This is a genomic window from Halomonas sp. FeN2, assembly GCF_020595105.1.
Lineage (GTDB): Bacteria > Pseudomonadota > Gammaproteobacteria > Pseudomonadales > Halomonadaceae > Vreelandella > Vreelandella neptunia.
The window spans coordinates 3969392-4027062 of the sequence record NZ_CP074200.1 but is presented as its reverse complement, the minus strand read 5'-3'; the positions used below and the strand labels follow the sequence as shown (position 1 = coordinate 4027062).

The following is a 57671-nucleotide window of genomic DNA, read 5'->3' as shown; positions in this document are numbered from 1 at the left end:
GTGACCGATCGGCCCTGGAATGGCTGCTCCAAACCACGCATAGGCCAATCCCACTAACACCAACAGTGGAAAGATCACGCCGATGGCACGGCGTGACAGTTCCAGAATGGCCACTAGCAGTACGCCGGTCAGCAACATATCACGAGGTGTTGCCCAGGGGAGTTCGACCAGAATTTGTTCGTAGTTAAGTGCCACATAACTACAGGCATAAACCACTCCCGCTGCCAGCACCGCATCAATAGCAATGCCCAGCGGGCGCCAGCGTTTGCCTTGCCCTAACGGGTAAACGGCAAGCCCTAGCAAAATGACCAGCGCGAGAAAGATGCTCCGCTGAATCAAACTCTCGAACGGCCCAGTGGCGGAGGTATACAGGATTAGCCCACCCAGCAGGAGCGCCAAGCCTTTGGTGACTGTCTCGCGCATGATCATCTTCTCCAATGGGCCTTACTGGGCTGGCTGCAAGGCATCGGGAATGTCATACCCCTGCTCTTCGAAATAACGCGCAGCGCCGGCATGCAGCGGCACGGTGCCAACCTCCAGGGTCATCTTCGCCATATCCGCGTCCTGCATGGCCGCAAAGGCGTTAACCTGCGGCTCCGGGTTTTCCATCACGGCTTTGACGATTTGATAGGCGGTTTCTTCATCCATATCCGGATGGGCGTGCACGGCCACACCAAAGGCCCAAGTGGTGTAGGCAGGAATCCCCTCCGCAGCCCCTTCGGGCACATCGACAATCGCCACATCAGGCATTTCGCTGCGCAGTGTGTCGGCCTGCTCTTGGTCGAGCGACAGCACGCTTATCGGCGTAAAAGTGGCGATGTCCATGGAGGAGCCATCCAGGCGTTCTCCGACACCTGACTTAACGGATCCCATCACGCGACCATCTTTCATGGCGTCAACCATGTCGGTGGTGGATCCACGTACATAGTCAGGCTCGATGCCGAGTGCACGCATTACCGCTTCGGTGGTTTTCTCGGTGGCTGACCCCGTAATGCCTGGATTGAAGCGCACACCGTTTAAGTCAGCGAAGGTTTCCACCTCCGCATCCTGGCGCATTACGGCATTCTGCGGTGCCACGGTGTAGACCCAGAGCAGGCGGTTATCGACGGGACGGCCTTCAAAATCCTTCTCGCCCGCGTAAGCGTGATAGCCGGTGTTGGTGGTCACCAGGCCCATATCGATTTGGTTGCGGCCTAAACGGCGCAGGTTATCCACCGTGGCACCGGTTTCTGCAACGGAGGAGCTCACCCCTTCGACTTGGTTATTAATAATCTGATTGACTGCCACAAAGTAGCTGTAGTGGCTTGAGGAACTTGAGGTAGAGCCTATCAACAGGCGTTCATCGGCATGAGAGGTCGCAGCGGCTAGCACAGCGGCGCTTGCCACCATGGCGGTCAGTAGCGTTTTCATCGTGTCTCCGAAGCTCGCTAGGCGAGCTATTGTTATTGTAGAGCGGTTTTTTATCTAAAACGGTGATCGCGAAGAATCGAATCGCGATAAGCCAAGCATGGTGCTCCGGTTTAATTTTGTATATTGAATAGTTTTTAACTTATGTTTTACTTTCTAAATGAATCCAAGTATCCAGCAGCTTCGTGTTTTTGTTGCCGTCGCCCACTCGCGCAGCCTTGCAGAGGCCAGCGAGCGCGTGCACCTTTCCCAACCGGCGATCTCGATCGCCCTACGTAAACTTGAGGAGAACGTCGGTGGTGCACTGTTTGCCCGTACCACCCGCCAGCTCGCGTTAACACCGGAAGGCGAAGCCTTTCTGCCCGTTGCCGTACGGCTCCTGAATGATTGGAACGAAGCCTTTGAAGATCTCAACGACCAATTTTCCAAACAGCGCGGAAAGGTAACCGTGGCCGCCCTCCCCACTCTGGCGGCAGGATTATTCCCCCGCGTCATTAAGCTTTTTCACGAAGCCTACCCACGAATTAACCTCAGCCTGCACGATGTGCTGGCCGATCAGATCAATCAAATGGTGCGCGAAGGCCGCGCCGACCTGGGTCTTTCCGTGCCGCCAAGCGACGCAGACGATCTAACGTTTGAGCCCGTCCTCGAAGACAGCTATGTGGTCGTTTGCCCCTGCGGGCATCCGTTGCTGGCGCAATCAGCCGTCGCCTGGAGCCAGCTCGCGGCTTATCCGTTTATTGGTATCAATCGTCTTTCCAGCTCGCGCCAGGATATTGACCGCATTATGCAGAGCGTAGGAGAACGGCTGGATATCTTGTGCGATGCGCGTCAGATCGCCACGGTAGGCCGCATGGTAGCTGCGGGGTTAGGCATTAGCGTGCTGCCCTCGCTGAGTTTTCGTCAAATTGCCGCCGATGGGATTGAGTACCGCCCGTTGGTCGAGCCAACCATTCGCCGTGAGCTGGGCATTATATTGAGCCGCCGCCATCCTCCGTCCGCCGCCACCAGCGCCCTGCGCGAGCTAATTCATCACCACGAATAAGCGGCTTTCTCTACACACAGTGCGGGAATCTGGCAGACTAGAGGTGATTAACATCCACCTAAAAATGAGTGAGCGACAACGATGAGCGATAGTGCAAAACCCTGGACACAACCGATGCCCGACGCGCAGTTCAAACTGATGCGCGATATTCTTGCTGCCCCCAGCCCCGTCGGTCTGGAAGCTGCCATGACTTACGGCGTGCTCAAACCGCATTTTGAGAGCTTCGCGCCTAAAAGCTGGCACCTTCACCAGTTTAAGGGCAACGCGGGCGTTGTGCTGGACACTCACCCCGGCCGCGACGACATGTTCAAGGTCATGCTGATCGGCCATGCGGATAAAATCCGCATGCAGGTGCGCTCGATTGGCGAAGACGGCAAGATCTGGATCAACACTGACTCCTTCCTGCCCACCGTGCTGATCGGCCATGAAGTGAAGCTGTTTAGCGAAGACCCCGACGCTCCCGGTAGCTACCGCTGCATTGAAGGCGGCACGGTCGAGGCCCTGGGTGCGATTCACTTCTCCGATCCTGCCCAGCGCGATGGTAGCAAAGGCCTGAAAAAAGAGCAGATCTACCTGGATCTACAGATCCACGGTGAGAATAAAAAGCAACAGGTGCTGAACTTGGGTGTTCGCCCTGGTGATTCGATTATTTTCGACCGCCCTATCCGCCCAGGCTTCAGTCCCAATACCTTCTACGGCGCTTACCTGGATAACGGCCTAGGCTGTTTTGTGGCCGCCGAAGTGGCGCGCCTGATCGCCGAAGCAGGCGGCACCCAAAACGTGCGCGTGCTGTTTGCGATTGCCAGCTACGAAGAGATTGGCCGTTTCGGCAGCCGTGTGATGGCGGGCGAAATGAAGCCAGATGCTTTGATTGGCGTCGATGTAAACCACGACTATGTGGCTGCGCCCGGTATTGGCGACAAGCGCATGCAGCCACTGGAGATGGGCAAAGGCTTCACCATGGCGGTGGGCTCTATTGCCAGTGAACAGCTCAACCGGATTATCGCCACCGCCGCTAAAGAGCAGGATATTCCGCTGCAGCGCGATATTGTCGGTGTGGATACGGGTACCGATGGCATGGCAGGCGTACTGGCGTCTATCGACAGTGCCGCTACCTCGATTGGCTTCCCTATCCGCAATATGCACACCATCTCAGAAACAGGCCATACCCAGGACGTGCTGGCGGCTATTCACGCCCTCACCCATACCCTGCAAGCCTTGGATGCCATACCTGACCTACAGCGTGAATTCCTGGATAACCACCCGCGCTTAGACCAAGCGAGCCCGCTCACCCATCAAGGCAGCGACAAGCCTGACAGTGAGGAGGAGGACAGCAAAGACGAGAGTAGCAGCGAAGGCAAAACAGTTAGCCACAGCAACAACAGCAGGAAAAACAAGAAAAAAGCGAAGAAATAAAACAAGCGTATAAAAAAGAAGCCCCGGCCATTCCTTGGCTGGGGCTTTATCAAACCATCCTTGATTCGTCTTCACAAACATCCTGTTTGTGCATCCATGAGTGTCAGCTTCCCTAGCTTTACCTTCCCTGTTGCCACTTCCTTATGCTGTGTACTCACAGTGAACCTTAAAACACTCTATTTATCTAACCTATGTTATTAAACCGGAAAAAATTTATCTTTTTTTTATTCAGAGTAACTGCACCTATTTAAAGCACGCTTTTTTATATGGCACATATGCCCTGCAGCGCTATACTATTAAAAGTATCGGCAACGGTACTGCTCTACACGGACGTTACCACGCCTGAACCATCATCTAACCTAATGGTAGGAGGTCAGCGTGCGAGACATTATTATTAGCAATAAAGTCAACGGGCTGGATGTCATCTGTCGTCATTGCGGTAACTCAGAGTCACCCAAAAACCCGTTTTTGAACCGCTTCCGTTTGGAAGGCACCGGTAAAAACAGCACCACCGTACGCTGCCTGAACTGTCAAACAGCGGTTGGAATACCCTTGAGTGAATTAAGCTCGCTTTATTATCACTATGCTTGTTAAAACAATCGCTTACCAAATTAAGCGCTTATTATAAAAAGGCTTAGCTTTGTCACCATTGCCTTTTTATTATCACAAGCAATATATTATTAATAAAATCATCACAAGAGCTTAATCAACTTGTCATTAAACCCAGGGCAAAAAAAACCCGGCCACTCCTTGGCCGGGTTTTTTATCAGGTCTTCCCTGATCTCGCACCACAAACATCCTGTTTGTGCATCCTTGTGCTACACAAGCAATCCTTGCTTGTTCTTCCCTGTCGCGAGTTCCCTTCGCTGTGTGCACACAGTGCGCTTTATAACAGCGAGTTTATCTAACCTGTGATATGTAGCGGCAAATAAATTGTTTTTTAACGGTTTTTGGATTTTAAACAGCATTTTAGCCAAGCAGGTTTTTGACGACGATTGTTATAGCAACATTTTCAGCGGCATCCATAGTCCCATTAGCACCATGGCGATATTTTCTGTCAGCGATACAAACCCTAGTGGCACATTGCTGCTTCCGCCAACGCAGGCGCATTTCAACTCACGCTTATCCACATACACGGCTTTAAAAACCGACACCGCGCCTACCGTGCCGATAAACAGCGCCAGCGGTGCTGCCAGCCAAAGCAAGGCACCTGCTAGCATTAGTACCCCTGCCAAGGTCTCTGCGTAGGGGTACACATAGCTGTAAGGGACATAGCGCTGTGCCAGTAGGTCGTAGTTGAGGAACATTGTGCTAAAGCTTTCTACATCCTGCAGCTTCTGCAAACCCAGCAGTACCATGGCCGTAGCCACCGCATATTCGGGCATTCGTGCCGCTACTAAGGTGCCATTGGCAACCCAGCTAACCGCCAGTCCAATGAGCAAAGCGGTCACAAAAATGGCGATCACCGGCCGATAGGAAGTCTCTTTTGCACTCGGCACGCTCATACCTAAATGCTCGCGCACCTCTTCATAACCGCCAATACGTTGATCGCCGATATAGGTTTGCGGGGTGGTATCGACATTCTCCTGGGCCTTGAATGCCTCAATTTCATCTCGGGATGTGAGCGGATGGTCATCGACCTGGTAGCCTTTCCGCTTTAACAAATCGACCGTTTTCATACCGAATGGGCAGAGATGCTCTGCCGTCTTCATCCGATAGACGCGTGCTGTCTCCATGTTAGTCGTCTCCTTGTTGCCCTGATGAGAGCATAGCTACTATGTATAAATAACCTATTGCCCTATAAGGGTAGTCAGGATCTAGGCAGGATCTAGCCAGTACCCAAAATAGAAACGGCGAGGAGAGCCTCGCCGTTTCATCCAACATATGATCTATACCGCTTATTTATTAAACCACGCCATCAGTGTCTCAGCCGTGAGCGCTGAGGAAGGCGGGTTTTGCCCGGTGATCAGTTGGCCATCTTCGCGTACGTAAGGGGTGAAATCATCCGCTTTGCTATAAATCCCGCCGCACTTTTGCAAGGCATCTTCAACGAGATGCGGCACGATATTGGTCAAGCCAACGGCCTCTTCTTCGCCGTTGGTAAAGCCCGTTACTTGGCGACCTTTTACTAGCGGCTCTCCATCGCTGTCTTTGGCATTAACCAGGACAATCGGCGCGTGACAAACCGAGGCAACCGGTTTGCCTTGGGCAATAAAGCTTTCGATCAAGCGAATGGAATCTGCATCGTCAACGAGATCCCATAGCGGGCCATGGCCACCGGGGTAGAATACCGCATCGAAGTCATCGGCCTTCATGTCGCTCAAACGATGGGTCGCGGCAAGCTCTGCGTTAGCTTTTTCATCTTGCTTAAAGCGGCGCGTTTCATCGGTTTGGCTATCGTCTGCGTCACTTTTGGGATCCAGCGGCGGCTGCCCACCCTTGGGCGATGCCAACGTTACTTCAGCGCCCGCGTCTTTAAAGACATAATAAGGGGCGGCCAGCTCTTCGAGCCAAAAACCGGTTTTATTACCGGTATCGCCCAACTGATCGTGAGACGTCAGTACCACTAAAATACGCTTGCTCATATCTCTCTCCTGGCGGTGGAAAATGAAGCAATTAAAATGCGTTACGGTTAGTTAGTGGGGGCCTGGATGGCAGAATACAAGGAGACACGATAAGTGAGCATTGAAGCGCGGGATTTTTATCGCAGCGGGCCTGACCATCGCCAGGGGCAAGCCAGCAGTTTCGCGTTAATTCGACGCCAGTTTGATTTTCGCTCCATAGAGATTGGCCGCTGGGTAACCAACGCTGAGCGTGACCGGGCCGCGGAGCTGTTTCATGATGCCCTGTGTGATCTTATGTTGATTTTACAGGGAACCGAGGCGTTGATTTCCCTGCGCGGCTCAATAGCGCTGCAGTACGGCAGCGGTGGTCGACCGGGTGTTTCTGCCCACTACGACCCCAGCCAACGCAGTTTTGCTCTGGCTAAAAACGCTGGCCCCGGCAGCATCGCCCATGAGTGGTTTCATGCTTTTGATCACTACATCGCCAGTAAGTGTTTTCGCGGCACGCCAGTCGGCATGTTTGCCTCTACCGCCTGGCTCGCCGATGCAACGCCCATCCCCCACCCGCTTAATCAATTATTGATGGAGTGCTTCAAGGCGATTCTGCTGCGGCCAGCAGGCGATCAGCCCAGCGCGCTGTTTCAGCACTCGGTGCAGGTGGATAAAAAGCTCGGCCAGCTTTACTACAGTAAACCCGAAGAGCTCTGTGCCCGCGCTTTCGAGGCCTTTGTGCAGGATGCGGCCATCACCAACCACTTCCTGGTCAAAGGCACCAAGGCCTCCCCTGAAGCGGAGAGAGGCCTTTACCCACGAGGCTCACAGCGGGAGCAGATCAATGCAGCGTTCAGCGACTATTTTAGTGGGCTTGGGAAGGCATTGGGGGCTAAAGCTTAATCAAAAAGCTGTTTTCGGAACTGATTATCAACAGCCGTGTGCGAAAAAGCACAATCGTGACTACGCTATATCAACGCTCACTACTCAAAGGAAGAGAATATGTCTACTACCACTATCGTCGTTATCGTGGTTGTTATCGTTGCCGTGCTTGGCATTGGGTTCGGCGGGGTTCTGCCGTTTTAAAAGGCAATAGCCTAGCGCTTTCAACGGCATAAACTTGCCAAGCATCGCAGGATTTTAAACATTCTAATACGCCGCTGGTAACTCGGCATGCGAGTGTTTTCACTCTCTGGGGTTTGATCACATCTGCCTGCCGCTGGCGGCCACGTTTACTTCCTCAAGGATCAATTGTCGCAGTGTCTCTAGGGCGATCTGCTCCTCGCTATCGAGAAGCTCATTGAGCCATAGCATGGCCTGTTCTTGGTTGACGTTTGCGTATCCGCGGGCTGAGAGGTAGGCCTCAGCGAGTGATAAGCGAGCACTACGGTATCCTTGACTAGCCGCCTCATACAGATAATTCACCCCACGCTCGGGGTCTTTTTCAATGTTCTCACCGCGTAGATATTCACGGCCCAGAAAGGCCTGAGCACCGAGGTGGCCTTGTTCAGCGACATTAAGAAGCAGCTCGTGGCCCCGCTGGACGTCCTGAGCAATGGCGCCTTCACCGCTGATGAAGGCAATACCTAACGCAGCACGTGCATGGATGGCTCCGGCATCACCCGCTTGCTGGTACCACCGTTCGGCCAACACGGCATCTTTTCCGACACCCTTGCCGTGTTGATAGGCATCGCCCAGCGTAAAAGCGGCATTCGGGCTGCCTGATTCGGCTGCTGAGATCAGTAGTTCTAGACCGCGTTCCACGTCTTGTTCGGCATGATTGCCGGTCATATAGGCTTCTCCAAGGTCAGCGCGTGCAGCGTCATGCCCCCTGGACGCGGCGGTATTGAGGTAGTCGATGCCACGCGCACTGTCGCCCCGATCAAGGTACATGCGGCCAAGGCTTGCGCTTGCGCCTGCATGCCCTGCCTGATGTGCCTGCTCCAGCCATTTTTCAGCCTGAATATGATTGCGCTCAACGCCCTTTCCGTCGAGATAAGCTCGACCAAGATCCGCCATGGCACCGGGATGGCCGCCTTTCGCTGCCGCGATTAGCGCATTGATATTGCCTCCAGCACCCAGATCGCGTTGCACATATGTGAGTGCAGCAGCAGCGGACTCATGACCGGCATCGCGAGCGCGGGTCAACCAGTGGATGGCCTCGTTGAGATCCCGACTGACACCGCTACCTTTTTGGTAGGCACGGCCGAGCAAAATCATCGCATAGCTATCACCTTGCTCGGCGGCTTGGGTCAGCAATCGAATGCCCTGTGACGGATTACCGTTTAACAAGCCTTCCAAATAGGCCTCACCAAGAATGCGCGTTGCCCCCGCTTGCCCCTGCTCGGCGGCACTGTGCAGCAGTTCTTCAGCCCGTTCCAGATCCCGCAGCACACCACGGCTTTCCAGGTAGGCGACTCCGAGCTGTTGGGTGGCCCAGGGGTGGCCGAGTTCATGAGCGCGATTCAGGTAGCTAACTGCGATGTAAGGTTGACTGGTGACCCTCTCGTCATTCATTAGCAACGCCCCCAGCTGTGCCAATGCGAGCGGGTGGTTGCTTTCTGCAGCTTGCTCAAGCAGGCCCATGCCACGGGGCAGGTCGTCCAGGTCTGCTTGGCCATTGACTAAGGCACTTCCGAGTACCACTAGGGCATCGACCGAGCCTGCCTGAATTGCCTCGTTCAACCAGCGTTCAGCGCGATTCTGCTCCAATCGACCGGTATGCTCAGGCTCCAATAGAGCTTGGCCGAGGTACGTCATGGCCCCAACGTGCCCCTGCCGGGCGGCATCTTCAAGCAGCGCAATACCCTGTCGATATTCGCCCGCTTTGGTCATCTCGTGTCCAGCACGGGCCAGAGCATCAAGATCGCCAGCTTGGGCAGCTTGCTGCAACCATTGAATGCGCCGGTCAGGCTGATCACCGAGCAGTCCGTCTTGGGAATAGGCTGATGCCAACTGAAGCATCGCGCCGACGTCACCCTGTCCGGCATTAGCTTCAAGTCGATTGGCATAACGTTGAGCATAGGCTATCGATTGTGCCGCATCTTCCCATAGCCAACCGCCAGGTGCATGAGCTTCAGCCAGAGCCTTCAGGGCTGGCGCCTTTCCCTGGGAGGCTGCTTGCTCGTAGAGCTGGATGGCAAGCGCTGGATCAGCCTCTACGCCTTCGCCACCTTCGGACAACAGTTCTGCAAGCTCGATTTCTGCTGTGCGATTGAGATCAGCTTCCACTGCCTGCCAAAGCAGGTAATAAGCGAGCACATCGTTGCGCTCGACGCCTCCATCATCTAGATAAAGCTGGGCAAGGTTAAGCGAAGCATGGCCGCGAACCGAGGAAGATTTCTCGATGGCTAGCCCATACAATCTTGCCGCTTCGCTAGGATCTTTTTCTACCCCGAGTCCCTGTTCATAAAGCTTGGCCATCTCATAAAAGGCAGTTGGCACATAGCGATCCATCAAAGGTTGCAGATAAGCAATGGCTTCTTCATAACGGCCCTCCTCGATACGATCCTGAGCGCGATTGATGGTACCCCAGTCCGACCCGTTGATATTGGCCTGGGGGCCGCTGGTAAACCAACCTGCATATTGGACGGGCAGGGTGCCTGCATGCCCGCCGCCAGGCGGCTCCTTAGCGGTAATCGCGCAGCCACCGAGCCAAACCGACAAGGTTAATGACGCTGCCAGCGGCAGGAAGGGAGTGCGTTGAGTCCCGGCGATTATACTTTTCATGCGTTCCCCACTGTCGTGTTTGGTGCTGTTCTATCGTACTTTTCAATTACCCAAACCTTGAAAGGCCTCTGTATCCTGACGCTGTTCATCTATATAGAAGTGCTGCTGGGCCTCGGGGTCCATGAAGTAAAGCGTAATGGGCCCCCCTGCGCTGCGGCTATAGGTGGGTCGTGCTCGGCTCACAAGAGTGGCCATACTTGGATAGTCGAAGTGCGAAAGGTAGATCTCCATCCAGGTGAAATACTGTGAATCCCGCAGGAAACCAGTGTATTGCTCCCTTGGAGCATAATCGCCCAACGCTGCCGGATCCTCCAAGATCTGAAACAGGAAGTCCACGCCCTTATGGATGCTGCTGTTCTCATATTCCAGGTTAAAGATGTCATAACCTTGGCGCTGGATGACCTGCATATTGGTAATGAGGTAGCCGAGCGCATAGTTCTGGTAGTGGGTGGCGCGTCGGCCGCGAGCTACCTCGTGTGGCAGAGCGCCCTCCTCGGTCATGTCATGCAGGGCCGAGTAGATGGCTGCAACGCCAAAGCGAAACAGGTCGTCGTCCTCGACCAGCACACCGATCATGCTGGCATAAAGCGCGCGACGATATAAATGGTTATTACAGCAGCTACCCAGTCCACCAGGAACAGCCGAGTGCCGCAGAGCCAGGCCGTGTAGCCACTGTTCGACGTCGGCACGTTCCTTACCAAGGCCGTCGATGAAGGGTCGCACAATGGAGTAGCCCATGGCCGCCGCGAACAGCATCGACTCAGATGCGTACCAAGCCTGTGGCCGCACCGAGTCATAAACAAAGCTGGTCAAGGCCTCGGCCTCGGCCCAGTTACTCAGATAGTGAACCAAGCATTCGGCATAATAGAGGTCACCGCTTGCGACGAAGGCACCAGCCAGGTTCGATACACTATCTTCAAAATCGAATATCGGTTCAGTGACCAACAACCAATCATCCGGGTTGGGGTAGAAGCCAGGGATAGCCCCCCGCGTGGTGATGGGTTTCGTATTAAGCATCTGATTACAGCTGGGACCTAGTGAGATATCGTCTTTCAACTGCAGCAGAATACTGCTATCGGTTTGCTCAAGCTGGGCCATGCGCGCTTTAACGTCGAAATAGCTGGCGTCTGTATCGGTAACGCGATATTGCGAAAGATCAAGCGACATGCGCTCCTCTCTTGAGAGCGTTCCGTTCAAGAGGGTATCGCTCATTAGAGTATCGGCCTGCATGTCGACATTGCCCATTGTCATCAGCGCAATAGGGAGCATCCAAAGAAGGCGTCCGGCTAGTCTTTGTACTACGGCAATAGGCATGGTCGCTGTCACTCAGGCGGCGCTCTATTAGTGGCGCTCACGGTTTTGGGGTATAAAATTGAAAGGCGGCAAAATCCACGTACTGATCGCGAGGTGTGCGCCAACCTTCCCCCGTCCCGCCAAAAAAGGTGGAAAACATTAAGCCATCGATAGTGATGGCCGGAGTGGTACGAAAGACGATATTCTGCTGCTCTAGTACAGGCTGCCCATCGACCCAGATCCGAGCAATACCGTTCTCCCGATTTGGGTCGTTAAGCACCAGTTCCTGCTCAAGAGTGACCCACCGCCCGACCGGGTAGCGCCAGAAGCCACGCCCTATCGACGCGCCTTCAAAGCCGACAACATACGGGTAGAGTTCACCTTCGCCATCTTTTCGCCACATTAGGCGCATTGAGAAACCGTTCTCACCGTCGACGTGCTCACCGCCAGAGGGAGCCTCGCCTCCATACAATCCTGGTAACTTGCCGCCCTTGACAAAATCGAAGTCCGACGGAAAGCGAACCTTATAGCTCAGACAGGCACTTTCAACTCCTTCGAACGAAGAAGGGGCGTTATAAAAGCCAGCTCCGCCGCGAGGATCCTCACCCGGTGAGGAGCTGCCAGCAGGATAATGGACGCGCAGTCCGGCTTCACCTATGCCAGTATGTTCCGCGCCCAAGCGCTCCACGTTCTCCTCAGTACCCCAGTGCCGCGTGGTGTTAAAGCCCTGACGAATAGCGGTATGGCCGTTTGCATCGGGGAGCCGTGTAACCTCACTCAGGGCATAGCGCTGGGAACAGGGTTGCTCCTGAGGGATGCTAATAACAGCATCTTCCTCCGCGTTAACGTAGCTGGCAGAAAACGGTACAAGCGCCAGCGTGCCCAACATAAGACTCCAAGCTCTGCATCCGGCCCGCGATTGGCGATATCTATCCCTCGTTAGTCGTTTCATTAGATCTTCCCGTTAAATGTTCAATGGCTGAGTGATAGATGGCGTTGCCGGATTGAATGAGCCAGCTAACGCCTTGCCAGGTTTTCTCAGAGACGGAGCTCAGCAGCAGTGTTTCAGAAAACCGAACGTCTACTGGCTGGCCCACGCTCTCTGGTGGCAGGGGCTCCTCCGGAATCAACAGTACGCTGGCTACGTTCTGCTGTTGCCGCACCCAGCCAGGGAAGCCTGCACGAGGCTGAAACTCGATATCCAGGGAGACGTTACGCACCCGGGCACGAATCGGCTGGCTGGAATTGGCTAGCGTCACGTAGGCTTGCTGATTGGGTTCAATGCGGCTGATGTCATCCATATGAACCAGTGCCTCGACCATAACATCACCTTCGTTGACTCGGATCAGGGTCATGATCCGCTCCCCCTCATCGATATAAACCCCAGCGGCACTACTTAATGCCCAACCCACGAGACAGTCGCATGGGCTGTAGATCTCATTGCTGGACCGACGTGCATTGAGGGCGGCAATACGCGAACTCTCGAAATCGCGCACTATTTCGAACTGCTCAATACGAGCCAGTGCAACTTCCGGTGAAACCGACTCGAAGGTCATGGTGTCACCGCTGGCCGGCTGTGCGGAGTTGGCCAAGCTGACCTCTTGGTTGTTGCCATTGAGGCTTTCGCGTAAGTTATCGATAAGCCTCTTGTTATAGTTGAAAGCTGCTTCGGTGAGGATCAGATCCGACTCTAGTTCGCTATTGATCACGTGGGTCAATAACTGGTCACGTTTGACCTTATCACCTGCAGTAACATTGTGCTCACCGAGTAAACCGTGGCTATGGGCACGGATATCGATACGCGGTGCCGTCACGGCAGCGAAGCTGGGTTCGAGCAGAAAAAAGTTACGATAAGCCGTCGCTGCACTTACCAAAACCAGTAAGCTGATTGCGATAAACAGGAGAATATAGCGCCCAATGGGTTTTGGTGGTCGCGATGGTGACGATGGATTGGCTGCCTGACGCTTGCGGGGCGTCTGGGGATCCTCGCTTGCAATTAGGCCCTCGATATTCGGCAAACGCCCACTTAACCCACTACGAATGATCTGTCGCAGCGACTCTCGGTGATGCGGCTCGATCTCGGTGATTTGGAAGCTGACATTATATCCGTTGCCGCTTGCAGTAGGATTCACGTAAAGGCATTTGGCTTTGAGCGCTACGATAAATTCGAAGGTTCCCACAGCCATCAGCAGTGAGGCGGAAATGAGTTCGCCAGGTTCGAAGCTATTTTCGCTGTGGGCAGAGAAGCCGCCGAGAGAGACGTCTTTGCCGCTCATCTCTTTGTCGCTGCCTGCAAGAACGATGCGAAACGGTAGCGCAACCCGGACATACCCTCTCTCATCGCGTCGCTCGTGCTGTAGCTGCTGCCCCAGGATCAGGCGCGCGTTGTCATGATCGACACTTTCCGAGGCTGGGGAAGCCTCAGTTTTCATATCTTGCCGCTGTTCTTCAAGAGCAGGGGGTTGCTGCTCATAAGTATATTTTGAAAAATCCGCCTCTAGATCGCTACTTTCGTCACTATGCACATGCTGTGATTGGTTGCCTTCAGTAAGCCGCACGTTGTCGTAATCGTTACTTTGCGATTTTGAGGAAACGCCAGTTTGAATTCGTTTACTGTCTTCATCGGGAGTAGGTTTATGCTGTTTGGGGGCGTATTTTAAAAGTTCAGCCTGGAGAGAGCTCTTATCGTCACGATATTCGCGCTGTAGCTGCTTGCCTTGAGTCAAATGCACTTTATCGTGATTGATGCTTTTTGAGTGCAAGGAGACGCCAATTTTTACTCGCTCTCTGTCTTCTTCGGGAGTGATTTTTTGCCGTTGTTGAGTATATTTTGAAAAATCCATCCGAATGCCGCTCCTTTCGTCAGGGTTGAGTCACAGACACTTCGATCGGAGCCGAAGGCTCGACCCTGGGTCTTGTTTTGCACATGGTCATTGAAACTGCCATTCGGTTGGCTTGTGCGATGGCGTTTAGCTGCAGGCTATCGATCAGATCACCTTCGGTCATGAAATCGTCTGGAGGCAGCTTGACCAGTTCACAGCCCTTATCGGTAAGGGTTGTGTCGAGCGAGCGATCAAGACGCTGGGGGTGCTGCTCGTGCTTCCCGATCTGATCAATGGTGATGTGCAGCGTAGTTAGATCCGGGGGTGTCATGACTCCGGTCAAGATAATCAAAATGTAGAGAAGAACGCCATAAGCGAAACCATGCATCACATGGCCTATGCGTCGCTGATTACGAACCACTCCCTGATCGACAGGCTCACCCGCGGAGATTCCCTGGCGAGACCATTGCTGGCGGTTGAAGCGAAAGCTAACGTAGGTCTTTAGTATTGCGCCCCACACCTGGTTGTAATAAATCAGCGGAATCCACAGGAGGCTGAAACGCCCGCGTTGCCAGGCCAGCACTGAAGTGGCAATGCAGCGGCTAAATAGTATCCACAGCATGTAGGCGAAGAAGAAGGAGGGTCTTATGAAAAGTATCACCAGAATCACCGCCGTGGGCCCCACCAGCGTTGTCCACATTGAGATACGCTGATCGATCAAGCTCCACCAGGGAAACATCCCCATTGGGCTTGGCCCCAGAGCAATTGCCCGGTTGCTAGTGCGCAGCATATTGCCGAACCAGCGCTGCATTAGATCGGTGGTCGAGGCAAAGAAGCGACGCCGATCGGGTAGCTCCTCAAACCCGGTCACGAAGACGTCAGGGATGTAGAGCATGGACCAGCCGTTTTTCAACAGCCAGTACCATGATGACTTATCGTCACCCGACAGGAACTTGAATCTACCAAAGCGCCAGTGATCAACGTGATCGCTTTCGATCATCTCGATGAAGTCCGGCTGAATGGCGAGATCGGTGCGAAAGACACTATAGCGACCCGTAAGCACGAGCAGGCGGCGCGACAGCGACATCGAGCTCATCATCAGATGGCGCTGTGCATAACGTAAGTCATACCACTCGCGGGTGACATCGTCCCCCGTCACCTCGGCACGGTTGTTGGTGGTCAGCGCCCCCAGATCGTCCTGGGCAATAAAGAAGGAGAGCGAGCGAGATAGCGTTTCTGGCTCAAGGCGCATATCACCGTCCATCGAGATCAGCAGCGACCCCGGCGCGGGTAGGCACCTGGAGATTGCCCGCAACACCTCGGCCATAGCAGAACGCTTGCCGTCTCCCTTCTGAAACATGTAGCGCACTTCGACGTTCTGTGGCCAGCCATGATCGTCCATGACATGAGTAATGATGTCCACATCGGTACGATCCGAGACGGAGGCGAAAATCGTCGTCGACACACCGTAATTGCGAGCTTCTCGTATCAACGCATCGTAGACTTGAAAGTTGACATGCATATCGATTCGGAAGGAGGTGCACAGCACGAACAGCTCGGGCGGCTTCTGGAGTTCTCCAGCCGCATCGGCCTCGGCACGCAATCTGGGAAAGACAACGCGGTTGTACCACATTGAACGAATAGCCTGTACTGCCCACCAGGAATAGCGCCAGATCGCGACCCAGCCGATAAGGAAAAAAAAGCTTTGAGACTCGGGGGTGAATACGTCTGATGGCAATTCACTGAAGATGATAATCAGCAGCACAAGACCGAATATAAACGTGATCACCTCTGTCATCCGGCTGGCAGAGGAGTGATTGCGGGGAGAATCGGACATCAGCATTCCTTAAGCCAGTACGGTTCTCATGGACTCACCTGGGACAATGATGCAGTCAGCAAGCCCGCCAATCTTCACGCTGTTGGTATCGATAAAATTGCAGCCATCGAACGCCACTGGCTCATGTAGGGTCTTTAGTACTTCCTTGCTATCGGCTAGGCCAGCTCTCGTTACAAGAGTTACATGCCCACAAACAAAGATGGTAATAGTCATCATCGCTACAATTTTCCTTGCTGATGTTCCGCTCTACCGTCTTTGCGGCAGATCCGCATGCTGATGTGAAACGCCGACAAACTTCAAAAAGGAAAACCCAGAAGCTGAATATCAAGGGCTTACAGGTCGGTTGAACCTACTAATCATCGGGATAATGCGAAAAGACTTACCTCATAATACTTTATGACCAACTTTACGTGGGAGGCAACTTGCTGTAAAGCCTGAGCTTATAGGATAAATGCAGCGAACTATGAGCCTAGGATAGAGGAAACAGGGTAAGTAGCGTTTCACTTGTCCAGAGACACCGTTACCCTTAGCGGTTACATAAGCAACTCACTATAAAGATAAAAACCGCTAAGTAGAGGGCAAAACAGACGACTGAAACGCTATCGCTGCAGCTCGAAGGAGGGTCGTCAATAAGCTGAACGATAGATCCAGGAAGCGGCTGGGATACCGAACCCACGACAAGGTGTTCTTGGGAGAATACTCCGCAGCACTAGAAACCACTGGTGCTGCACTTAATAGCTTAATTCAGGGTGAGACGGTAGCCCAGATAACAGCGTTTCCATGGCCGATCCAATGCACTTTGGGTGCGATTGCCGGAGTGAGCGCATCTCTGAACCCCAAGCGTTGGCCTGGAAAGACACACTGGATGTGGATTATTCGCTATCGGCACGGCGTGGTACGGGTGCGTTTTAAGGTGACGAAAACCAAGCGCAATGAGCCCTTCTACGAGAACGCTATCCGCAAGCGCTTCTGGAAAAACCTACCTGAAACGCGCAGGCGTCCGCTACCGCGGCCCCAACCAGTGCCAGCACACGTTTATAAGCCAGCTGCTCTCATTGGGAGTGGTGCCGCTGCACTGGATATCCAACCACGTTGGCCACGCCACTATCACAATGATCCAGCGCCGCTATGGCAAGTGGATTCGCAGCGACGGCCCTGACATTCCAGCGCTCATCGAGAAGCAGTTAGACCTGTAGTATTCCCAGGATTGTTCCCAAAACCGCTCCCAAAGCCCAAAAACGAAAAAGGCCGTCAAGCTAAGTGCTTGACGGCCTTTAAAATTCTGTGGCGGAGGGGGAGGGATTCGAACCCTCGAAGCCTTGCGGCTTACACACTTTCCAGGCGTGCTCCTTCGACCACTCGGACACCCCTCCGCGTTTTGGCGCTGTTGAAAGGCTGAACCTTTCGCGACAGAACGGCGCATATACTATTGGCTAAGCCTCGAAATAGCAAGCCTTTTCCGGCTGACGAACCTTTAGTTTAGTGGCACACCGCGGTTAACGTTGTGACGCAACCCGTGTTGTCGCACCGTTATCGTTCAGACAATACTGCGTAGCTGCCGCTGGCTTCCAGGCAGAGCGTCTCACCACAATAGAGCTGCTGGGTTAGCGCTATGCGGCCTTTTCCTCGCTCAGCGAGCTTGTTGGCAAGCTGAGCAGGGCCTTCTGGCACGGCTGGCGTGCATACCAGGCGGTAATCACTGGTTACCGGTGCCAGAAAACGCTGGCTAGCCTCGGCAACCACGACATCCCGTGCGATGCCCCGCTCACGCAGCCATAGCGTTACCCAGCACCAGCCTTGCAGCGTCGTCTGCGCCGTCAGTGCGCCACCAAAGCCCGTGCCTTTATCGTTAAGGTTGGGCTCCAGTGCTAACTGCCAGGCTAGTGAATCTCCCTGGCGCGTCATTTCGCTAATACCTAACGCGCTCACCATGGGTATGGCGTCACTTAGCCACTGTTGAAAAGCGGCCAGATTTTCCGGCTGGCCTTTTGGCAGCGGCAATCGAGGGTGAGGGATGCCTGGCTGGCGGGGGAGACTCATCGCTAGTCCCAACGCTCCACAAAGTCAGCAACGTTATGCTGTGGCACCGGTTTATGGCGACCACCCAAGGTGCCCAGGTAGATAAATGCGACGACTTCGTCATCCTCATCCAGGCTCAGCCCTTTGCGAACCACGGGGTCGAAAGCATACTTCCCGCTGCGCCACATCGCGCCTAGCCCCAGCGCGTGGGCGGCCAGTAGAATACCGTGGGCGGCGCACCCGGCAGAAATCACCTGCTCCATTTTAGGTACTTTTTCGAGCTCAGGCGTGACCTTGGCGATCACGGCAATAATCATTGGCGCCCGCAGCGGCTTTTTACGCGCCGAGTTGAGCGTTTCGTCATCGGCGCTAGGATCCTCCTGAAACTCCGCCTCGGCGAATAACTCGCCCAAACGTTCTCGCCCTTCCCCGCTAAACTCGATAAAGCGCCAGGGGCGCAGCTCTTTATGATCTGGGGCCCGCAGTGCGGCCTGATAAATGGCGCTGAGCTGTTCGCCGCTGGGCGCTGGCTCCATCAGCTTGCCCATTGAGCTACGCTCGTGAAGCAGCGTGAGTGCGTCCATTGATGACTCCAAGTCCAATTGTGTGAGGCTACTTTAGCACCGTCATTTATAGCACAGTCATTTATAACATCGTCACTTACTGCCTTGCTAGGCGCAGCGGCGTGGGGGGCGTTAGTCCAGGAGTTGCGCGCCAAGGGCTGATATCCAACCCGCCGCGACGCACATAGCGCGCCAGTACCAGTAGTTGCGTGGGCTTTGCCTGGGCCATTAGGTCGGTGAAGATATGTTCAACGCAGTGCTCGTGAAAATCCTGATGTTGACGAAACCCAATCAGGTAGCGCAGTAGCCCTTCACGGTCGATTTTCGGGCCTTTATAACGAATTAGCACGCTTCCCCAGTCTGGCTGGCCGGTAACCGGGCAGTTAGATTTAAGCAGATGGGAGTAAAGCGTCTCCTCGACAATCTCTTCCCCTACCGAGAGGTGGTTACTGCTAGGCGTATAGTCGCTTACTGCAATATCTAAATCGTCAAGGCATTCGCCCGGCAATTGCTGTGGCGAAAGCTCTGACGCATCCACGTCAAACAGCTCGACACTTACTTCAGCCCCCGCCGCTACGGAGAGATCATTGGCAAGCGTTTCCATCACTTCCTGACGACTATAGAAACGGGTTTGGTTGAAGCTATTGAGGTAGAGCTTCCAGGATTTGGACTCAATCAGATTGGGCGAGGCTGCTGGCAAGCGGAAACGCGCCACGGCCACAATCGGTTTACCGCGGCTGTTCAGCCAGGAGACTTCAAAAGCGTGCCACTCATCTTCACCCGCAAACGGCAGAGCCCCCTCTTCAATCCCCAGCGGCACTCGATTAGCCGCACGGGGAATAGGGTATAACAGCCCCGCATCATACAGTTCAGGGTAAGCGGAATCGCGCCCTAACGGCGCGTGCGCTAAAGTGTCTGGGCGATGTGCCATTATATAAAGCTCTCTTTTCTCAATCGGATTGATGCGTCTAGCAGACGACTAGCTGCGAATACCTTTGCCACGTTCCAGCATCGCCAGCGCAATGCCAAACAGCACTATGATAAAGGCAAAAATGGCAGCGAGCGCCCAGCCAACGGGAATATCCGAAACACCTAAGAAGCCATAACGGAAAACGTTGACCATGTACAAAATTGGATTGAGCATGGAAACGCCCTGCCAGAAGTCGGGCAACATTGAGATCGAGTAGAACACCCCACCCAAATAGGTCAGCGGCGTAAGGATAAAGGTCGGCACGATAGAAATATCGTCAAACTTGTTGGCCAACAGAGCGTTAATAAAGCCGCCAATGGAGAACAGTGCAGACGTCAGCACTACGACCAATACCGTAAGTAGCGGATGCTCCATGGTTAAACGGGTAAAGAACAGCGAAACGATTGTAACGATTAACCCCACGCCCAAGCCTCGCGCCATTCCGCCTAAAATAAAGCCGGCCAGGATCACCCAATTGGGCATGGGCGAAACCATCATCTCTTCGATCGAGCGCTGAAACTTATTGGAGAAGAAACTCGACGCCACGTTGGAGTAGCTGTTGGTAATCACCGACATCATGATCAGCCCTGGGACAATAAAGTCCATATAGCTGAAGCCGTCCATGTCACCAATCCGCGAACCGATTAGGTTGCCGAAGATAATGAAGTACATCGCCATGGTGATTGAGGGAGGCAGCAGCGTTTGCGGCCAAATGCGGGTGAAACGTTTGATCTCTTTTAGCACTAGCGTCCAAAGAGCAATCAATGTTTGCGTAGCATTCATGCGCGCTCCTCCGTCTTCTCAACGCGCTGGTCTATCGCCCCTAGCCCACTACCTTCCACCATCGACACAAACATCTCCTCTAAGCGGTTGGCTCGATTACGCATGGAAACCACCTGAATGCCCTGCTCACTCAACGCCTTGAAGACATCGTTTAGACGTTGCCCGCGATGCACCACGAGTGATAGCTGAGTAGACTCCAACTGCTTTATCTCAAACCCGTCTATCTTGGGGATGTCTGCAATGGCTTCGGAGGTATCAATTAGGAAGGTCTCGGTATTCAGCTCCGCCAGCAGGCCTCGCACGCTAGTGTTCCGCACAATGTCGCCATTATTGATAATCGCCACATTACGGCACAGGCTCTCAGCCTCTTCCAGGTAGTGAGTCGTCAGGATGATGGTGGTGCCTTCGTCTTGGTTAATCCGCCGCATGTACTCCCACATGCTGCGCCGCAGCTCAATATCCACCCCGGCGGTTGGCTCATCCAGAATCAGCAGCTTGGGGCGATGCATCAGCGCTCGAGCGATCATCAGGCGGCGCTTCATGCCACCTGACAGCATGCGAGCGCTGCCGTTGCGCTTTTCCCATAGGCCCAGATCGGTCAACAGTTGCTTAGCGCGGGGCAAAGCTTCGCGACTGGTCATGCCGTAGTAGCCTGCCTGAGCCAACACGATATCGAGCACTTTCTCAAATTGATTGAAGTTGAACTCTTGGGGTACCACACCCAGTTGATACTTGGCTTTAGCGAAGTCTTTATCCACATCGATACCGAATATGGAGACCTTGCCCGCCGTCTTTTGCACCAGCGAGCAGACCACCCCCAAGGTGGTGGATTTACCGGCGCCATTGGGGCCCAACAAAGCAAAAAAATCGCCCTGCTGGACGTCTAAATCAATACCCTTGAGCGCCTGGAAGCCATTACCATACACTTTGGTAAGGCCACGGATCGACAATGCCGGTTCGGCCATGAACATGTCCTGTCAGCAAAAAAAGAAGAGAAGGTAAAACATTAGGGCGCAAACGACTTTTTTCAAGGTGAACACGACCACCAAACGTCAGACACGCAAACAGTGATGCCCAGCAATTAGCCGATACACCATGGAAACAAAGGGAAGACTAAACTTTTGAAGCTGGGAAATTGCAGAACTATCTGGTCTTGTTTACATGGAGCGGGAAAGGAGATCGGCCGGGCTGGCGCACCAGATCACGACCCTCGCCTTGGTAAGGCGATGCTCTTAACCACACATCCAAAATGGAGCGGGAAAGGAGATTCGAACTCCCGACCCTCGCCTTGGCAAGGCGATGCTCTACCACTGAGCTATTCCCGCAACGTAAACAACATATAAAGCTAGATGGCGTCCCATAGGGGGTTCGAACCCCTGTTACCGCCGTGAAAGGGCGGTGTCCTAGGCCACTAGACGAATGGGACTGATTGGAGCAGGACAATAACTTAATCCGACACCTAAAACTGGAGCGGGAAAGGAGATTCGAACTCCCGACCCTCGCCTTGGCAAGGCGATGCTCTACCACTGAGCTATTCCCGCTTATAGAACACTTGCTTAGCTTTTACCTAAGCTTTTTACCTAACCTACCGGAAGTGGCGTCCCATAGGGGGTTCGAACCCCTGTTACCGCCGTGAAAGGGCGGTGTCCTAGACCACTAGACGAATGGGACACTGTAAGCACTTTAATGCTTGGAGCGGGAAAGGAGATTCGAACTCCCGACCCTCGCCTTGGCAAGGCGATGCTCTACCACTGAGCTATTCCCGCATTCCGATAACCCTGACGACCGCTTACTCTAGCTCTAGAAAGAAAAAGAATAAGTGGCGTCCCATAGGGGGTTCGAACCCCTGTTACCGCCGTGAAAGGGCGGTGTCCTAGACCACTAGACGAATGGGACGTTGCATTGCCTCGTCGAGGTGGCGCGTATGTTACTCAGACCTTATTGAGCTGTCAAGCACCCTGCCCTCACCAAACTAACTGACCCGCTTTCAATCACCTACCTCTGCGTCCAACTTTTGCGAAGTCAGTATGCACACCGAGGGTGCCCTGGGCACTCATTCAGCGCCATAACGGTGCAAACAGTTATTTTTCTTATATTTAGTCTTTTCAGCAGAGACCGACAAAACCCTTAAAAATCTTTTATTTAAAATAAAATCGATTTTTATGGCACACCCCTTGCTACTTCATTGTGTTCCCTGGCTGACCAACTCCCCCATTAATGAGGTGTGCTATGTCCTTATCCCGTCGCAAGTTTCTCACCACAGCTGCCGTCTCTTCCACGGCAGGCCTAGTCTTGGGCGCCCCGTCTATCGCCCGCGCGCAGTCCGCCGAGAGTTTCAACTGGCGTATGACCAATGCCTACCCGCCCGGCTCGCCGTTTTACGTGGAAGGCCCTGGCAGCCCCACTGATGTGATCGCCAAAATCAACGCCATGTCCGGCGGGCGACTCAATATTCAGCATTTTTCATCCGGCGAACTGATTCCGGCCTTTGAAGGCTTTGAAGCCGTTCAAAGCGGCACCATCGAAATGAACGCCGCTAACAGCTACTTCTGGTCCGGCACTACCTTTGCCGCTCAGTACTTTACTACCGTTCCATTTGGCATGAGCTTTATGGGCCATATGGCGTGGCTTTACCACGGCGGCGGTTTGGAGCTTTGGCACGAGGTGTACGAGCCCTACGGCATGGTCGCCTTCCCGCTGAACAATACCGGCGTGCAAATGACTGGCTGGTTCCGCGAGCCGATTGAGGATATTAGCCAGCTCAACGGTCTGCGCATGCGCGTTCCTGGCTTGGCGGGCCAGGTTTACTCTTCACTTGGCGTGGATGCCCGGGTACTGCCCGGTGGTGAAATCTTCCCCGCGCTGGAACGTGGCGTGATTGATGCAGCCGAGTTTGTGGGGCCTTTCCAAGACCGCCGTATGGGGCTCCACAACGCGGCCAAGTTCTACCACACCACCGGCTGGCACGAACCATCAACCACGGGTGAACTGCTCATCTCGAAAACCCACTGGGACAGCCTGCCAGAAGACCTGAAGATGATTGTCAAAACTGCCTGTATGGCCGCCTGCTTGGAGAGCGTGACCTGGTCTGAAGCGGTCAATGGCGAGGCCATGACAGATCTAGTGGAGAACGAAGGCGTCACTGCCAGCATGCTACCTACCCCCGTTGTCGATGCGCTGCGCGAAGCCACTCAAGATACCCTGGCGACAGAGGCCAACGCCGACCCGCTGGTGCGCAAAGTGCACGATAGCTACATGGCATTTAAAGCCAACCACGACCGCTGGGCGGGTGCCAGTGAGCGGGCTTGGTTAAACGACATTATCGGAGTCTGATATGCGCGCCGTGGCATTTTTTGTCCACGGAGTTGAGGCGGTGGTTCAGCTATTTGGCTGGATCGCCGCCTGGACCTGCGTGGTTTTAGTCGGACTCGTCGCTGGCGACGTATTGATGCGCTATGTGTTCAGCATAGGGGCGGTATGGCTGCAGGAGCTGCAGTGGCATCTGATCTCGCCTATAGCGCTGTTTGGCATGTCGTATTTGCTATTGATGGGCGAGCAAGTGCGCGTGGATGTTTTCTACGAACGCTTCCCCGCTGGCCTGCAACGGGTGATTGAAGTGGTCGGAGGTCTATTGCTGCTGGTGATGGGGCTGTATATCGCCTGGCTGACGCTGCCCTGGATCGACCAGTCATTCGCCCGCGGCGAAGCGTCGCCCAACCCCGGTGGCCTGCCTCTGCGCTGGCTGCTCAAATCGCTGATTCCATTCGGTTTTGTCCTTCTCGCGCTGCAAGGGTTGGCCCACGCGATGCGTCAGGCTTTCGCCCTACCCACACGAGGTGAATAACCCATGTCTCCCAATGAATGGCTAGCGATCGGCATGATCGTGGCTTTTTTTGTGTTCCTGCTGATAGGTATTCCCGTAGGTATCAGTATCGCGGCGACGGCCTTTTTCTTTGGTTACATTGGCTTTGGCCCAATGCTGTTTAATCTGCTGCCGTCACGTATTTTCGGCGTAGTGACCAATTACACCTTTATGGCCATACCGCTGTTTGTGTTTATGGGGGTGATGCTGGAGAAGTCGAAGCTGGCCGAGGAACTGATCGATGTCATCGGCCATCTGTTCGGCGGCATTTCAGGCGGCATGGGTGTGGCGATAATTCTCGTGGGTGTGCTGTTAGGCGCCGCCACCGGCATTGTGGGCGCCACTATCGTTACCCTTGGTCTGCTCACGCTACCGACGTTGCTTCGCCGCGGCTACCCTAAAACCCTGGCCACAGGGATGATCTGTGCGTCAGGCACCTTAGGGCAGATTATTCCGCCCAGCCTGGTGCTGATTCTGCTCGCGGAAATTCTGGGTGAATCGGTCGGTACGATGTTCGCAGCGGCCATGGTGCCAGGGCTAACGCTGGCAGCGGTGTATATTATTGCCATACTGATGATCGCCAAGCTCTATCCCGACCTAATGCCGCCAATCCCCGCCGAGGAGCGAGCAGAAATGGGCCGGGGTCAGTTGATACGCAAAGTGATTACCGTGGTGGGCCCGCCAGTGGGGTTGGTGTTTGCGGTATTAGGCTCGATTATTGGCGGCATTGCCGCGCCAACTGAAGCGGCCTCCATGGGTGCGCTAGGAGCATTGCTAATTGTAGCCTGCTCGGGGCGGTTAACCTTTGCGCTACTCAAAGAGGTTGCCAAGGCCACGCTGGTGATCTCGGCCATGGTGTTCTTTATTTTGATCAGCGCCCAGGTATTTGGCCTGGCATTTCGTGGCTTGGGCGGCGAGCACTTGGTGGCCCGTATGTTCGATTGGGTGCCCGGTGGCGAGCTAGGCGCGATGCTATTCATGCTGCTGCTGATGTTTGTGCTGGGCTTCTTCCTGGAGTGGATTGAGATCAGCTATATTGCCCTACCACTGTTTTTGCCCTTCTTTGTTCAGATGGGCGTCGATATGGTGTGGCTGGGTATTTTAGTGGGACTCGTGCTACAAACTTCGTTTCTTACCCCACCCTTTGGCTGGTCGCTGTTTTTCCTCAAGGGTGTAGCGCCGAAAGAAGTCTCGACGCTGGATATTTATAAAGGCGCGCTACCGTTTATCGGTTTACAGTTCGTCGCCGTCGCGCTGGTATTTATCTTTCCCAGCATTGCCACCTGGTTGCCCGCAGCCATTGGCTGGTAACGAACTGCCTTAGTATTTATTTAACAACTATTTACTTAATAACTATTTGCTTAATAACAAGGATTCTAAGATGCTCCACACCCAACGTAGTTACGGCGGTAGCTGTGTCGCCCCTCACCACCTCGCCGCAAGCGCCGGGCGCGATGTGCTTAAACAGGGTGGGAATGCGGTGGAAGCCATGGTCGCTGCCGCTGCGGCCATTGCGGTGGTCTACCCGCATATGAACGCCCTGGGTGGCGATGGCTTCTGGCTCATTCATGAGCCGGGCAAAGCGCCGATTGCCATTGACGCCTGCGGCCCGGCAGCGGGGCTCGCCGATGGAGATTTCTATGCGGGTGAAACGCAGATTCCCGAGCGCGGCCCTAAAGCTGCTCTGACCATGGCCGGCACCATTGGCGGCTGGCATGAAGCGCTTAACGCGGCGTCGGCATGGGGTAAGCAGCTGCCTCTCACCACGCTACTGGCCGACGCCATTCATCATGCCGAGACAGGTATTGCGGTCTCCCAGAGCCAGGAAGCGCTTACCGCTAAACACATTGAGCGTTTAACCCAAAGCCCAGGCTTTAGTGACGCCCTACTGCTTAACGGCCAGGTTCCCCGTGAAGGCGAACGACTTCGCCAGCCGCGCCTGGCCGCGACACTTAAGCGCTTGGCGGAAGCGGGGTTAGACGACTTCTACCGCGGCGAGCTGGCCGCTAGCATGGCGCGAGATTTAGAGGCGGTGGGCAGCCCACTGCGTTTGTCTGACTTTCACGCCTACCGAGCCCAGCGAGTCACACCGCTGGAAGTAACGCTTCAAGATGCCAAGCTGTATAACTTACCTGCCCCGACTCAGGGCATGGCGTCGCTAATGATATTGGGCATCTACGAACGTTTAAAAGCTGCTGAGCCAAATGGTTTTGACCACCTGCACGGACTCATCGAAGCGACAAAGCGCGCTTTTATCCTGCGCGACCAAAACGTCACTGACCCCGGCCGCGTACCCACACCGCTGCAGGAGTTACTCAGCGAAGAGAATATTGGCCGGGAGGCGACTCAAATCGACCCACAACACGCTCTGCCCTGGCCACACGAGCCCGCTCCTGGCGACACCATTTGGATGGGCACCGTGGACAGCGAAGGGCGTGCGGTGAGCTTTATTCAGAGCATCTACTGGGAGTTTGGCAGCGGCGTAGTGCTGCCAGAAAGCGGCGTGCTGTGGCAAAACCGCGGCATCAGCTTTTCGCTTAACCCCGACGACCTGCGCGGCTTAGCTCCCGGCCGCAAACCTTTCCACACTCTTAACCCGGCGCTTGCTAAATTCAACGATGGCCGCACTATGGTTTACGGCACTATGGGCGGTGAAGGCCAGCCGCAAACCCAGGCAGCGGTATTTTCACGCTATGCGCTGCACGGCATGCCGCTGCAGCAGGCGATTACGGCTCCCCGCTGGCTGCTGGGGCGCACCTGGGGTGAAACCAGCACTAACTTGAAGCTCGAAGCGCGTTTTGACGATGCCCTAGTCACCGCTCTGGCAACGGCAGGCCACGATGTGGAAGTGCTGCCCGAGGCGTTCAGTGACACCATGGGCCATGCAGGCGGTATTGTGCATCACCCGGATGGGCTGATAGAGAGCGCCCACGATCCTCGCAGTAACGGCGGTGCGGCTAGCGTATAGCGCTTTACACTGGCACAGCGATGTATAATCGCCCATGCTGAAACTCATGATGACCAAGTGGTGTCACTAGGCTAGTGAGACCAACAACACTTGGCCTCAGCGATGTAAGCGCAATGCACAAGGGAGAGGAACAGAGCATGGCGAAAATAGAAAAATCCCCTGACGAGTGGCAACAGCAGCTAACCCCCGAGCAGTACCGCGTAGCACGCGAGAAAGGCACCGAGCGCCCGTTCACCGGTGATTATCAGGTGCGCGATGCGCAGGGTATTTACCACTGCGTTTGCTGCCACGCGCCGCTGTTTGAGAACGAGCATAAATTCGACGCTGGCTGCGGCTGGCCAAGCTTTGATCGGCCGCTGGGTAGCCGCTGTGTTGAGGAGCATACGGATACCACTCACGGCATGCAGCGCACGGAGGTAGTTTGTTCTCACTGCGATGCTCATCTGGGCCATGTTTTCCCCGACGGCCCACCGGAGACTACCGGGTTGCGCTACTGCATTAACTCAGTATCGTTGGAATTTCACCCTGACGAGTAATCTGCGCTAAATCCTCGCAAGGAAAACCGGCAAGGCGGGCGTCATCTGCTAGAATGGACGCCCGCTTTTTTTGTGCCGTTATTTTTGTACTTGCAGGAGAAACCCATGCTCGGCTGGTTCCCCGGACATATGAACAAGGCCCGCCGCCAGATTAAGGAGGTGCTGCCTGAAATTGATGTGGTCATTGAAGTACTCGATGCGCGTCTGCCCTACTCCAGCGCCAACCCGATGCTGGCCGAGCTAACCCGCCACAAGCCGGTGCTGAAAATTCTTTCCCGCGCCGACCTCGCCGACCCAGAGCGAACGGCCGAATGGGTGGCTTATTTCGATGCCCAAGAGAATATGCGCGCCTTGGCGGTGACCACCACCAACACCCGCGAGCTAAAGAAAATCCCCAAGCTGTGCCATGAGCTGGCTGGTGCCGTTCGTGCTGACCGGGATGTGCGCGTGATGGTGATGGGTATTCCCAACGTGGGAAAATCCACGCTGATTAACGGCCTTGCCGGGCGCAAAATCGCTAAAACGGGTAACGAACCAGCGGTCACCAAGCGCCAGCAAAAGGTGCGCATCGATGGACGCGTAGCGCTTACCGACACGCCTGGAGTGCTTTGGCCGAAAATTGAGGATCAGGCTAGCGCCTATCGTCTTGCGGCCACCGGCGCCATTCGTGACACTGCTATCGAGTACGCCGATGTAGCGATTGTCACCAGCGCGGAGCTGGCCAAACGCTACCCCGAAGCGCTCACCGAGCGTTATAAGCTCAAAGAGCTGCCGCCCTACGCCGCACCGGACATCCCCCACGACATTGATGCAGATGGTCCGAAAAAGCCCGACTTTCTCGCTATTGCTGGCTTCGACGGTAACGCCATCTTAAAAGATATCGCTGCCCGCCGAGGCGGGCTGCGCCCCGGCGGCGCCGTTGATCTGCACCGCGGCGCGGAAGTTCTGCTTCACGAACTGCGTGATGGCAAGCTGGGCAGGCTAACGCTTGAAACCCCGGCAGACATTCCTCCGCCGCCCGTGCAAAACGACGAAGACAATCAACTACTTTCCGACGCATAATGGCCTAACTGCTCCTTAGCCAAAGGCACGGCGTACGGGCACTTTTTAAGCACTTATGTTTTTTTGGACACTTTTGGGCCTCTAGCTACTATTTGGACAGACACCTCATGGATACCCCGCAGTCGCAAGAATCACAACCGTTAAAGAAATCTCATAAACTGCACAATGTCTGCTACGACATTCGCGGCCCGGTACTCGACCACGCCAAGCGCTTGGAAGAGGAAGGTCAGCGAATTCTCAAGCTAAACATTGGCAACCCTGCACCCTTTGGTTTTGAGGCGCCGGAAGAGATTCTCCAGGATGTGATGCGCAACCTGCCCACGGCCCAGGGCTACTGCGACTCCAAAGGCCTCTACTCTGCCCGTAAAGCGATTATGCAGGAGTGCCAGCGCAAGCAGATTCCCGGCGTGGGTATTGAAGATATCTTCATCGGCAACGGCGTTTCTGAGCTAATCGTGATGGCCATGCAGGCGCTGCTCAACGACGGCGATGAAGTACTCATTCCCGCGCCGGACTACCCGCTCTGGACCGCCGCCGCCCACCTTTCCGGTGGCCACGCGGTGCACTACCTGTGCGACGAACAGGCGGACTGGACGCCAGACATGGCGGATATTCGCGCCAAGATCACCAGCCACACACGTGCCATTGTGCTCATCAACCCCAACAACCCCACCGGCGCGGTGTATCCGCCTGCCGTGGTGAAAGAGGTGTTGGCGATCGCCAAGCAGCACAACCTGGTGGTGTTCTCTGACGAGATCTACGACAAGATTCTGTATGACGGCGTCGAGCACACCGCCACGGGCGCCCTGGCGGACGACGACCAACTGGTCATCACCATGAACGGTCTCTCCAAAAGCTATCGCTGTGCCGGGTTCCGCTCAGGCTGGATGATTATCTCCGGCACCCTGGCCAAGCTAAACGCTCAAGACTATATCCAGGGGCTGAATATGCTCGCCTCTATGCGGCTATGTGCCAACGTCCCCGCCCAGCACGCGATTCAAACCGCTCTGGGGGGCTATCAGTCGATCAATGATTTAATCCTGCCCGGCGGGCGACTGCTGGCCCAGCGCGATATTACCGTGGAGAAGTTAAACGCAATCCCCGGCGTTTCCTGCGTGAAACCTAAAGGCGCGCTGTACGCCTTTCCAAGGCTCGACCCCAAGGTCTTCAATATCAAAGACGACCAGCAGATGGTGCTGGATCTACTGCTTCAGGAAAAAATACTGCTGGTACAGGGCACAGCCTTTAACTGGCCAGAGCCGGATCATGTGCGCATCGTGACGCTGCCCTGGGCCGACCAGTTAGGCGATGCACTCGACCGCTTTGCCAACTTCTTGTCGCGCTATCGGCAGTAGCTTTTGTAGCCATGACTTGAAACTGCCATGAACAGCACGTATCTAAGCCATTAATCTAGTAATGCTTCGATGAACTTTAGGGGAGAACCTGCACCATGATGCGAATTCTGCTGTTTTTAGGCACCAATATAGCGGTCTTGCTGGTCGCCAGTATTACCCTGCGCCTGCTAGGCGTAGAGGGCTATCTGCGCGGCCAGGGCATCAACTTCACCAGCCTGCTGATTTTCTGCTTTATTTTCGGCATGGCGGGCTCCATCGTCTCGCTGTTTATCTCCAAGTGGATGGCCAAGCGCAGCACCGGCACGGTGATTATCGAAACACCCTCCAACTCCACTGAACGGTGGTTGCTGGACACGGTTGCTGAGCTCTCCCGTGAAGCAGGCATCAAAACCCCAGAAGTGGGTATATTTCCGGCCCAACAGTCCAATGCTTTTGCCACCGGCTGGAACAAAGACGATGCGCTGGTGGCCGTTTCAGCAGGCCTACTCAACCGCATGCGCCCGGAAGAAGTGCGCGCGGTTCTGGCTCACGAAATTGGACACGTCGCTAACGGCGATATGGTGACACTGGCGCTGATCCAGGGCGTGGTGAACACCTTTGTGATGTTCTTTGCCCGGGTAGTGGCACATCTAGTCGATAACTTCCTGCGCAGCCGCAGCGATGGCGAAGGCGGACTGGGCTTTATGGGCTACTTCGCGGTGGTGATGGTCGCTGAAATTGTGTTTGGTATTTTAGCCTCGGCTATCGTCGCCTGGTTCTCGCGCTACCGCGAATACCGCGCCGACGAAGCAGGTGCGCGCTTGGCGGGCACCAACGCCATGGTGAGTGCACTGGCACGCTTGAAAACCGAAACCGAAATGCCGGATCAAATGCCGGATACGCTGCGCGCCATGGCCATCACCAAAGGCCAAACACGCTCGCTGGTGGAAAAGCTATTTGCCAGCCACCCGCCGCTGGATGAGCGCATCCGGGCGCTGAAAGAAGCCGCTTATCGCCAGTAATTTTTTAGCAGTGCCATACGTTTAAGGCCCGCAGATGCGGGCCTTACTGTTTTCCACAGTACAATTTCTCTTTGCTCAGTGAAGTTGTTCAAAGACTTCCGGATGTTGCTCAGCTATACGTAAAAGGGCAACCGCCGGGCCCTGTGGCTCTCTTCGACCTTGCTCCCAGTCTTGAAGAGTACGTATGCTTACTCCCATAAGACCTGCAAATGCTGATTGTGTCAGTTTCAGTTTTTGCCGAATCATTTTTGGCGGTGAGGGCTCTGCTAACTGATTAGTTCGCAGAGCCACGTTGCCTTTCTTGAACTGCTTAATTTCATTAATACCGTCGAGAATCTCTGCCCCAAGATTTCTATCAATCATTTTTGATGGCCTCCGCGATCTGCTTGAGCATATGACCAGAAATACTGGCGCGCTCCGATTTGCTGTACAGCGTAAGCATCCATATTTCGTGGTCAGACTTCTTTCAGTAGTAGATAGCTCTAATATCACCGCTCTTTCCAGAACCTTCTGATGCCCAACGTACCTTACGCACACCACCCGACCCTTTTATGAGGTCGCCCGCATCCGGTTTCTGCAATAGATACGCTTGCAGCCCACGATATTCCTCATCCGTAAGGTAGCTCGGTAATAGCTTGGTGAAGGTAGAGGTTTCGATAAACAGCATCACTTAAATATACGGCTTTGCCGTATAAACATCAAGATTTAGCCAGAGAGTTGCTATGCCTAGTTCGCTAGTAAATTAAAAGCCCAGCGAGCAATTTATCAGTAGCAGCATTATTTAGTGCTTGTTCTCATCAAAGCGGCCATTGACACTAAATCCTGCACCACGCAATACGCCTTCCAGCGCTATCGCTTCCCCTGACAGTTTCACGTTGAGCGTGGCGAATTCTCGCCGCAGCGGGTAGTTGGCTCGGCAGTCATCAAAGCCTTTGCGCATACCGTGATGCTGCGTTTGGCGCTGAAGCGCATCGTGGTCGCGGCGTACGTCATACACCGCTCTCATGCAGAGCCGCAGGGCGTCTTCCGGGGGTAGTGCGTGCTGCAAATGCAGCGACGTCAGCGCGGGCGGTGGGCAAATATCGGCAAATGTGAGATAGCTTGGCTGACCGCAGTGGTGAGCCAGCGCCTGCTGAATCATCCAGGTACCACGTAGCTTGCCGTCCAAGCTGTGTCCGGCAATATGCGGCGTTGCCAAGGAGACAAGATCACGCAAGCCAGCATCGATGTCGGGCTCCTCCTCCCAAACATCCAGTATGGCACTGATATCGCCCTTGCCTGCTATGCGGCTGCGTAGCGCTAAACCATCCACGCAGTCGCCCCGTCCCGCATTGAGCAGCACACAACCGGGGGCAAGCTCCTCGATGCGCTGGGCATTGAGGAGCTGGTAAGTCGCGTGAGGACCTGCTTGGGTAAGCGGTGTATGCAGGCATAGCACATCACAGCGCTCGATCAGGGCGTCTAAGGAGTGAAAGCCTCCCCCTGCCCCCTCTTCTTCCCTGGGCGGATCACAGGCCAGCGTTGACACGCCCATGGCGGCTAGTCGCGCCTGCAGTCGGCTACCCACATTGCCCACCCCCACAATACCCACAGTGCGTTCGCTAAGTGCCCAGCCATCGCGTTCCGCCAGAGTCAGCAGGCTGCTCAACACATAATCAACCACCGCTTCGGCATTGCAGCCTGGCGCGCTGGCGAAGGCGATGTCGCGCTGGGCAAGCGCTGCCTGATCGATATGATCCGTGCCGATGGTGCAAGTACCCACAAAGCGCACGGCGCTATCGGCAAGCAGTTTATCGTTGACCTGGGTAATGGAGCGCACGATGAGTGCATCGGCATCCTGCAGGTGGGCGGCGTTTATCTCCCGCCCTGGCACGCGGGTGAGCGAACCGAAATGGCCGAAACAATGCTCGGCAGCGGGGATATTGGCGTCGATGACAAGTTTCATAGGCGTTTGGGTATCCGAGCTTTACAATACGCCCGCGACGGCTTGATGGGCAGGCGTGTTTAAAGGCTATCTTTTAAAGGCTAAGTAAGGAGAGTGTTGTGATCGTACGCTGGGAAACCAACCATGACTATGTGTTGGTTCATATTCACCAGGATATGTTTGGTGACTGGATTTTCAGTCGCGCCTGGGGCCAAATCGGCACTCAGTTTGGCGGCCTGAAACATCAGCTAGCCGATACGCTGGATCAAGCCCATATGTGGCTGGAGGACGAGGCCACGATCCAGTCCTCACGAGGCTTTCGCAAGGTACTGGAAGTGGCCGACCATACCCCCGAAGGCCAAGAAGCTATGCGCCAGCTATCGTTGCTGGATGCAATGTGAGCCGCTCGCGTTCAGACATGCACTGTTCATCCTGCGTTTATTAGCCATGTATTTGGTTAACCTAAAAAACGTCGGCCATCACGCTGATGGGCGCCTTTAGGCGGCGCGGTGTCTGGCAGTGCTGTAAACGCTGCCAGCGCTGCCTCATCCAGCCAGCCGCGCTCGCGCAACCAAGTGCTTAATCGCTCAAGCTCAAAGCCACGATCCAGCTCATTGCCTTCACTATCCACAATCACCGGTATTCTCACGCCATAGCGCTTAACCAGGGCGTCGTCGTCGCTAATCTCGATGTGGTGCAGCCACACCTCTTGATTCGCTAGTGCGGCCACCAGTGCTTCTAACTGGCTGCATAGGTGACAGCCCATGGTTGTGTAAAGCGATAGCTGAATCATGCTTAAACTCTCTCCTGAACTCTGGTTTCTCGTCACTCAGAGTGGAATTAACGCTGCCAGCCTGATGGTTGCCCCAGTGGGAGGGAGCTTTAGCTCGCGAATGTTTGGCTCTTGGCCTAATGAGACTATGGGGTGCCTGCGGCACCCTTCGCGCGCTGAAGCGCCCTCCCACAACAGTCTTGATCCTGATGAGACCAAGAGACGCACCCTTCGCCGAAGTGCCAGACCAACACTACAGCGGCTTCCCACAATGATTATCTGCCGAGTTTCAGCCCTTGTGGGAGGGAGCTTTAGCTCGCGAATGCTTTAGCCTCCTGCCTGATGAGGCTAAGGGGTGCCTGCGGCACCCTTCGCGCGCTGAAGCGCCCTCCCACAACAGTCTTGATCCTGATGAGACCAAGAGAAGCACCCTTCGCCGAAGTGCCAGACCAACTCTACAGCGGCTCCCCACAATGATTATCTGCCGAGTTTCAGCCCTTGTGGGAGGGAGCTTTAGCTCGCGAATGCTTTAGCCTCCTGCCTGATGAGGCTAAGGGGTGCCTGCGGCACCCTTCGCGCGCTGAAGCGCCCTCCCACAACAGTCTTGATCCTGATGAGACCAAGAGAAGCACCCTTCGCCGAAGTGCCAGACCAACTCTACAGCGGCATCCCATAATGATTATCTGCCGAGTTTCAGCCCTTGTGGGAGGGAGCTTTAGCTCGCGAATGCTTTAGCCTCCTGCCTGATGAGGCTAAGGGGTGCCTGCGGCACCCTTCGCGCGCTGAAGCGCCCTCCCACAACAGTCTTGATCCTGATGAGACCAAGAGAAGCACCCTTCGCCGAAGTGCCAGACCAACTCTACAGCGGCATCCCATAATGATTATCTGCCGAGTTTCAGCCCTTGTGGGAGGGAGCTTTAGCTCGCGAATGCTTTAGCCTCCTGCCTGATGAGGCTAAGGGGTGCCTGCGGCACCCTTCGCGCGCTGAAGCGCCCTCCCACAACAGTCTTGATCCTGATGAGACCAAGAGAAGCACCCTTCGCCGAAGTGCCAGACCAACTCTACAGCGGCATCCCATAATGATTATCTGCCGAGTTTCAGCCCTGTGGGAGGGAGCTTTAGCTCGCGAATGTTTGGCTCTTGGCCTAATGAGACTATAGGGTGCCTGCCGCATCAATCCATTATTTATGCCTGAGTAAAAACACATGGTGCAGGTTCGTACGCCGCTGGAAATCGGGGTCGAAACTGCGCCCGGTGATATCCTCTACCGCGTAGCGCTCGCTGAGTGATTCATCCAGTTTAAAGCGCCGCTGGTTATTAGAAAACACCAAGGTTCCACCGGATGCCAAGCGCGCCATGGCGAGCTCCACAAGCCGTGGATGATCGCGCTGCACGTCGAGGGTGTCGCGCATTTTCTTCGAGTTAGAGAACGTCGGCGGATCCATAAAGATTAGGTCGAACTCGGCGTTGGCGGTTTCCAGCCAGCGGAAACAGTCGTCGCGAACCACGCGATGCAGCCGTGTATCGAGCTTATTCAGCGCAAAGTTGTCCTTGGCCCACTCCAGGTAGGTATTGGACATATCCACGCTCACGCTGTCGCTGGCGCCGCCTAAGGCGGCCTGCACCGTTGCCGTGGCGGTATAACAGAACAGGTTCAAAAAGCGTTTACCGCTGGCCATTTCGCCCAACATGCGTCGTACCGGGCGGTGGTCTAGAAACAGACCGGTATCCAGGTAGTCACGCAGGTTCACCCAAAGCCGAGCTGTGCCTTCCTGCACCTCAAAACGTTCACCGCTGGCAGCGCGCTTCTGGTACTGGGCGCTGCCAGTTTGGCGCTCGCGACGCTTGATATAGATCTTGCTGGCGTCAACGTTAAGCGCCTCGGGCATGACTTCCAAAGCATCGTACAAGCGTTTCTGCGCTTGAGCTGGATTGATCGAACTGGGCGCCGCGTACTCTTGCACGTGTACACGGTCACCGTAACGATCCACCGCCAAAGCGTACTCGGGCATATCCGCGTCATACACGCGATAGCTGGTTTCGCCGCTCTGCTTCAGCCACTTTTTCAGCCGCTTCTGATTTTTAATCAGCCGATTGGCAAACATCTGGGCATTGTCTTGGTTTTTATGAGCCGTTTGCTCTTCGCTAACCTCTTCACTAGGCGCCGCCACTGCAACGCTCTCGCTCTGAACAGGCTGTGTATCGCTAACGGTCGGCAGGTGCTCGGCGTCACCAATTTCCATAAGCAGCAGTTTGGCATCCAAGGCACCGTTTTTAAGCGCGTACTGTTTGTGCGCACGCATCCCCAACCGGTGGCCGAGATCAGGGTTGCCGGTAAACACCGCCAGCGTCCAGCCAGGGAATAGCGCTTTGGCTTTCTCACCCAGCTGGGCGTATAGACGCACCAGCTCAGGCAACTCCCCCAGGCGCTCGCCGTAAGGAGGATTGGTGATCAGCAGGCCACGTTCGGCGGTGAGCGTTTCGGGGCGGGTAAGCTGGGCAAGGCTCTGCCCATGCAGATCAATCAATGCCGGGATGCCCGCCCGCATGGCATTGGCTTTCGCCGCAGAGAGCGCCGCGGGGCTCTGGTCGAAGCCTAATAGCTGGGCCTTGCAGCGCTTGCGACCAATCGAAGCGCGCGCTTCGGCTTCACGCTTCTGTTCCCGCCATGCTTCGTCATCGTGCCCTGCCCAGCCGTGAAAGCCGAACCGTTCCCGGTTGAGGTTCGGTGCCTGGTCGGCGGCCATCATGGCAGCTTCGATCAGTAGCGTGCCGGCACCGCACAGCGGGTCAATCAACGGCTCTCCCGCTTTTAAGCGCTCGGGCCAACCCGCGCGCACCAACAGCGCGGCGGCCAAATTCTCTTTTAGCGGCGCATGGCCTACATCCCGGCGGTAGCCGCGGCGGTGCAGGCTCTCACCAGAGAGATCCAGCCCAATAGTTAAGTTCATACGGTGCAAGTGGGCATAGATGCGCAAATGCGGTGTTTTGGTATCCACATTGGGGCGTTCCTGCCCCGCCAACTGGAGTGCATCGACTACGCCGTCCTTAACGGTTTGCGCACCAAAGCGGGTATGGCGAATCTGTTCGCTGCGCCCGTGAAAATCGACCGCCAGCGTATTGCCAGGCGCCAAGTGTTTAGTCCAGGCAATGCGGGCAACCACATCGCGCACCTGATCGGCGGTGTCGATCATCGACTCGCGTACCAGAGTCAAAATGACCCGGTTGGCCAATCGCGACCATAGGCATACCCGGTAGGCGATGGCTTGGCTGGCGGTGAAATACACACCGGCCACCGTGGTTTTACCCGGCGTGGCGCCCAGTGCCACTAGTTCATCGTGGAGCAGGCCTTCAATGCCTTTGGGGCAGGTGGCAAGCAAATTTAGCGGAGCAGTTTGGTTCGACTCGATCATGATAATAGCGGCGCCGAAAGGCGCGGAATTCCTGTATATAACAAATGAGTTTACGTTTTATGACAAATTGATAGTCGACAGATGACCCCATCATGGTCTAACAATAAGAGAGTAGCTACTGAAAAACGCATGCGTTACCTGTCAGGGTCGAGATTTAAGACTCGGCCTATGATTTGAATGAGATCGCCACTCGACCCGTTCAGCTCGTGAGTGCTAGACATTGGAGTTGAGGCGGCGACTCGCTCTTGAAGCAAGCTCTCGGAATAATGGATATTTTCGGACATGTTTTGTGAATAGATTCGACAATATCCTATTTCTCTTATCAAAGGCTTTCGTGAAAAGAGGTTAGCCAATGAAACGGCAAAAACGTGATCGCTTCCAGCGGGCTTATGTCCACGGCTACAAAGCGGGTGTATCGGGTCGTTCTCGTGATGACTGTCCCAGTCAAGATATCAATTTACGCGAATACTGGATGAGCGGTTGGCGTGAAGGTCGCGGCGACCAGTGGGATGGGATGACCGGCATCTCCGGTATCCATAAAAACCCCATGGTCATGACTTAACGTTTTATTTTTTCTTTACGTCTGAACGAAGGTTTCAAGTGAGCCCACTTTAATCGGTGGGCTTTTTATCGGCTGGCGTTCCAGCGGCTGGCGTTCCAGCAGCTAAATCCTTTAACGCTCTGGCGCACTCCCCCACCAGCTTCGGGCCTTGGTAGATCAAGCCTGAATAGAGCTGGACTAAATCCGCTCCAGCGGCGATCTTGGCTTGAGCTGCAGCGGCACTATCGATACCGCCTACGCCAATAATCGGAAGCTGGGGGAGCTGCTCACGCAGCTGGCGAATCACACGATTGGATGCCTCAAAGACCGGTTTCCCAGAGAGTCCGCCGGCCTCATCCGCTTGGGGATCGCCCTGCACGGCCTCACGGGAAACCGTGGTATTGGTGGCAATCACGCCATCAAGGCCATTGCGCTCGATACTTGCCGCCATTAAGGCTACTTCTTCAGCGCTCATATCCGGGGCGATCTTAATCAGCAATGGTACGTTGCGACCCGTTTGGTCATTGAGCTGTGTGGCTCGTGCTCGAATCGGCCCTAATAGCGCGTCCAGCTGCTCGCCGAACTGAAGGGTGCGCAGCCCAGGCGTATTCGGCGAGGAGACGTTAACCGCAATGTAGTCCGCGTAAGGGTGTACGGCGTCTAAACATACCAGGTAGTCATCCAACGCATGCTCTACTGAAGTAGTCAGGTTTTTACCGATATTGATGCCCACAATGCCGCCGTAGTGGCGCTGTTTGACCTGCTGAATCAGGTGCTCAACCCCCTTATTGTTAAAGCCAAAGCGGTTGATGATCGCTTCATGCTGCGCTAAGCGAAACAGCCGGGGCTTGGGGTTGCCTGGCTGTGGCTTAGGCGTGACGGTGCCCACTTCCACAAAGCCAAACCCCAGCGCGCCAAGCGCATCCAGGTGGTCAGCATTCTTGTCCAGCCCAGCTGCGAGACCCACCCGATTGGAAAACCGCAGCCCCATCAGCTCGATAGGGTCATTTACCGAGTGTCCAAATAGCGGTGTTACGCCGCCCACGCGATGCAGCGCATCCAATGCACCTAGCGCCATGCCGTGGGATTTTTCTGGATCAACGCGGAAGAACAGCGAGCGAGCGAGGTGGTACATGGTTAGCATCTCTTGAATCAGGACAGAACGGGCGCGTGGTTGAAAACAGTCACTCATTACTCAATGTGGAATTAACTCTGCCAGCCTGATAAGTACTCCAGTGGGAGGTAGCTTTAGCTCGCGACCATTTGAGCTTCCAGCCTGATATCCCTATTCGCCGAAGTGTCGGTCCATCGCTGAAGCCTCCTCCAACAATAAGCTCCTAGCCTAATCAGGCTAAGGGGTACCTGCGGTATCCTTCGCGCGCTGAAGCGCCCTCCCACAATGAGCTTCCAGCCTGATATCCCTATTCGCCAAAGTGTCGAACCATCGCTTAAATAGTCAATATATAGCCCTCAAAAGAGGACAAATAACCGAAAACGGGCACTAGTATAACGCAATAAAGCGCGCCCCGGTGGAGAACCGGAACACGCTTTACAGTGGACTATGAAAAAGCTAGTCGAACCTACGCCTCGCTGTCGCTCTCGGCAAGGTCTACCAGCTCGCGTACCGCCACGGCGAAGAGGGCAAAGCCACCCTCACTACCGCCGCGCACCTCTTCAATAAGGCGGCACCAGCGGCGATGCAGGTCGGCGTGTTGATCCAGCCACTGCTCTACCCGCTCTTGGGTATCGCGGCTGCCAGCGTCGAGTTTCAACACGCTGGTGGTCAACGCAAGCTGTTGACGCTCAATGTCGTCACGGAAGGTTTCCCGGGCTTGAGCCTGCCAGGCGTCACGCACTTCCAGCTGGGTTACCTGCTGAATCATCCACGGCAGCTCCAGGCGGCTGCCAATTTCGTACAGCACTTCCGCCACCCGCTGGGGTTTTTCATTGGTCAGGCGCGCCGCTTGAATAATACCCAGACCGGCGTAAAGGCTTGAAGTGGCTGACACGGTAGATGCCAAGGCTTCCGGCACACCCGCTTCCAGCAGCTCGTCACGGCGGCTATTCCAGGCGCTAAGCTCTTCACCGCTCAGCAGCTCACCAATACCTTCCTGAAGTTGCGCCAGGCGGGGAGCGAAGTACTCGATGGTATCCTGGGTCGAGAGTCCCAAGTGCTGCCGCACAAACCAGCGTGTGGCGCGGCGGATCAAGCGCATCAGGTCGAGCATCATCGAGTACTGAATACGGTTGGGCACCTGATTATCGAGAGCTTCAATTTGCGCCCATAGACTGGGTAAGTTAAAGCTGTCACGGGCCACGATGTAGGCTCGGGCAATGTCGGCACGTCCCGCTCCGGTAGAGTCCATCAGGCGTCGTACAAAGACGATACCCATGTGATCAACCAGATCATTCGCTACCTGAGTGGCGACGATTTCGCGCTTAAGACGGTGCTCGTACATCTCGTCTTTAAAGCGCTCCACCAGCACCGATGGGAACAGCCGTTCCAGATGACGATGAATATAGTGATCGTCCGGCACATCCGAGGTGATCAAGTCGCCTTTCAAGGTGCTCTTGGCGTAGGAAATCAGCACCGAAAGCTCCGGCAGGCGCATGCCTTGACCGTTGCTGGCGCGATCTTTCAGCACATCGTCGGTGGGCAGGAACTCCAGCTCGCGGTCAATCTGCCCGGATGCTTCTAGTTCGCTGATAAATCGGCGATAAGGGCCCATCGAATAATCGGAAAGGATAGCCGACAGATCCAGTGCCTGGCTTTGGCGGTAGTTATCCAGAATAACCAGATCGCCCACCTCATCGGTCATTTCCGCCAACAGCTGATTGCGCTGCTTATCGGTCATGTCACCGCGCTTGACCACTTCATCGATCAGGATCTTGATATTGACCTCGTGGTCTGAGCAGTTCACCCCGCCCGCGTTGTCAATAAAGTCGGTGTAGACGCGCACGCCTTTGGCTGCGGCTTCCATACGTCCGCGCTGGGTCAAGCCAAGGTTGCCGCCCTCGCCGACCACCCGGCAGTTCAAGTCGTTGCCATTGATGCGCAGGGTGTCGTTGGCTTTGTCGCCCACATCGGCGTCGGTTTCGTCAGAGCCCTTCACGTAGGTACCGATACCGCCGTTCCAAATCAAGTCCACCTTGGATTTGAGCATGGCGCGGATCAGTTCATTTGGCGACAGGCGCTCCTCCTTAATACCGAAGACCTGCTGCATCTCCGGCGTGATGGCAATCGACTTGGCGCTACGGCTAAAGATGCCGCCACCGGAGGAGATCAGTTCCTGGCTGTAGTCTTCCCAGCTTGAGCGTGGCAGAGCGAACAGTCGCTTACGCTCGGCAAAGGAGGCCTCTGCATCCGGGTTGGGGTCGACAAAGATATGCAGGTGATTGAAGGCACCCACCAGTTGGATCTTGTCGGAAAGCAGCATGCCGTTGCCGAAGACATCTCCGGCCATATCACCAATTCCCACCACGCTAAACAGGTCGCGCTGGGTATCCACATCGAGATTTTTAAAGTGACGTTTAACCGACTCCCAGGCACCCCGTGCGGTGATACCCATTTTTTTATGGTCGTAGCCGTTAGCACCGCCAGAGGCAAAGGCATCGCCCAGCCAATGCCCATACTCAATGGAAATCTCGTTGGCGATATCTGAGAAAGTCGCGGTGCCTTTGTCGGCGGCTACGACGAGGTAAGCGTCGTCCTCATCATGGCGGACAACATTTTCCGGCGGCACAACATCGCCGCCCACCAGGTTATCGGTGACATCCAGCAGCGCACGGATAAAGATCTGGTAGCAGGCAATGCCCTCTTTCTGGACGACGTCGCGGCTAGCATTTTCCGGCATGCGTTTACACACAAAACCGCCTTTAGCGCCCACTGGCACGATAACGGCGTTCTTCACCTGCTGCGCTTTCACCAGCCCCAGCACTTCGGTGCGGTAATCTTCAAACCGATCCGACCAGCGCAGACCACCACGGGCCACTTTGCCGCCACGCAGGTGGACACCTTCCACCCGCGGAGAGCAGACAAAAATCTCAAACATGGGCCGCGGCTTGGGCATGCCGGTGACCTTGGAGGGCTCCAGCTTATAGGCGATGTAATCCTTAAAGCGCCCCCCCTCTGCCAGCTGGTAGTAGTTGGTACGTAGGGTGGCGAGGATCAGCTCCATAAAGCGGCGTAGCAGCTGGTCATCGTTAAGGCTGGCAACGCCTTCCAAGCGCTCATTTAAGCTCGTGATGCACTCTTCGGTGGCGTGGTTCTGCTGCTCAGGATCAAAGCGCAGGCGGAATAGCTCAACCAGCTCGCGGGTAATGGCAGGATAGTTGGCCAGCGTAGCAGCAATGTAATCCTGGGACATGCCGAAGCGGATCTGTTTGAGATAGCGGGCATAGCCGCGCAGCATGGCCACTTCACGCCAGTCCAGCCCCGCGCCGATAATCAGTCGGTTAAACGCATCGTTATCGGCTTCGCCACTCCAGATACGCTTGAAGGCTTCCGTGAATACATCGCGCATATCGCCCAGGCTGACGTCCGCGCCGCTGTGCTCAAGCTCGAAATCGTGAATCCAGTAGCGCTGTTCAGGGGCATTAATATCGTAGGGGCGCTCGCCAATCACTCGCAGGCCGAGATTTTCCATCATTGGCAGCACGTCAGAGAGCGGAATCTGGGATTCGCGATGGAACAGCTTCAGGTTGACGCCACCGCCCTGCTCTTCTAGTGGCCGATAGAGCGATAGCGAGAGGTCGTTCTCGCTATCCAGTGTCAGCAGGTGCTGAACATCAAACACCGCGGTGCGCGCGGAGAAATCTTCACGGTAGCTGGCCGAGAACGCCTCACGGAACTGATCCATCAGGTTGTTAGCGCGCTCTTCACCGAAGCCTTCGATCATGGCGTTCTGCAGCTCATCGCGCCAGCTGCGCGCCAACCGTGCCACTTTGCTTTCCAAACGCTTGAGATCGTAGTCGCTGGGCGCGTCACCATTAAAGCGCAGAATCAACTGAATACGCGCTAGCACCGACTCGGATAAATAGGTATTGAAGTCGCCAAAGTGGGCGTCTAACTCGTCGCACAGCGCGTTTTGAATCCGCTGACGCAGATCCGTGGAGAACACGTCCCGGGGAACAAATACCAGGCAGGAGTAGAACTTGCCGCTGATATCGGCGCGGATAAACAGCCGCACCTGGCGGCGCTCGCGGATATTGAGAATGCCCAGCGCAGTGCTGGCCAGTGACTCAGTATCGATCTGGAACAGATCATCCCGGGGGTAGACTTCCAGCACCTGTAACAGCTGCTTGCCGTTGTGGCCCTGGGGATTAAACCCAGCGATATCCATGACGGCTTTGAGCTTGCGGCGCAGCAACGGAATATTGCGCGGCGACTCGTTATATACCGTGGCGGTAAACAAACCAAAGAAGCGCCGCTCGCCAATCACATTGCCGTCATCGTCGTAGCGGTCAACGGTGATGTAATCAGGGTAGGTAGGACGGTGCACCCGAGAGTGGTGGGCGCTTTTGGCAAACGACAGTAGCTGGGGCACCAGCACATAATCATTGTGCTCATCCACCCCCTCTTCGGTACGAATCCGCTCGCAGTAGCGCGGCTGATCCAGGCGGAACACGCCCAGCACGCTATCCGCATCGCGCTTTAACTCGCTGCCTTCCAGCAGGTACTCGTCGTAGCCCAGGAACGTAAAGTTATCTTTGAGCATCCACTCTAAAAAGGCAATCGCCTCTTCGTGGTCGTCGGGGTCGATCTGGGGTGGACAGTTTTTCTCAAGCTCTTGAATCGACGCGGTAATTTGCGAGCACATGGCGTCGAAATCGCTCACGGCGGTGCGTACATCGCGAAGCACGTCATTTAGATTGCTTTCGATTTTCTCAAGCAAAGCCACGTCGGTGTGCCGATCTACCTCAATGACAATGAGCGACTCGCGCGCTTCAGGTGCGTTTTCGGCTCTGGGCGAGGCCAGCGCTTGCAATTGATGACGCTCATCACGGGCGACTGCAAGCACGGCGTTTTGAATGGCGTGAACCGTCAAACCGCGGCGATTGAGCTCGATACGCACCGAATCGACCAAAAACGGCATATCTTCGTGGAGAACGGCGACAAAGGTATGCGTCGACTGCCAGCCGTGCTCTTCAAAATCCGGGTTAAATACCCGTACTTTGGGAGTTTGCGGATCATGGTGCTGCAAAAACTGCCAGATCGACAGCGTTGCGCCATACAGATCGTCCAGGCGACGATCCACTAGGTCTTCCACCGGCACGGTGGCATAAAAGTGCCGAGCAAAAGCGTCCACAGTAGCAGCGCGAGCGGGGTCTAGCCGCGCATTTAACCGCTCCTGGAGCTGCTTCAAAAGATCTTGCCGACTCTCTTCAATCGCAACGTAGTGCATCCATCACCTCGACTGCCTGGGCCATTAAACGGCCAAAAAACGAAGGACAATAGGCCTTTAGGCCAACATAACCGCTAGCTTACGCTACCTATCGTCACGGCCCTAATCACCTGACGTGTTGTTCATGGCACATACCGTTTACGCATTAGGTCGAATACTCACTCAACCACCCGCCGCTTCAACAGCACCCCACACTCACAGTGGTCGGTAAACGGAAACTGGTCAAATAGCGCAAAGCGCTCTATCTCATGGGTGTTGGTCAGTATGGTCAAATTTTCAGCTAACGTGGCTGGGTTGCATGAAATATAGACGATCTGAGCGTACTCGCTGATTTGTTCACAGCTCTGCTCGTCTAAACCAGCACGGGGCGGGTCGACCAGCACAGTGGAAAAATCGTACTCTTCCAGCGCCATTTCCGCCACGCGTCGCCCGGCTTTATCGCCCTTCAGTGCCAGCGAAAACTCCTCCGCTGACATACGACCAATCTGCGCGTTCGTTACCCCATTGGCTTCCAGGTTCACGTTGGCGCTGGCCACCGACGTGCGGGAAATTTCTGTGGCCAGTACGCGGCGAAAGTTGTCCGCCAGGGCAATGGTAAAATTGCCATTGCCGCAATAGAGCTCGACCAGGTCTCTCTTTGCATTACTCTCCTGCTGGCCAGCGGTAACTTCCCGCGCCCAACTGAGCATTTTTTGACAGATATGTGCATTAGGCTGGGTAAAGCTATTTTCGACCTGCTGATAGTGCAGCGTGCGGCCATCCACCTCTAGCCGCTCCCATACGTGGTCACGAGTCAGTACGATGCGCTGCTTGCGGGAGCGGCCAATAATCATAATGCCCAGCTCAGCCTCAAGAGCACGGGCTTCGCGCTCCCAATCCTCGCCTAACGGTCGATGGTAAATCAGCGTTACCAGCGCCTCACCTGACAGCGTGGTTAGAAACTCTACCTGGAACAGCCGCCGACGTAGCTCATCACAGCGCAGGCAGGCCTCGCGTAGCTGCGGCATCAGTTGATTGATTCGCTCACTGGCGACTGCGTACTGATCTAACCGAATCACCCGCTTGTTCTTCGGGTTCTCTGGGTCTACCTCGAACATGGCGTAGAAGAGGTCGTCCTCTTCGTGCCATATGCGAAACTCGCAGCGCTGACGGTAATAGCCGGGCGGCGATTCAAATACCTCTAGCGCTGGAGGCTGAAAAGCGGCAAAGGTACTTTCCAGGTAGTCGCGTTTGGCGGCTAACTGCTCAGCATAGCGTTCAGGTTCTACAACGGGGATAGCCAAGGCTGCTCCTTTGAATAATTCGATCAGCAATAAGAGTAGTAAATAGTGTTCAACAGCCCACGCTAAGCAATTGGGGTGCCCTAAACCCATAGCGGGCCAAACCAGCGGTCAGGTTGGCAGCAGGGGCAGTAGTAAAGCAGCGGCCATCCTGATGATCGCTGTATAGCTCAGCGACAACTTGCCCAACCCGCCGGGCAATGGCATCGCCGGAGTCGACCCAGTGTAGCGGCACGGGGGTAAGCTGCTTCAGCCAAGGCTTTAACAGCGGAAAATGCGTACAGCCCAGTACCACTGTATCTAGCTCTGGGGTATCCAGGGCCTGATGGTCAGACGATAAACAATGCGCAGACGACGGAGGTGCAATGGCGTGCCATAACGGCGCCAGGGCCATCTGCATGCGATCAATATTAGGGGTGACACCTGCCAGGTACGCTTCCGCCTCGACCACCAAGGCATCGGCGGCAACGCGAGTAATGACACAGTCGCTGGCAAAGCTATCAATTAAACGCTGGGTGTAGGGCCGCCCTACCGTGGCCTTGGTGGCTAACAGCCCAATATGACGTGTTTGGCTGATCGCTGCGGCAGGTTTGATAGCGGGCACGGTACCCACGACAGGGATCGCTAACTGCGCGCGTAAATTTTCCAGTGCCAGGGTACTCGCGGTATTGCAGGCAACGACCAGAACACTCGGCTGACACGCTTCCACAGCGGAACGGCACACCGCCACAATTCGTTCGGTCAGAGCTGCATCTTCGCGCAGGCCATAGGGCAACCAAGCATTGTCGCAGGCATAGCACAGGGCAGCATCAGGGTAGTGTTGGCGCAGCGACTGCGCCACTGAGAGGCCGCCGACACCGGAATCAAAAATTAACACGGGGCCTTTCATGACTCTGCCTATCATGGCTCTGCCTGAAAAAAACGGAGCCGCTATTTTAGCATGCTCCGTCCATGATTTTAGCAATTGCTACTACCCTGTCAGAGCCAATCGCACATTATCAATAATTCCCATTCAATAGCCTATGAGGTTCGGCTCTAGAGTGCTGAAAGCACACCTTAGCCTCATCAGGCTATTAGCCAACACATTCGCGAGCTAAAGCTCCCTCCCACAATGGCTGGAAGCACCACTTCATCTCACTAGGCTCAAGGCTATGGTGGTAGGTCGCTTCAGCGGGCGAATTACCCTGTTGAGACGCTTTTCGACTATACCGCCGGGACATCTGCCCCACGCAGTTCGGAGTAGAGCTCGGGATAAGCGTCCTGTAGGCGCTCCAGCTCTTTCTCTGCGCCTTCGGGGAGCGCCTGACGCAGCTCTTCCATATCTTCCTCGCTAAAATGCTCGTCAATCAGCGGGAACAACCCCTCGCGTTCGTGACGCAAATAGGCACGATGCGCTTCCAAATAATCTTTTAAGTCATCGGCAAAACGATCCATCGGAATGATGTTATCCATTAACACCATGTCGATGTCGTTGGAGAGGCGCTGTAAGCGCGGCTTTAGCTCACGATAGTCATTCGCCATCTGCTCGGTAAGGGCAATATGCTCTGGGGCCTGGGTTTGCAATCGCTCCACGCAGACGCGTTCAAGAGGGGCTGCAAAACCATCCATATAGGACAAAATATAGTCGACGACCTCGCGCATAAGCTGAAAGTTGGGCCGCTCACCTTGGGCCAGGGTTTTCTGCTTAAGCTGCAGGACATGGAGTAATCTCGCCATGTTGGCATGATCTAGACGCAGTTGGTTTAACATCGAACTGTCTCCTTTTATTGTGTCATGCCTACCGTCGTGCCTTCGTGATTGACGGCATGCGATAATAAGCGCGAGGTAACAAACATGCTGTGACGCTAAAACATATCGTAACCTAAGCGTGTCGTAACTATCGGGGGTTATCAACAGGGGGTATCAACAACGGTTATCATAAACAATGCCCCTCTAGCGTTATCCTAGCAAGTGTATCTTTCTGATAGGTTACGCCAAAGGTAGTTCGCTAAGGCACAGTTTACCACCTAAACTTGTTAGCAATTTGTTGCTCAACGTACTGATTTACAACGGAAGCTTACATGGATCTTTTTGATAGTGCCGAGGCAACACCATCTGACGATGCCCCGTTAGCCTTTCGTATGCGCCCACGCCAATTAGACGATTATGTGGGCCAACAGGCGCTGGTGGGGCCAGATAAACCCCTTCGCCGCATGGCAGAATCAGGCGTTGTGCGCTCAATGATTCTATGGGGGCCACCAGGCGTTGGTAAAACCACGTTGGCAGAGCTATTAGCGCGAGCTTCCCAGGCTCATCTAGAGCATCTCAGCGCTGTGATGGCCGGGGTGAAAGAGATTCGCGCCGTGGTAGAGCGCGCCCAGCAGATGTCATCCACGGTTATCCTTTTTTTAGACGAGATTCATCGCCTCAACAAGAGCCAGCAGGATGCTTTATTGCCCCACGTCGAGTCGGGCCTGTTAACACTGATTGGTGCCACCACCGAAAACCCCTCATTTGAAGTCAATTCGGCGCTCCTCTCCCGCGCGCGGGTTTACGTGCTGAAATCGCTCACCCAGGAGGAACTGATCACGGTGATGCGCCAGGCCCTCAACAACGTAGAGCGCGGGCTGGGTAAGCGTGACATTCAGGTGGATGACGAAGTATTAACCGCCCTGGCCCACGCCAGCGCTGGCGATGCCCGACGGGCGCTGGGGCTATTGGAAACCGCCTGCGATTTCGCTACCCAGGAAGCGAACCGCGAAGTGCTGCATAAAGAGGTGCTCGCCGATGTGATAGGCCACCAGGCTAGCTCTTTCGATAAGCAGGGTGATGCTTATTACGACCTGCTTTCGGCTATTCACAAATCGATACGCTCTTCACGCCCCAACGCCGCTTTACTATATATGGCGCGCTTTATGCAGGGCGGCGGTGACCCGCTGGACGTGGTGCGCAGGTTGACCGCCATTGCATCAGAGGATGTCGGCAATGCTGACCCCCGCGCCCTACCGCTGGTCATTGCCGCCTGGGATGCCTATCTGCGCTTGGGTGATTACGAAGGCCAGCGTGCGATTGCCCACGCGGCGATTCATTTGGCGGTGGCACCCAAAAGCAACCGTATAGACCGAGCTTGGAATGAAGCCAAGCAGTTCGTGCGCCAACAACCCCAGGTTGAAGTGCCAACATACCTGCGCAATGCGCCCACTAAACTGATGGAGCAGTTGGGTCATGGCGAAGGGTATCGCTATGCGCATAACGAGCCAGACGGTTACCCGGCGGGAAGCGCCCACGACTGCTGGCCTGAAGAATTGCCTAAAGCCACCTTCTTCAAGCCGAGTTCGTTTGGTCAGGAGAAGCGCTTTGGGGAAATTATGGCGTGGCGGGAAAATCTTGATCAGGAAGCAGATCAGGCGCCCTGAGGCGCCTGATGTTTAAAGCAGTGGCAGTCTACTAAACTAGGGGCACTCCACGCTCCACCCCCTCACTCTTCACGATTAACCCCTACAGCTCTTCGCGAATTACATCGGTACCTTCAGGGATTTCAAAATCAAACATGTCCCGAGCAATCTCGCCATTGAGAGTAATATTGCTAAAGGTAATCGAGGTGCGCTGGCCGGTACTATCCATCATCCATAGCTCGGTTAATGTGTCGGCATCGAACACCATGCTCAACTCTTCAAACAGCGTATCCGCAGAAATAGGCACCAGGGTAAAGACATCTTCTCCCCCATCCTGCTCGTAGAAAACCTCGTAGCTATCGGTTAAATCGTCCGCGCTACCTGACAGCAATAACGCAGGGGTATGGGTGACCCGATCATCCATCTCTTGAACGGTGACTTGCTCAAGGTCGGGATCGTACATATACACATCGTCGCCGTCGGAGACCACGGTTTGAGAGTACGGGGCTTCAACTTCCCAACGCAGCATACCGGGGCGGGACAACCACATCTCGCCGCGCGCGCTTTGGAGACGCTCGCCGCTGCCATCAAGAATCTGCTGCTCAAAAGCCGCTTGATAGCGCTCAAGTGGATCCAGTCGCTCGGTCAAACGTTCGGCTGCATCATCCGCCCAAGCGGGAGCACCAAAGGTTAACCCCAAGGCGCTGGCCGCAAATGCCAGTTGTGGCGCCCCCAGTGATGACGGACGTTTTGTTTGCGTATCGCGCATATGATCTCCCTAGGCAAACGTTGCCAGATATTAATACTTGAGGCCGGCTTAACCGTCCATGTGACCTTCAGACGTAAAAAACGCCGCAGGGTTTCACCTGCGGCGCTACTTTCACGCTTATTGCATAATTGCGCGCGGTTAGTGGCCCACCGGCGGCGGAGCTAGCACTTCCCGCGCGCCGTTGGTGCCCATTGATGTCACCACTCCAGCACCCTCCATGGCTTCAACCAAGCGAGCGGCCCGGTTATAGCCAATTTTAAAGCGACGCTGCACGGCGGAAATCGAGGCTTTGCGTGTTTCAGTAACAAACTGCACGGCTTCATCGTAGAGCGCATCCTGCTCCGCATCGTCGCCATCCACTCCTTCAGCCTCAAGACCCGTTAAGGCATCGGCAGAGACGCCGCCGGACAGGATCTCTTCGATGTATTCAGGCGCGCCACGACGCTTCCAGTCATCGACCACCCGGTGTACTTCGTCATCATCCACAAAGGCACCGTGGATGCGGTTAGGTGGCCCAGAACCTGCGGGCAGATAGAGCATATCACCATGCCCCAACAGGCTTTCAGCGCCGCCCTGGTCAAGAATAGTGCGCGAATCAATTCTGGAGGAGACCTGAAACGCCATCCTTGACGGGATGTTGGCTTTAATCAAGCCAGTCACAACGTCTACCGAAGGGCGCTGGGTAGCCAAAATCAAGTGGATACCCGCGGCACGCGCCTTTTGCGCTAGACGAGCAATCAGCTCTTCGACTTTCTTGCCGACAATCATAAACATATCGGCAAACTCGTCGATCACCACGACGATGTAGGGCAGTTTTTCCAACACCGGATGAGGTTGATGCACTTCCCAGGGCTGCGGTTCCCAAAGCGGGTCTGCCACTTGGGCACCGGCGCGCTCGGCTTCGTCCAAACGGCCATTGAAGCCCGCAATATTACGCACCCCCATGGCTGCCATTAGCTTGTAGCGGCGTTCCATCTCGGCCACACACCAGCGCAGGCTGTTGGCCGCCTCTTTCATATCGGTAACTACGGGTGCCAGCAGATGGGGAATACCGTCATACACCGACAGCTCCAACATTTTCGGGTCGACCATGATCAGCTTTAGCTCGCTGGGCTTGGCTTTCAGCAGCATCGAGATCAGCATGGCGTTCACACCCACCGATTTACCGGAGCCTGTGGTACCGGCCACTAACAGGTGGGGCATCTTGCCCAGATTGGCGACCACAGGGCTGCCGCCAATATCCTGACCTAGCGCCATGGTTAGCGGAGAGGTCTCCTGCTGATAACGATCAGAGTCGATGACTTCGCGAAGGCGAATCATGGCGCGATTGGGGTTAGGTATTTCAATCCCCACCGTGGGGCGACCTGGAATCACCTCCACTACCCGCACGCTCTTCACCATCAGTGAGCGCGCCAGGTCTTTGGCAAGGTTGCTGATTTTAGACACTTTGACGCCCGCAGCGGGCTTGATCTCAAAGCGGGTGATCACCGGCCCAGGCCAGGTATCCACCACTTCCGCTTTGACGCCGTATTCGCGCAGCCGCACTTCAAGCAGCTCGGCCATATCCGCCAACTGCTCGTCACTATAATTGGGCTGATGCGGCTCTGCGGGTGTCAGTAGCTGCAGGCTAGGAACGTCGCCCTCAGGCTCGTCCATAGTTTCAAAAGCAGGCCGCTGGCTCTGCAAGTGCTCCACGGTCCACAGGGCGGGGCCTTCATCAGCTTCGGGCGTGGTGCTGTTATCGGGTTCGCAGGTGGGTTCCTGGCGCGTTGCTGGGGCTGGCGTGGGCGGAGGAGTAGCCATTGCACGCGCGTCACCATCGCGGCCTTGGGCATACAGCTCATCGTCCATCTCTTCGTCGTCCCAAACAGGCTCAGGCACTACCTCCGCTACACGCTCAGGTTTACGTTCGGGCTCAGGCGCGGAAACACGCTCAGGGCGCCATGCAGTATCAGTTTCGCCGATATGTGGCTCGTCAATACGCGGTTCGGCCTCGTAACTGCTGGGATCAGCGGTGAGTGACGGCTCACTGCGGCGTTCAACGGGCGTTGGCGGAACATGCTCCTTCTCATCAGACGTTTCGTCGCTGACAAAGAAGTTATTCGAGGCAGGCGCCGCGGGCTCATCTTGACGCGAGGCGCGCAGCGGGAAGGACGTTTCGGCTTCCTTGGGCTCACCCTCTGGCTGAGGCGCTGCTGTCGGTGCTTCAGGCTGCACAAAGGCATTTTCCCGCGGCGCCGGTGGGGCCGTCGCTTTCTCCTCTTCTGCCGTTTTAGCCGCTGGCGTCACTGACGGAGCTGTCGCAGGCGCTGAAACCGTCGGCTCCGCGGCGGGAGTCGAAGAGATAGGCGCGGGTGTTCTAGCAGGTACATGCTTATTACTTGAAAACGCCGCGGCTTCCCAGGGAATCGAAGTGTCCGTGGTCTCACTGCTCTTTGCAGGAGTCGCTTCTGACCCACTGCTTTCTGAATAGCTGCTCGCCTCACTGCTGGAAAGTGGCACAGAGAAGCCTGGCTCACGGCGTTCGCGGCCACTAGGGCTTTTACCGACTGGCTCTGCCGCGGGCTTTATCTCGGCGGGTGCAGCTTCTGACTTAGCCTCAGGTACTACGTGAGGCCTAGCTTCTTGAGAATTAGCTTCTTGAGACTGAACTTCAGGCGCTGCTTGTGGTTTGGGCGCAGGCTTGGCAGCTTTAGCAGCTGCTCTCTGAGCAGCGCGCATACGGCGCGATTGACGACGTGCCGATAACCAGCCACCCAGACGACATACCCGCTTGCCGAGCTCATCCGCTACCTGCAGCCAGGACATACCGCTAAACAGCGGAAAGCCGCTTAAGATCAACGCTGCGGCAATTAAGCCAACGCCACCACTTCCTACTAGAGGCCTTAACGCACCGACCAGACCTTCGCCCAAAATACCGCCTGAGGCGTAGGGTAGTATGCTCTCGGGATGATAGAAGTGCAGCGCCCCCAGCATGGTGGTGCCGAATATAAGTAGAACCAAGCCACCCGCATGGACAGCGATGGCCACCGGGTCGAGCTCAAAACGTACCTGGCGTGAACGAATCAACCACCAGGCGGCAAAACCAAACATACCCGGCCACCACAGAGCACTGGCGCCAAGCAGTGAATAGAGGACATCGGCCAACCAGGCGCCTACTTGGCCCATCCAGTTACGAACCTCTGTTTCCGGCCCCTGATAGGACCAGCCTGGATCGGACGGGTGGTAGCTAAATAGCGCTAATAATAAAAATACACACAGCGCCAGCAGTATTACCACTACGCCTTCGCGTACGGAGCCTTGTAAGCGCAGGCCAAAACGGCGAGCCTTATCCTTTGCGGCGTTAACACGCGCAGAAGAAGCCGATGATGGTGTTTGACGCGCGCTACGCTGCGTTCGCTTGTTTACTGCTTTATTCACTTTCAAGCGACTCTCCCTTTACACCTCAATGGCGTCTTTAATCCACTTGCGAGTTTGCATGATACCGAGCATCCTTCCGCCGTTACAGAGCTGCTAGCTATTCGCCCGGTACTGTCTACCCAGTACAAGAACGTCGTAACAGGAGCAAGTAATGCTACCTTGGCTTTCCTCGCCACATCCTACATTTCCATCTACACATAGGGCACTGGACTCCCCCAATGGCCTACTGGCCGCCGGCGGCGAACTCTCCCCCACTTGGCTGGTAGAAGCCTATCGGCAGGGTATATTTCCCTGGTTCAGCGACGAAGACCCTATTTTATGGTGGAGTCCAGACCCGCGCATGATACTCCTACCAGAGCAATTTAAGCAGCGTCGTAGCCTAACCAAACGATTACGCCATGGTGGCTTCCAAGTCACCCTGGATCAACACTTCGACCAGGTGATACAGGCCTGCGCTGCACCGCGTGGTGAAGATAATGGCACCTGGATCACCGACGAAATGCGCGAAGCCTACGGCCTGCTGCATGCCCTGGGCATTGCCCATAGCATTGAAGTGCATCAAGGCGGCCAGTTGGTGGGCGGGCTGTATGGCATCGCCATGGGCCCGGTGTTTTTCGGCGAGTCGATGTTTTCCCGCGCGCCGGATGCCTCGAAGGTAGCGCTGGCCCACCTCACCAGGGCGATGCGCGAACATGGCGGAAAACTCATCGACTGCCAAATGCACACGCCTCACCTGGCAAGCCTGGGCGCTATTACAGTCGCTCGCGAGGCGTTCATCAACTATCTTAAAAACTGGTTACCCGATAAGGCGTTTACGTTTACCACATCACCCATTGAGGCACCTACAGTTCCTGCATCGCGCTGGCTTCAGGCGATTGCCACCGAAGGTAATGCGTAGTGATGAACCATAGTGACGAACTTATTCTGTTCCAACCATTTGCTTACAACGAGGAGGCAGGCCGTGAGTAGTAACACTCCGCGTCGGCCGGTGCGGGATTTGCGCTTTTTCCTTACCGTGCCGCATGCCTGTAGCTATTTACCCGGCAGGGAAGCGACAACGCTATTTCTTGACCCTCAGGAGTCGCCCGTCCCAGGCGTATACGACTCGTTGGCGCTATTAGGGTTTCGTCGCAGTGGGCGCCATCTTTACCGCCCTCACTGTGAGGGTTGCAACGCCTGCCGCTCAGTGCGAATCCCGGTTGAACAGTTTGCGGCTAACCGAACCCAGCGTAAAATTTGGCGCCGCAACGCCGATATAAGCGTTCGTGTCGTGCCCGCTCACTTTGCATCCAGCCACTACTCACTTTACGCTAACTACATTCAACAGCGCCATGCTGACGGCGATATGTACCCACCTAGTCGTGAGCAGTACCGCACCTTTCTGACCCTTGATGAGCCCTATGCCCATCTAATGGAGATGTATCTCGACGACGAACTGGTTGGTGTGGCTGCCTTCGATCAACTGGAGCATGGGCTATCGGCAATCTACACCTTTTTTGCCGTTAGCGAGGCCCTGGAAAAGCGCTCACTAGGGACTTTTGCCATTCTCCAGCTCATTGAGCTGAGCAGAGAAAAAGCGCTGCCGCACCTTTATTTAGGGTATTGGATCGAAGAGTGCCGTAAGATGCGCTACAAACAGGCTTTCGCGCCATTGGAAATACTCGATGGACGCCATTGGCGGCCGCTGATTCGCTAAAAATGCCAGCTTTTTTGCCTTGACGGCGGGCTTACGGCACAATATAGCGCTGTTTATTGAGCGCCCATCTTGCGGCACTCAAATTCTGACCGATTATTACATTACTAACTCATCAGTGAGGACATGCCTATATGGCACGCGAAGATCATATTGAAATGGAAGGCGTTATCGTCGATACCCTTCCGAACACCATGTTTCGGGTTGAGCTGGAAAACGGTCACGTTGTTACCGCTCATATCTCCGGTAAAATGCGCAAAAACTATATCCGCATTCTGACCGGCGACAAGGTAAAAGTAGAGCTAACACCTTACGACCTGTCCAAAGGCCGTATCGTTTACCGTTCGCGCTAAGTCGTTGCACTGTTAACGCGTTCGGCTGGTCTCAGCTGTTTCCATAGTCTGTTCCCATAGACAGCGCCGTTCAGCGTCAATGGCTGTTCACTAAAAACGACAACGCCCCGTCAATGACAGGGCGCTGCGTTTTTACGCATCTAGCATGATGATGGCTTTTAGCGCGGCTTAGCGCCCTTTTCAGGGCGCATCTGCCATTTCAGTCTCTGTGGAAAGGTGCAACTCGCCCTCTTCCAGACTGACGTGGACGATACCGCCCTGGTCAGCCAATTCGCCAAACAGAATCATCTCGGCTAACGGCTTCTTCAGCTTCTCTTGAATGAGCCGCGCCATTGGACGTGCGCCCATGTCAGGATCGTAGCCTTTATCGGCCAGCCAATCCCGCGCCATGTCGTCCACATCCAGCTGAACACGCTTCTCATCCAACTGCGCCTGCAGCTCGATCAAGAACTTGTCGACCACATTGCGTACCACCGAAACCGGTAGCGCGTGGAACTGAATGATGCCGTCCAGGCGGTTACGGAACTCCGGCGAGAAGGTGCGACGAATCACTTCCATGGCATCGGTGGAATGATCTTGATGCTGGAAGCCGATAGAGCGGCGCGACGCCTGCTCCGCACCAGCGTTTGAGGTCATGATCACGATAACGTGGCGGAAGTCCGCTTCACGCCCATTGTTGTCCGTTAAGCGGCCATGATCCATGACCTGCAGCAGCAGGTTAAAGACTTCCGGGTGCGCTTTCTCAATCTCATCCAACAACAACACACAGTGAGGCTGCTTGGTCACCGCTTCGGTCAGCAGACCACCCTGGTCGTAACCGACGTAGCCCGGAGGCGCACCAATCAAGCGCGATACGGTGTGGCGCTCCATATACTCAGACATATCAAAGCGCACCAGCTCAATGCCCATGATATGCGCAAGCTGCTTGGCCACTTCGGTTTTACCCACACCGGTGGGGCCTGCAAACAGGAAGCTACCGACGGGCTTATCGGGAGATTTAAGCCCTGCCCGGGAGAGCTTGATGGCCGCAGAGAGACTATCAATCGCCTCATCCTGACCGAACACCAGCATCTTCAGGTCACGATCCAGCTTCTCGAGCAGCTTGCGGTCTGAGCTTGAAACACTCTTCGGTGGGATACGTGCAATGGACGCCACCACGGCTTCCACTTGCTCAACATCGATCGTCTTGGCGCGCATTTCTGGCGGCAATAGACGCTGGTGAGCCCCCGCCTCGTCAATTACATCAATCGCTTTGTCGGGCAGGAAGCGGTCATTGATATAGCGATCCGCTAAGCGCGCCGCACTCTCTAGTGCACCATCGGTGTACTTAAGTTCGTGGTGCTCTTCAAAGCGTGAACGTAGCCCTTTGAGGATCTTGATGGTGTCCTCCACCGACGGCGCCATCACATCCACTTTCTGGAAGCGACGCGCCAGGGCACGATCTTTCTCAAAGATACCGCGGAACTCCTGGAACGTGGTCGAACCAATACAACGCAGCTCGCCCGAGGAGAGCAATGGTTTGAGTAGGTTGGACGCATCCATCACGCCACCAGACGCGGCACCTGCACCAATCACGGTGTGAATCTCATCGATGAACAGCACCGCGTTAGGCTGCTTGCGCAGTTCGCTCAGCAGGCTTTTGAGGCGTTTTTCAAAATCGCCGCGGTACTTGGTGCCGGCTAGTAACGCACCCATGTCCAGCGAGTAGACCACTGCATCGGCAATCACGTCTGGCACGTCTTCTTCAACGATACGTTTGGCCAAGCCTTCGGCCACTGCGGTTTTACCCACGCCCGCCTCGCCGACTAGCAGCGGATTATTCTTGCGCCGCCGGGCCAGGATTTGCACCACGCGCTCAAGCTCGTGGTCACGGCCAATCAGCGGATCAATTTTACCCAGCCGAGCCTGTTCATTCAGGTTGGTAGCGTAGCCGGTGAGCGGGTGCGCAGCGCCCTCATTGCCGCCCTCTTCCGCGTCTTCACTCTCTGCTGAAGAGGGGGCGGGAGAAGGCCCGTGACCAGCCACTTTGGAGATGCCGTGGGCGATGTAGTTGACCGCATCGACCCTTGCAACGCTCTGCTGCTTAAGGAAGTACACCGCCTGACTCTCCTGCTCGGAGAATATCGCCACCAGCACGTTGGCGCCGGAAACTTCACTTTTGCCAGATGACTGAACGTGGAAGACCGCCCGCTGTAAAACACGCTGAAAACCAAGCGTTGGCTGGGTCTCACGATCACCCTGGCCTTCAGGAATCAGCGGCGTCGTCGAGTTAATAAAATCCTGCAGATCGGACCGCAGCTTGTCGAGGTTCGCCCCACAGGCCTTCAGTACGTCTACCGCTGAGGCATTATCTAGCAACGCTAGCAGCAGGTGCTCAACGGTCATAAACTCATGGCGCTTTGAACGCGCCACGGTGAAGGCCGTGTTCAGGGTCATTTCAAGTTCTTTGCTCAGCATGGCAGTCCCCTTTTCGCTACTACCTAGGGCGTATCGCCACCTAGGGCT

The 57671-nt window shown here is 55.3% G+C and carries 45 protein-coding genes and 7 tRNA genes (1 of these 52 cut by a window edge); 19 read left to right on the top strand and 33 right to left on the bottom strand.

Annotated elements, in window-relative coordinates; all coding sequences use genetic code 11:
* Both KF947_RS18570 and KF947_RS18565 read right to left on the bottom strand, forming a co-directional pair.
* Window positions 1-423, bottom strand: partial view of a TRAP transporter permease gene (locus KF947_RS18570; protein ID WP_227404754.1) — the 5' end (the start) only. 1488 nt of this gene lie to the left of the window's left edge; 423 of the gene's 1911 nt are visible here — the first part of the coding sequence; its start codon is at window positions 421-423; its stop codon lies beyond the left edge, outside the window.
* A gap of 21 nt (window positions 424-444) precedes the next feature.
* Window positions 445-1410 (bottom strand): TAXI family TRAP transporter solute-binding subunit, encoded by a 966-nt coding sequence (locus KF947_RS18565; RefSeq protein ID WP_227404753.1) that lies wholly within the window; start codon window positions 1408-1410, stop codon window positions 445-447.
* Between the two features lie 157 nt (window positions 1411-1567).
* On the opposite strand from KF947_RS18565, the gene KF947_RS18560 reads away from it, so the two are divergent.
* The 3 genes from KF947_RS18560 to KF947_RS18550 all read left to right on the top strand — a co-directional run bounded on the left by KF947_RS18560 (window position 1568) and on the right by KF947_RS18550 (window position 4462).
* Window positions 1568-2452, top strand: a complete 885-nt coding sequence (locus tag KF947_RS18560; protein ID WP_141441433.1) for a LysR family transcriptional regulator — start codon at window positions 1568-1570, stop codon at window positions 2450-2452.
* An 81-nt stretch (window positions 2453-2533) separates the two neighbouring features.
* Window positions 2534-3868, top strand: coding sequence for a M20/M25/M40 family metallo-hydrolase (locus tag KF947_RS18555; RefSeq protein ID WP_133733399.1), 1335 nt, complete (start codon window positions 2534-2536; stop codon window positions 3866-3868).
* 378 nt (window positions 3869-4246) lie between these two features.
* The gene (locus KF947_RS18550) at window positions 4247-4462 is read left to right on the top strand and encodes a hypothetical protein (protein WP_133733398.1); all 216 of its coding nucleotides are present in this window, start codon (window positions 4247-4249) and stop codon (window positions 4460-4462) included.
* Between the two features lie 404 nt (window positions 4463-4866).
* On the opposite strand, the gene KF947_RS18545 is transcribed toward KF947_RS18550, so the two are convergent.
* Both KF947_RS18545 and KF947_RS18540 read right to left on the bottom strand, forming a co-directional pair.
* Window positions 4867-5604: a glutaredoxin gene (locus KF947_RS18545; protein WP_223289221.1), complete on the bottom strand. Its 738-nt coding sequence runs from the start codon at window positions 5602-5604 to the stop codon at window positions 4867-4869.
* Window positions 5605-5766: 162 nt separating this feature from the next.
* Window positions 5767-6453, bottom strand: a complete 687-nt coding sequence (locus KF947_RS18540) for a type 1 glutamine amidotransferase domain-containing protein (protein ID WP_227404752.1) — start codon at window positions 6451-6453, stop codon at window positions 5767-5769.
* A gap of 93 nt (window positions 6454-6546) precedes the next feature.
* Between KF947_RS18540 and KF947_RS18535 the strand changes: the two genes are divergently transcribed.
* Window positions 6547-7326 carry a CLCA_X family protein gene (locus KF947_RS18535; protein ID WP_227404751.1) on the top strand — a complete coding sequence of 260 codons (780 nt, stop codon included), beginning with the start codon at window positions 6547-6549 and terminating at the stop codon, window positions 7324-7326.
* Window positions 7327-7626: 300 nt separating this feature from the next.
* Here KF947_RS18535 and KF947_RS18530 read toward each other — a convergent pair whose 3' ends face one another.
* Genes KF947_RS18530 through KF947_RS18510 form a run of 5 tightly spaced genes read right to left on the bottom strand, consistent with a single transcriptional unit; the run spans window position 7627 to window position 16104 of the window.
* Window positions 7627-10152, bottom strand: a complete 2526-nt coding sequence (locus KF947_RS18530) for an SEL1-like repeat protein (protein ID WP_227404750.1) — start codon at window positions 10150-10152, stop codon at window positions 7627-7629.
* A 42-nt stretch (window positions 10153-10194) separates the two neighbouring features.
* Window positions 10195-11466, bottom strand: coding sequence for an alginate lyase family protein (locus tag KF947_RS18525; RefSeq protein WP_227404749.1), 1272 nt, complete (start codon window positions 11464-11466; stop codon window positions 10195-10197).
* A gap of 37 nt (window positions 11467-11503) precedes the next feature.
* Window positions 11504-12334, bottom strand: coding sequence for a polysaccharide lyase (locus tag KF947_RS18520; RefSeq protein ID WP_227404748.1), 831 nt, complete (start codon window positions 12332-12334; stop codon window positions 11504-11506).
* Window positions 12335-12374: 40 nt separating this feature from the next.
* On the bottom strand, window positions 12375-14288 hold the full coding sequence (locus KF947_RS18515; RefSeq protein ID WP_227404747.1) for an HlyD family efflux transporter periplasmic adaptor subunit: 1914 nt from the start codon (window positions 14286-14288) through the stop codon (window positions 12375-12377).
* 19 nt (window positions 14289-14307) lie between these two features.
* Window positions 14308-16104 carry a glycosyltransferase gene (locus KF947_RS18510; protein WP_227404746.1) on the bottom strand — a complete coding sequence of 599 codons (1797 nt, stop codon included), beginning with the start codon at window positions 16102-16104 and terminating at the stop codon, window positions 14308-14310.
* Between the two features lie 932 nt (window positions 16105-17036).
* Between KF947_RS18510 and KF947_RS18505 the strand changes: the two genes are divergently transcribed.
* Window positions 17037-17300, top strand: coding sequence for a hypothetical protein (locus KF947_RS18505; protein ID WP_227404745.1), 264 nt, complete (start codon window positions 17037-17039; stop codon window positions 17298-17300).
* Between the two features lie 89 nt (window positions 17301-17389).
* Here KF947_RS18505 and KF947_RS18500 read toward each other — a convergent pair.
* From KF947_RS18500 to KF947_RS18445, 12 genes are all read right to left on the bottom strand, one after another.
* A tRNA-Ser gene (locus tag KF947_RS18500) sits at window positions 17390-17477 on the bottom strand.
* A 157-nt stretch (window positions 17478-17634) separates the two neighbouring features.
* Window positions 17635-18144: a YiiD C-terminal domain-containing protein gene (locus KF947_RS18495; protein WP_223289224.1), complete on the bottom strand. Its 510-nt coding sequence runs from the start codon at window positions 18142-18144 to the stop codon at window positions 17635-17637.
* A 2-nt stretch (window positions 18145-18146) separates the two neighbouring features.
* Complete coding sequence (locus KF947_RS18490) at window positions 18147-18707, bottom strand: nitroreductase family protein (RefSeq protein WP_223289225.1); 561 nt, start codon at window positions 18705-18707, stop codon at window positions 18147-18149.
* 76 nt (window positions 18708-18783) lie between these two features.
* On the bottom strand, window positions 18784-19617 hold the full coding sequence (gene queF / locus KF947_RS18485) for an NADPH-dependent 7-cyano-7-deazaguanine reductase QueF (protein WP_223289226.1): 834 nt from the start codon (window positions 19615-19617) through the stop codon (window positions 18784-18786).
* Window positions 19618-19665: 48 nt separating this feature from the next.
* On the bottom strand, window positions 19666-20439 hold the full coding sequence (locus KF947_RS18480) for an ABC transporter permease (RefSeq protein ID WP_133733386.1): 774 nt from the start codon (window positions 20437-20439) through the stop codon (window positions 19666-19668).
* The gene (locus KF947_RS18475; RefSeq protein WP_223289227.1) at window positions 20436-21404 is read right to left on the bottom strand and encodes an ABC transporter ATP-binding protein; all 969 of its coding nucleotides are present in this window, start codon (window positions 21402-21404) and stop codon (window positions 20436-20438) included. Before KF947_RS18475 ends, KF947_RS18480 begins: the two co-directional genes overlap by 4 nt.
* A 285-nt stretch (window positions 21405-21689) precedes the next feature.
* A tRNA-Gly gene (locus KF947_RS18470) sits at window positions 21690-21764 on the bottom strand.
* Between the two features lie 25 nt (window positions 21765-21789).
* A tRNA-Glu gene (locus tag KF947_RS18465) sits at window positions 21790-21865 on the bottom strand.
* Between the two features lie 40 nt (window positions 21866-21905).
* A tRNA-Gly gene (locus KF947_RS18460) sits at window positions 21906-21980 on the bottom strand.
* 54 nt (window positions 21981-22034) lie between these two features.
* Window positions 22035-22110: transfer RNA gene (locus KF947_RS18455), tRNA-Glu, on the bottom strand.
* A 20-nt stretch (window positions 22111-22130) separates the two neighbouring features.
* Window positions 22131-22205, bottom strand: a tRNA-Gly gene (locus KF947_RS18450).
* Window positions 22206-22259: 54 nt separating this feature from the next.
* A tRNA-Glu gene (locus tag KF947_RS18445) sits at window positions 22260-22335 on the bottom strand.
* Between the two features lie 333 nt (window positions 22336-22668).
* Between KF947_RS18445 and KF947_RS18440 the strand changes: the two genes are divergently transcribed.
* From KF947_RS18440 to htpX, 8 genes are all read left to right on the top strand, one after another.
* A complete protein-coding gene (locus tag KF947_RS18440; protein ID WP_133733384.1) occupies window positions 22669-23772 on the top strand; it encodes a TRAP transporter substrate-binding protein in 1104 nt (367 codons plus the stop codon).
* A 1-nt stretch (window position 23773) separates the two neighbouring features.
* Window positions 23774-24283 carry a TRAP transporter small permease subunit gene (locus KF947_RS18435; RefSeq protein ID WP_223289228.1) on the top strand — a complete coding sequence of 170 codons (510 nt, stop codon included), beginning with the start codon at window positions 23774-23776 and terminating at the stop codon, window positions 24281-24283.
* Window positions 24284-24286: 3 nt separating this feature from the next.
* Entirely contained in the window at window positions 24287-25612 is a 1326-nt protein-coding gene (locus KF947_RS18430) for a TRAP transporter large permease (RefSeq protein WP_223289229.1), read from the top strand.
* A gap of 70 nt (window positions 25613-25682) precedes the next feature.
* On the top strand, window positions 25683-27269 hold the full coding sequence (locus KF947_RS18425) for a gamma-glutamyltransferase family protein (RefSeq protein WP_227404744.1): 1587 nt from the start codon (window positions 25683-25685) through the stop codon (window positions 27267-27269).
* Window positions 27270-27406: 137 nt separating this feature from the next.
* A complete protein-coding gene (gene msrB / locus KF947_RS18420) occupies window positions 27407-27805 on the top strand; it encodes a peptide-methionine (R)-S-oxide reductase MsrB (RefSeq protein ID WP_022520408.1) in 399 nt (132 codons plus the stop codon).
* Between the two features lie 105 nt (window positions 27806-27910).
* On the top strand, window positions 27911-28867 hold the full coding sequence (gene ylqF, locus KF947_RS18415; protein WP_133733380.1) for a ribosome biogenesis GTPase YlqF: 957 nt from the start codon (window positions 27911-27913) through the stop codon (window positions 28865-28867).
* A gap of 107 nt (window positions 28868-28974) precedes the next feature.
* Window positions 28975-30222 (top strand): pyridoxal phosphate-dependent aminotransferase, encoded by a 1248-nt coding sequence (locus KF947_RS18410; protein ID WP_040479048.1) that lies wholly within the window; start codon window positions 28975-28977, stop codon window positions 30220-30222.
* Between the two features lie 95 nt (window positions 30223-30317).
* Complete coding sequence (gene htpX / locus KF947_RS18405; protein WP_223289231.1) at window positions 30318-31223, top strand: protease HtpX; 906 nt, start codon at window positions 30318-30320, stop codon at window positions 31221-31223.
* Between the two features lie 75 nt (window positions 31224-31298).
* Here the strand turns inward: htpX and KF947_RS18400 are convergent, their stop codons facing one another.
* The gene (locus KF947_RS18400; RefSeq protein WP_223289232.1) at window positions 31299-31586 is read right to left on the bottom strand and encodes a helix-turn-helix domain-containing protein; all 288 of its coding nucleotides are present in this window, start codon (window positions 31584-31586) and stop codon (window positions 31299-31301) included.
* Between the two features lie 418 nt (window positions 31587-32004).
* A complete protein-coding gene (pdxB, locus tag KF947_RS18395; protein ID WP_133733377.1) occupies window positions 32005-33168 on the bottom strand; it encodes a 4-phosphoerythronate dehydrogenase PdxB in 1164 nt (387 codons plus the stop codon).
* Between the two features lie 98 nt (window positions 33169-33266).
* Here pdxB and KF947_RS18390 point away from each other — a divergent pair, with 98 nt between their 5' ends.
* On the top strand, window positions 33267-33548 hold the full coding sequence (locus tag KF947_RS18390) for a hypothetical protein (RefSeq protein ID WP_133733376.1): 282 nt from the start codon (window positions 33267-33269) through the stop codon (window positions 33546-33548).
* A gap of 56 nt (window positions 33549-33604) precedes the next feature.
* Here the strand turns inward: KF947_RS18390 and KF947_RS18385 are convergent, their stop codons facing one another.
* Window positions 33605-33940: a glutaredoxin family protein gene (locus KF947_RS18385; protein WP_133733375.1), complete on the bottom strand. Its 336-nt coding sequence runs from the start codon at window positions 33938-33940 to the stop codon at window positions 33605-33607.
* Between the two features lie 1160 nt (window positions 33941-35100).
* On the bottom strand, window positions 35101-37332 hold the full coding sequence (gene rlmKL / locus KF947_RS18380; protein ID WP_227404743.1) for a bifunctional 23S rRNA (guanine(2069)-N(7))-methyltransferase RlmK/23S rRNA (guanine(2445)-N(2))-methyltransferase RlmL: 2232 nt from the start codon (window positions 37330-37332) through the stop codon (window positions 35101-35103).
* 352 nt (window positions 37333-37684) lie between these two features.
* Between rlmKL and rmf the strand changes: the two genes are divergently transcribed.
* Window positions 37685-37894 carry a ribosome modulation factor gene (rmf, locus tag KF947_RS18375; protein ID WP_035577708.1) on the top strand — a complete coding sequence of 70 codons (210 nt, stop codon included), beginning with the start codon at window positions 37685-37687 and terminating at the stop codon, window positions 37892-37894.
* A gap of 49 nt (window positions 37895-37943) precedes the next feature.
* On the opposite strand, the gene KF947_RS18370 is transcribed toward rmf, so the two are convergent.
* The 5 genes from KF947_RS18370 to KF947_RS18350 all read right to left on the bottom strand — a co-directional run bounded on the left by KF947_RS18370 (window position 37944) and on the right by KF947_RS18350 (window position 47306).
* A complete protein-coding gene (locus KF947_RS18370) occupies window positions 37944-39008 on the bottom strand; it encodes a quinone-dependent dihydroorotate dehydrogenase (RefSeq protein WP_227404742.1) in 1065 nt (354 codons plus the stop codon).
* A 445-nt stretch (window positions 39009-39453) separates the two neighbouring features.
* On the bottom strand, window positions 39454-44277 hold the full coding sequence (locus KF947_RS18365) for an NAD-glutamate dehydrogenase (protein ID WP_227404741.1): 4824 nt from the start codon (window positions 44275-44277) through the stop codon (window positions 39454-39456).
* A gap of 158 nt (window positions 44278-44435) precedes the next feature.
* On the bottom strand, window positions 44436-45560 hold the full coding sequence (gene trmA / locus KF947_RS18360; RefSeq protein ID WP_223287781.1) for a tRNA (uridine(54)-C5)-methyltransferase TrmA: 1125 nt from the start codon (window positions 45558-45560) through the stop codon (window positions 44436-44438).
* Window positions 45561-45609: 49 nt separating this feature from the next.
* Complete coding sequence (locus KF947_RS18355; protein WP_223287782.1) at window positions 45610-46446, bottom strand: glutamate racemase; 837 nt, start codon at window positions 46444-46446, stop codon at window positions 45610-45612.
* A gap of 314 nt (window positions 46447-46760) precedes the next feature.
* Window positions 46761-47306: a hemerythrin domain-containing protein gene (locus tag KF947_RS18350; protein ID WP_223287783.1), complete on the bottom strand. Its 546-nt coding sequence runs from the start codon at window positions 47304-47306 to the stop codon at window positions 46761-46763.
* Between the two features lie 311 nt (window positions 47307-47617).
* Between KF947_RS18350 and KF947_RS18345 the strand changes: the two genes are divergently transcribed.
* Entirely contained in the window at window positions 47618-48952 is a 1335-nt protein-coding gene (locus KF947_RS18345) for a replication-associated recombination protein A (RefSeq protein WP_227404740.1), read from the top strand.
* An 82-nt stretch (window positions 48953-49034) separates the two neighbouring features.
* Here the strand turns inward: KF947_RS18345 and lolA are convergent, their stop codons facing one another.
* Both lolA and KF947_RS18335 read right to left on the bottom strand, forming a co-directional pair.
* Complete coding sequence (lolA, locus tag KF947_RS18340; RefSeq protein ID WP_133733367.1) at window positions 49035-49700, bottom strand: outer membrane lipoprotein chaperone LolA; 666 nt, start codon at window positions 49698-49700, stop codon at window positions 49035-49037.
* Between the two features lie 138 nt (window positions 49701-49838).
* Window positions 49839-53126 carry a DNA translocase FtsK gene (locus KF947_RS18335; protein WP_287018520.1) on the bottom strand — a complete coding sequence of 1096 codons (3288 nt, stop codon included), beginning with the start codon at window positions 53124-53126 and terminating at the stop codon, window positions 49839-49841.
* Between the two features lie 145 nt (window positions 53127-53271).
* Here KF947_RS18335 and aat point away from each other — a divergent pair, with 145 nt between their 5' ends.
* The 3 genes from aat to infA all read left to right on the top strand — a co-directional run bounded on the left by aat (window position 53272) and on the right by infA (window position 55166).
* Window positions 53272-54018 carry a leucyl/phenylalanyl-tRNA--protein transferase gene (aat, locus tag KF947_RS18330; RefSeq protein ID WP_227404739.1) on the top strand — a complete coding sequence of 249 codons (747 nt, stop codon included), beginning with the start codon at window positions 53272-53274 and terminating at the stop codon, window positions 54016-54018.
* A gap of 63 nt (window positions 54019-54081) precedes the next feature.
* Entirely contained in the window at window positions 54082-54816 is a 735-nt protein-coding gene (locus KF947_RS18325; RefSeq protein ID WP_227404738.1) for an arginyltransferase, read from the top strand.
* Window positions 54817-54947: 131 nt separating this feature from the next.
* On the top strand, window positions 54948-55166 hold the full coding sequence (infA, locus tag KF947_RS18320; protein ID WP_007111068.1) for a translation initiation factor IF-1: 219 nt from the start codon (window positions 54948-54950) through the stop codon (window positions 55164-55166).
* A 180-nt stretch (window positions 55167-55346) separates the two neighbouring features.
* Here the strand turns inward: infA and clpA are convergent, their stop codons facing one another.
* Window positions 55347-57623, bottom strand: a complete 2277-nt coding sequence (gene clpA / locus KF947_RS18315) for an ATP-dependent Clp protease ATP-binding subunit ClpA (RefSeq protein WP_227404737.1) — start codon at window positions 57621-57623, stop codon at window positions 55347-55349.
* Window positions 57624-57671: the final 48 nt, after the last annotated feature.

Bases quoted from the DNA above. Each gene is read 5' to 3' on its own strand.
- KF947_RS18410 (WP_040479048.1), top strand. From the start codon at position 28,975: ATGGATACCCCGCAGTCGCAAGAATCACAACCGTTAAAGAAATCTCAT.
- KF947_RS18350 (WP_223287783.1), bottom strand. From the start codon at position 47,306: ATGTTAAACCAACTGCGTCTAGATCATGCCAACATGGCGAGATTACTC.
- KF947_RS18540 (WP_227404752.1), bottom strand. From the start codon at position 6,453: ATGAGCAAGCGTATTTTAGTGGTACTGACGTCTCACGATCAGTTGGGC.
- KF947_RS18520 (WP_227404748.1), bottom strand. From the start codon at position 12,334: ATGTTGGGCACGCTGGCGCTTGTACCGTTTTCTGCCAGCTACGTTAAC.
- rlmKL (WP_227404743.1), bottom strand. From the start codon at position 37,332: ATGATCGAGTCGAACCAAACTGCTCCGCTAAATTTGCTTGCCACCTGC.
- KF947_RS18530 (WP_227404750.1), bottom strand. From the start codon at position 10,152: ATGAAAAGTATAATCGCCGGGACTCAACGCACTCCCTTCCTGCCGCTG.
- ylqF (WP_133733380.1), top strand. From the start codon at position 27,911: ATGCTCGGCTGGTTCCCCGGACATATGAACAAGGCCCGCCGCCAGATT.
- lolA (WP_133733367.1), bottom strand. From the start codon at position 49,700: ATGCGCGATACGCAAACAAAACGTCCGTCATCACTGGGGGCGCCACAA.
- KF947_RS18345 (WP_227404740.1), top strand. From the start codon at position 47,618: ATGGATCTTTTTGATAGTGCCGAGGCAACACCATCTGACGATGCCCCG.
- infA (WP_007111068.1), top strand. From the start codon at position 54,948: ATGGCACGCGAAGATCATATTGAAATGGAAGGCGTTATCGTCGATACC.
- KF947_RS18495 (WP_223289224.1), bottom strand. From the start codon at position 18,144: ATGAGTCTCCCCCGCCAGCCAGGCATCCCTCACCCTCGATTGCCGCTG.
- KF947_RS18430 (WP_223289229.1), top strand. From the start codon at position 24,287: ATGTCTCCCAATGAATGGCTAGCGATCGGCATGATCGTGGCTTTTTTT.
- KF947_RS18490 (WP_223289225.1), bottom strand. From the start codon at position 18,707: ATGGACGCACTCACGCTGCTTCACGAGCGTAGCTCAATGGGCAAGCTG.
- KF947_RS18565 (WP_227404753.1), bottom strand. From the start codon at position 1,410: ATGAAAACGCTACTGACCGCCATGGTGGCAAGCGCCGCTGTGCTAGCC.
- KF947_RS18435 (WP_223289228.1), top strand. From the start codon at position 23,774: ATGCGCGCCGTGGCATTTTTTGTCCACGGAGTTGAGGCGGTGGTTCAG.
- KF947_RS18480 (WP_133733386.1), bottom strand. From the start codon at position 20,439: ATGAATGCTACGCAAACATTGATTGCTCTTTGGACGCTAGTGCTAAAA.
- KF947_RS18505 (WP_227404745.1), top strand. From the start codon at position 17,037: ATGAGCCCTTCTACGAGAACGCTATCCGCAAGCGCTTCTGGAAAAACC.
- KF947_RS18475 (WP_223289227.1), bottom strand. From the start codon at position 21,404: ATGGCCGAACCGGCATTGTCGATCCGTGGCCTTACCAAAGTGTATGGT.
- KF947_RS18515 (WP_227404747.1), bottom strand. From the start codon at position 14,288: ATGGATTTTTCAAAATATACTCAACAACGGCAAAAAATCACTCCCGAA.
- KF947_RS18510 (WP_227404746.1), bottom strand. From the start codon at position 16,104: ATGTCCGATTCTCCCCGCAATCACTCCTCTGCCAGCCGGATGACAGAG.
- KF947_RS18545 (WP_223289221.1), bottom strand. From the start codon at position 5,604: ATGGAGACAGCACGCGTCTATCGGATGAAGACGGCAGAGCATCTCTGC.
- KF947_RS18440 (WP_133733384.1), top strand. From the start codon at position 22,669: ATGTCCTTATCCCGTCGCAAGTTTCTCACCACAGCTGCCGTCTCTTCC.
- htpX (WP_223289231.1), top strand. From the start codon at position 30,318: ATGATGCGAATTCTGCTGTTTTTAGGCACCAATATAGCGGTCTTGCTG.
- pdxB (WP_133733377.1), bottom strand. From the start codon at position 33,168: ATGAAACTTGTCATCGACGCCAATATCCCCGCTGCCGAGCATTGTTTC.
- clpA (WP_227404737.1), bottom strand. From the start codon at position 57,623: ATGCTGAGCAAAGAACTTGAAATGACCCTGAACACGGCCTTCACCGTG.
- aat (WP_227404739.1), top strand. From the start codon at position 53,272: ATGCTACCTTGGCTTTCCTCGCCACATCCTACATTTCCATCTACACAT.
- msrB (WP_022520408.1), top strand. From the start codon at position 27,407: ATGGCGAAAATAGAAAAATCCCCTGACGAGTGGCAACAGCAGCTAACC.
- KF947_RS18525 (WP_227404749.1), bottom strand. From the start codon at position 11,466: ATGCCTATTGCCGTAGTACAAAGACTAGCCGGACGCCTTCTTTGGATG.
- queF (WP_223289226.1), bottom strand. From the start codon at position 19,617: ATGGCACATCGCCCAGACACTTTAGCGCACGCGCCGTTAGGGCGCGAT.
- KF947_RS18425 (WP_227404744.1), top strand. From the start codon at position 25,683: ATGCTCCACACCCAACGTAGTTACGGCGGTAGCTGTGTCGCCCCTCAC.
- KF947_RS18560 (WP_141441433.1), top strand. From the start codon at position 1,568: ATGAATCCAAGTATCCAGCAGCTTCGTGTTTTTGTTGCCGTCGCCCAC.
- KF947_RS18385 (WP_133733375.1), bottom strand. From the start codon at position 33,940: ATGATTCAGCTATCGCTTTACACAACCATGGGCTGTCACCTATGCAGC.
- KF947_RS18400 (WP_223289232.1), bottom strand. From the start codon at position 31,586: ATGATTGATAGAAATCTTGGGGCAGAGATTCTCGACGGTATTAATGAA.
- KF947_RS18555 (WP_133733399.1), top strand. From the start codon at position 2,534: ATGAGCGATAGTGCAAAACCCTGGACACAACCGATGCCCGACGCGCAG.
- rmf (WP_035577708.1), top strand. From the start codon at position 37,685: ATGAAACGGCAAAAACGTGATCGCTTCCAGCGGGCTTATGTCCACGGC.
- KF947_RS18365 (WP_227404741.1), bottom strand. From the start codon at position 44,277: ATGCACTACGTTGCGATTGAAGAGAGTCGGCAAGATCTTTTGAAGCAG.
- KF947_RS18355 (WP_223287782.1), bottom strand. From the start codon at position 46,446: ATGAAAGGCCCCGTGTTAATTTTTGATTCCGGTGTCGGCGGCCTCTCA.
- KF947_RS18370 (WP_227404742.1), bottom strand. From the start codon at position 39,008: ATGTACCACCTCGCTCGCTCGCTGTTCTTCCGCGTTGATCCAGAAAAA.